This is a genomic window from Pseudomonas sp. CAN1 (assembly GCF_030462585.1).
Lineage (GTDB): Bacteria > Pseudomonadota > Gammaproteobacteria > Pseudomonadales > Pseudomonadaceae > Pseudomonas.
In genome coordinates, this window is sequence record NZ_JASMRU010000014.1 from 1 (window position 1) to 55,618 (window position 55,618).

Annotated in this window: 53 protein-coding genes (1 of these 53 cut by a window edge); 23 read left to right on the forward strand and 30 right to left on the reverse strand. The window is 66.3% G+C overall.

Going from position 1 to position 55,618, the window contains the following annotated elements; all coding sequences use genetic code 11:
* Window positions 1-869, forward strand: an 869-nt coding sequence (locus tag QO207_RS18310) for an efflux transporter outer membrane subunit (RefSeq protein ID WP_301533746.1), incomplete at its 5' end; no start/stop codon positions are given.
* Window positions 870-876: 7 nt separating this feature from the next.
* Here QO207_RS18310 and QO207_RS18315 read toward each other — a convergent pair.
* From QO207_RS18315 to QO207_RS18345, 7 genes are all read right to left on the reverse strand, one after another.
* A complete protein-coding gene (locus QO207_RS18315; RefSeq protein WP_301533747.1) occupies window positions 877-1,170 on the reverse strand; it encodes a hypothetical protein in 294 nt (97 codons plus the stop codon).
* A 23-nt stretch (window positions 1,171-1,193) separates the two neighbouring features.
* A complete protein-coding gene (locus QO207_RS18320; protein WP_301533748.1) occupies window positions 1,194-1,790 on the reverse strand; it encodes a C40 family peptidase in 597 nt (198 codons plus the stop codon).
* A 147-nt stretch (window positions 1,791-1,937) separates the two neighbouring features.
* Window positions 1,938-2,582, reverse strand: coding sequence for a C40 family peptidase (locus QO207_RS18325; protein ID WP_301533749.1), 645 nt, complete (start codon window positions 2,580-2,582; stop codon window positions 1,938-1,940).
* A 145-nt stretch (window positions 2,583-2,727) separates the two neighbouring features.
* Window positions 2,728-3,153 carry a VOC family protein gene (locus QO207_RS18330; RefSeq protein ID WP_301533750.1) on the reverse strand — a complete coding sequence of 142 codons (426 nt, stop codon included), beginning with the start codon at window positions 3,151-3,153 and terminating at the stop codon, window positions 2,728-2,730.
* A gap of 19 nt (window positions 3,154-3,172) precedes the next feature.
* Window positions 3,173-3,634, reverse strand: coding sequence for a hypothetical protein (locus tag QO207_RS18335; RefSeq protein ID WP_301533751.1), 462 nt, complete (start codon window positions 3,632-3,634; stop codon window positions 3,173-3,175).
* 92 nt (window positions 3,635-3,726) lie between these two features.
* Window positions 3,727-4,050, reverse strand: coding sequence for an antibiotic biosynthesis monooxygenase (locus QO207_RS18340; RefSeq protein WP_301533752.1), 324 nt, complete (start codon window positions 4,048-4,050; stop codon window positions 3,727-3,729).
* The gene (locus QO207_RS18345) at window positions 4,047-4,793 is read right to left on the reverse strand and encodes a hypothetical protein (protein WP_301533753.1); all 747 of its coding nucleotides are present in this window, start codon (window positions 4,791-4,793) and stop codon (window positions 4,047-4,049) included. The genes QO207_RS18340 and QO207_RS18345 overlap by 4 nt, the downstream gene beginning before the upstream one ends.
* A gap of 108 nt (window positions 4,794-4,901) precedes the next feature.
* Between QO207_RS18345 and QO207_RS18350 the strand changes: the two genes are divergently transcribed.
* Complete coding sequence (locus QO207_RS18350; protein ID WP_301533754.1) at window positions 4,902-5,774, forward strand: LysR family transcriptional regulator; 873 nt, start codon at window positions 4,902-4,904, stop codon at window positions 5,772-5,774.
* A 54-nt stretch (window positions 5,775-5,828) separates the two neighbouring features.
* Here the strand turns inward: QO207_RS18350 and QO207_RS18355 are convergent, their stop codons facing one another.
* Entirely contained in the window at window positions 5,829-6,200 is a 372-nt protein-coding gene (locus QO207_RS18355; RefSeq protein WP_301533755.1) for a hypothetical protein, read from the reverse strand.
* A gap of 234 nt (window positions 6,201-6,434) precedes the next feature.
* Between QO207_RS18355 and QO207_RS18360 the strand changes: the two genes are divergently transcribed.
* Window positions 6,435-6,773, forward strand: coding sequence for an I78 family peptidase inhibitor (locus QO207_RS18360; RefSeq protein ID WP_301533756.1), 339 nt, complete (start codon window positions 6,435-6,437; stop codon window positions 6,771-6,773).
* A gap of 57 nt (window positions 6,774-6,830) precedes the next feature.
* Here QO207_RS18360 and QO207_RS18365 read toward each other — a convergent pair whose 3' ends face one another.
* From QO207_RS18365 to QO207_RS18375, 3 genes are all read right to left on the reverse strand, one after another.
* Window positions 6,831-7,178, reverse strand: coding sequence for a hypothetical protein (locus QO207_RS18365; RefSeq protein ID WP_301533757.1), 348 nt, complete (start codon window positions 7,176-7,178; stop codon window positions 6,831-6,833).
* Window positions 7,179-7,353: 175 nt separating this feature from the next.
* Window positions 7,354-7,611 (reverse strand): hypothetical protein, encoded by a 258-nt coding sequence (locus QO207_RS18370; protein WP_301533758.1) that lies wholly within the window; start codon window positions 7,609-7,611, stop codon window positions 7,354-7,356.
* Between the two features lie 142 nt (window positions 7,612-7,753).
* Window positions 7,754-8,677, reverse strand: a complete 924-nt coding sequence (locus tag QO207_RS18375; RefSeq protein ID WP_301533759.1) for a LysR family transcriptional regulator — start codon at window positions 8,675-8,677, stop codon at window positions 7,754-7,756.
* Between the two features lie 123 nt (window positions 8,678-8,800).
* On the opposite strand from QO207_RS18375, the gene QO207_RS18380 reads away from it, so the two are divergent.
* A complete protein-coding gene (locus QO207_RS18380; RefSeq protein WP_301533760.1) occupies window positions 8,801-9,550 on the forward strand; it encodes a 3-oxoacyl-ACP reductase family protein in 750 nt (249 codons plus the stop codon).
* Window positions 9,551-9,580: 30 nt separating this feature from the next.
* On the opposite strand, the gene QO207_RS18385 is transcribed toward QO207_RS18380, so the two are convergent.
* Together QO207_RS18385 and QO207_RS18390 are read right to left on the reverse strand one after the other, a co-directional pair.
* Complete coding sequence (locus tag QO207_RS18385; protein WP_301533761.1) at window positions 9,581-10,669, reverse strand: FUSC family protein; 1,089 nt, start codon at window positions 10,667-10,669, stop codon at window positions 9,581-9,583.
* Between the two features lie 74 nt (window positions 10,670-10,743).
* Window positions 10,744-12,192: a glycosyltransferase family 39 protein gene (locus tag QO207_RS18390; RefSeq protein WP_301533762.1), complete on the reverse strand. Its 1,449-nt coding sequence runs from the start codon at window positions 12,190-12,192 to the stop codon at window positions 10,744-10,746.
* 123 nt (window positions 12,193-12,315) lie between these two features.
* On the opposite strand from QO207_RS18390, the gene QO207_RS18395 reads away from it, so the two are divergent.
* Together QO207_RS18395 and QO207_RS18400 are read left to right on the forward strand one after the other, a co-directional pair.
* Entirely contained in the window at window positions 12,316-13,401 is a 1,086-nt protein-coding gene (locus tag QO207_RS18395; protein WP_301533763.1) for a metallophosphoesterase, read from the forward strand.
* Window positions 13,402-13,463: 62 nt separating this feature from the next.
* Window positions 13,464-15,560: a putative bifunctional diguanylate cyclase/phosphodiesterase gene (locus tag QO207_RS18400; protein ID WP_367620477.1), complete on the forward strand. Its 2,097-nt coding sequence runs from the start codon at window positions 13,464-13,466 to the stop codon at window positions 15,558-15,560.
* Between the two features lie 3 nt (window positions 15,561-15,563).
* Here QO207_RS18400 and QO207_RS18405 read toward each other — a convergent pair whose 3' ends face one another.
* Window positions 15,564-16,430 carry a LysR substrate-binding domain-containing protein gene (locus QO207_RS18405; RefSeq protein ID WP_301533765.1) on the reverse strand — a complete coding sequence of 289 codons (867 nt, stop codon included), beginning with the start codon at window positions 16,428-16,430 and terminating at the stop codon, window positions 15,564-15,566.
* A 124-nt stretch (window positions 16,431-16,554) separates the two neighbouring features.
* Between QO207_RS18405 and QO207_RS18410 the strand changes: the two genes are divergently transcribed.
* Genes QO207_RS18410 through QO207_RS18420 form a run of 3 tightly spaced genes read left to right on the forward strand, consistent with a single transcriptional unit; the run spans window position 16,555 to window position 18,891 of the window.
* Window positions 16,555-17,193: an ankyrin repeat domain-containing protein gene (locus QO207_RS18410; RefSeq protein WP_301533869.1), complete on the forward strand. Its 639-nt coding sequence runs from the start codon at window positions 16,555-16,557 to the stop codon at window positions 17,191-17,193.
* Window positions 17,194-17,218: 25 nt separating this feature from the next.
* Complete coding sequence (locus QO207_RS18415; RefSeq protein ID WP_301533766.1) at window positions 17,219-17,674, forward strand: nucleoside deaminase; 456 nt, start codon at window positions 17,219-17,221, stop codon at window positions 17,672-17,674.
* 8 nt (window positions 17,675-17,682) lie between these two features.
* On the forward strand, window positions 17,683-18,891 hold the full coding sequence (locus tag QO207_RS18420; protein ID WP_301533870.1) for a CynX/NimT family MFS transporter: 1,209 nt from the start codon (window positions 17,683-17,685) through the stop codon (window positions 18,889-18,891).
* A 54-nt stretch (window positions 18,892-18,945) separates the two neighbouring features.
* On the opposite strand, the gene QO207_RS18425 is transcribed toward QO207_RS18420, so the two are convergent.
* The 6 genes from QO207_RS18425 to QO207_RS18450 form a co-directional block, all read right to left on the reverse strand.
* On the reverse strand, window positions 18,946-19,146 hold the full coding sequence (locus QO207_RS18425; RefSeq protein ID WP_301533767.1) for a hypothetical protein: 201 nt from the start codon (window positions 19,144-19,146) through the stop codon (window positions 18,946-18,948).
* A gap of 87 nt (window positions 19,147-19,233) precedes the next feature.
* Complete coding sequence (locus tag QO207_RS18430; RefSeq protein WP_301533768.1) at window positions 19,234-19,458, reverse strand: hypothetical protein; 225 nt, start codon at window positions 19,456-19,458, stop codon at window positions 19,234-19,236.
* A 247-nt stretch (window positions 19,459-19,705) separates the two neighbouring features.
* Window positions 19,706-21,142 (reverse strand): efflux transporter outer membrane subunit, encoded by a 1,437-nt coding sequence (locus QO207_RS18435; protein ID WP_301533769.1) that lies wholly within the window; start codon window positions 21,140-21,142, stop codon window positions 19,706-19,708.
* Entirely contained in the window at window positions 21,139-24,351 is a 3,213-nt protein-coding gene (locus QO207_RS18440) for an efflux RND transporter permease subunit (protein ID WP_253453842.1), read from the reverse strand. Before QO207_RS18440 ends, QO207_RS18435 begins: the two co-directional genes overlap by 4 nt.
* Before the next feature lie 109 nt (window positions 24,352-24,460).
* Complete coding sequence (gene mexE / locus QO207_RS18445; RefSeq protein ID WP_301533770.1) at window positions 24,461-25,696, reverse strand: multidrug efflux RND transporter periplasmic adaptor subunit MexE; 1,236 nt, start codon at window positions 25,694-25,696, stop codon at window positions 24,461-24,463.
* Between the two features lie 452 nt (window positions 25,697-26,148).
* Window positions 26,149-27,063, reverse strand: a complete 915-nt coding sequence (locus QO207_RS18450; protein ID WP_017517481.1) for a LysR family transcriptional regulator — start codon at window positions 27,061-27,063, stop codon at window positions 26,149-26,151.
* Between the two features lie 314 nt (window positions 27,064-27,377).
* On the opposite strand from QO207_RS18450, the gene QO207_RS18455 reads away from it, so the two are divergent.
* From QO207_RS18455 to QO207_RS18465, 3 genes are all read left to right on the forward strand, one after another.
* The gene (locus QO207_RS18455; protein ID WP_081516799.1) at window positions 27,378-28,397 is read left to right on the forward strand and encodes a zinc-dependent alcohol dehydrogenase family protein; all 1,020 of its coding nucleotides are present in this window, start codon (window positions 27,378-27,380) and stop codon (window positions 28,395-28,397) included.
* Window positions 28,398-28,841: 444 nt separating this feature from the next.
* On the forward strand, window positions 28,842-29,300 hold the full coding sequence (locus QO207_RS18460) for a (2Fe-2S)-binding protein (protein ID WP_301533771.1): 459 nt from the start codon (window positions 28,842-28,844) through the stop codon (window positions 29,298-29,300).
* Window positions 29,301-29,311: 11 nt separating this feature from the next.
* The gene (locus tag QO207_RS18465) at window positions 29,312-31,555 is read left to right on the forward strand and encodes a xanthine dehydrogenase family protein molybdopterin-binding subunit (protein ID WP_301533772.1); all 2,244 of its coding nucleotides are present in this window, start codon (window positions 29,312-29,314) and stop codon (window positions 31,553-31,555) included.
* A gap of 55 nt (window positions 31,556-31,610) precedes the next feature.
* Here the strand turns inward: QO207_RS18465 and ptrC are convergent, their stop codons facing one another.
* Window positions 31,611-31,814 (reverse strand): type III secretion system co-regulatory protein PtrC, encoded by a 204-nt coding sequence (ptrC, locus tag QO207_RS18470; protein ID WP_301533773.1) that lies wholly within the window; start codon window positions 31,812-31,814, stop codon window positions 31,611-31,613.
* A gap of 206 nt (window positions 31,815-32,020) precedes the next feature.
* Between ptrC and QO207_RS18475 the strand changes: the two genes are divergently transcribed.
* Window positions 32,021-32,356: a ribonuclease E inhibitor RraB gene (locus QO207_RS18475; RefSeq protein ID WP_024762270.1), complete on the forward strand. Its 336-nt coding sequence runs from the start codon at window positions 32,021-32,023 to the stop codon at window positions 32,354-32,356.
* 578 nt (window positions 32,357-32,934) lie between these two features.
* Here the strand turns inward: QO207_RS18475 and QO207_RS18480 are convergent.
* From QO207_RS18480 to QO207_RS18495, 4 genes are all read right to left on the reverse strand, one after another.
* The gene (locus QO207_RS18480; protein ID WP_301533774.1) at window positions 32,935-33,594 is read right to left on the reverse strand and encodes a DsbA family oxidoreductase; all 660 of its coding nucleotides are present in this window, start codon (window positions 33,592-33,594) and stop codon (window positions 32,935-32,937) included.
* 336 nt (window positions 33,595-33,930) lie between these two features.
* The gene (locus QO207_RS18485) at window positions 33,931-36,342 is read right to left on the reverse strand and encodes a TonB-dependent receptor (protein ID WP_301533775.1); all 2,412 of its coding nucleotides are present in this window, start codon (window positions 36,340-36,342) and stop codon (window positions 33,931-33,933) included.
* A gap of 301 nt (window positions 36,343-36,643) precedes the next feature.
* On the reverse strand, window positions 36,644-37,582 hold the full coding sequence (locus QO207_RS18490) for a FecR domain-containing protein (protein ID WP_301533776.1): 939 nt from the start codon (window positions 37,580-37,582) through the stop codon (window positions 36,644-36,646).
* Complete coding sequence (locus QO207_RS18495) at window positions 37,582-38,085, reverse strand: sigma-70 family RNA polymerase sigma factor (RefSeq protein WP_301533777.1); 504 nt, start codon at window positions 38,083-38,085, stop codon at window positions 37,582-37,584. Before QO207_RS18495 ends, QO207_RS18490 begins: the two co-directional genes overlap by 1 nt.
* 258 nt (window positions 38,086-38,343) lie before the next feature.
* Here QO207_RS18495 and fusA point away from each other — a divergent pair, with 258 nt between their 5' ends.
* The gene (gene fusA, locus QO207_RS18500) at window positions 38,344-40,452 is read left to right on the forward strand and encodes an elongation factor G (protein ID WP_301533778.1); all 2,109 of its coding nucleotides are present in this window, start codon (window positions 38,344-38,346) and stop codon (window positions 40,450-40,452) included.
* Window positions 40,453-40,795: 343 nt separating this feature from the next.
* On the opposite strand, the gene QO207_RS18505 is transcribed toward fusA, so the two are convergent.
* Window positions 40,796-41,689, reverse strand: coding sequence for a LysR substrate-binding domain-containing protein (locus tag QO207_RS18505; RefSeq protein WP_301533779.1), 894 nt, complete (start codon window positions 41,687-41,689; stop codon window positions 40,796-40,798).
* Window positions 41,690-41,820: 131 nt separating this feature from the next.
* On the opposite strand from QO207_RS18505, the gene QO207_RS18510 reads away from it, so the two are divergent.
* The 6 genes from QO207_RS18510 to QO207_RS18535 all read left to right on the forward strand — a co-directional run bounded on the left by QO207_RS18510 (window position 41,821) and on the right by QO207_RS18535 (window position 48,203).
* Window positions 41,821-42,900 (forward strand): ABC transporter ATP-binding protein, encoded by a 1,080-nt coding sequence (locus QO207_RS18510; RefSeq protein ID WP_301533780.1) that lies wholly within the window; start codon window positions 41,821-41,823, stop codon window positions 42,898-42,900.
* Window positions 42,901-42,939: 39 nt separating this feature from the next.
* Window positions 42,940-44,073, forward strand: a complete 1,134-nt coding sequence (locus tag QO207_RS18515; RefSeq protein ID WP_301533781.1) for an ABC transporter substrate-binding protein — start codon at window positions 42,940-42,942, stop codon at window positions 44,071-44,073.
* Between the two features lies 1 nt (window position 44,074).
* Window positions 44,075-44,926, forward strand: coding sequence for an ABC transporter permease (locus QO207_RS18520; protein ID WP_301533782.1), 852 nt, complete (start codon window positions 44,075-44,077; stop codon window positions 44,924-44,926).
* On the forward strand, window positions 44,923-45,765 hold the full coding sequence (locus QO207_RS18525; RefSeq protein WP_301533783.1) for an ABC transporter permease: 843 nt from the start codon (window positions 44,923-44,925) through the stop codon (window positions 45,763-45,765). Before QO207_RS18520 ends, QO207_RS18525 begins: the two co-directional genes overlap by 4 nt.
* 86 nt (window positions 45,766-45,851) lie before the next feature.
* Complete coding sequence (locus QO207_RS18530; protein ID WP_301533784.1) at window positions 45,852-47,003, forward strand: Xaa-Pro peptidase family protein; 1,152 nt, start codon at window positions 45,852-45,854, stop codon at window positions 47,001-47,003.
* A gap of 105 nt (window positions 47,004-47,108) precedes the next feature.
* Entirely contained in the window at window positions 47,109-48,203 is a 1,095-nt protein-coding gene (locus tag QO207_RS18535) for a hypothetical protein (RefSeq protein ID WP_301533785.1), read from the forward strand.
* A gap of 156 nt (window positions 48,204-48,359) precedes the next feature.
* On the opposite strand, the gene QO207_RS18540 is transcribed toward QO207_RS18535, so the two are convergent.
* The 3 genes from QO207_RS18540 to QO207_RS18550 form a co-directional block, all read right to left on the reverse strand.
* Window positions 48,360-49,154, reverse strand: a complete 795-nt coding sequence (locus tag QO207_RS18540) for a lytic transglycosylase domain-containing protein (RefSeq protein WP_301533786.1) — start codon at window positions 49,152-49,154, stop codon at window positions 48,360-48,362.
* A 339-nt stretch (window positions 49,155-49,493) separates the two neighbouring features.
* A complete protein-coding gene (locus QO207_RS18545; protein ID WP_192432754.1) occupies window positions 49,494-49,853 on the reverse strand; it encodes a cupin domain-containing protein in 360 nt (119 codons plus the stop codon).
* Window positions 49,854-49,864: 11 nt separating this feature from the next.
* A complete protein-coding gene (locus QO207_RS18550) occupies window positions 49,865-51,250 on the reverse strand; it encodes an FAD-binding oxidoreductase (RefSeq protein WP_301533787.1) in 1,386 nt (461 codons plus the stop codon).
* 154 nt (window positions 51,251-51,404) lie between these two features.
* Between QO207_RS18550 and QO207_RS18555 the strand changes: the two genes are divergently transcribed.
* Window positions 51,405-52,229: a nuclear transport factor 2 family protein gene (locus QO207_RS18555; protein ID WP_301533788.1), complete on the forward strand. Its 825-nt coding sequence runs from the start codon at window positions 51,405-51,407 to the stop codon at window positions 52,227-52,229.
* Between the two features lie 222 nt (window positions 52,230-52,451).
* Complete coding sequence (locus tag QO207_RS18560) at window positions 52,452-53,924, forward strand: aldehyde dehydrogenase family protein (RefSeq protein ID WP_301533789.1); 1,473 nt, start codon at window positions 52,452-52,454, stop codon at window positions 53,922-53,924.
* Window positions 53,925-54,348: 424 nt separating this feature from the next.
* Here the strand turns inward: QO207_RS18560 and QO207_RS18565 are convergent, their stop codons facing one another.
* Window positions 54,349-55,017 carry a TIGR04211 family SH3 domain-containing protein gene (locus tag QO207_RS18565; protein WP_301533790.1) on the reverse strand — a complete coding sequence of 223 codons (669 nt, stop codon included), beginning with the start codon at window positions 55,015-55,017 and terminating at the stop codon, window positions 54,349-54,351.
* 301 nt (window positions 55,018-55,318) lie between these two features.
* On the opposite strand from QO207_RS18565, the gene QO207_RS18570 reads away from it, so the two are divergent.
* Window positions 55,319-55,618 carry the 5' portion of a DUF2790 domain-containing protein gene (locus QO207_RS18570; protein WP_301533791.1) on the forward strand. Its footprint extends 24 nt past the window's final position, so 300 of the gene's 324 nt are visible here — the first part of the coding sequence; the start codon lies at window positions 55,319-55,321; its stop codon lies off the right edge, out of view.

Here is a 55,618-nt window from a genome sequence, read left to right on the forward strand (position 1 = left end):
TCAAGCTGCTCAACGACACGGTCACCGCGTACCAGCGCTCGCTCAAGCTCACCGAGAACCAGTACAACGCCGGCATCGTCACCAAGGCCGACGTTGCCCAGGCGCGCACCCAGCTCAAGAGCACCGAGGCCCAGGCCATCGACCTGAAGTACCAGCGTGCGCAGCTGGAGCACGCCATCGCGGTGCTGGTCGGCGTGCCGCCGGCGCAGTTCTCCCTGGCCGCCGTGGACGGCGTGCCGAACCTGCCGGCGGTGCCGGCACTGTTGCCGTCGGAAATACTCCAGCGCCGCCCGGACGTGGCTTCCGCCGAGCGCCAGGTGATTTCCGCCAACGCCAAGATCGGCGTGGCCAAGGCGGCCTGGTTCCCCGACCTGACCCTCACCGCCGCCGGCGGCTACCGCAGCGGCAGCTTCCAGAACTGGATCGAGACGCCCAACCGCTACTGGTCCATCGGCCCGCAGTTCGCCATGACCCTGTTCGACGGCGGGCTGATCGCCTCCCAGGTCGAGCAGGCCGAGGCGAGCTACGACCAGACCGTGGCCAGCTACCGGCAGACCGTGCTCGACAGCTTCCGCGAGGTCGAGGACTACATGGTCCAGCTCAAGGTGCTGGAAGAGGAAAGCGGCGTGCAGCAGGAAGCGCTGGACTCCGCCCGCGAGGCGCTGCGCCTGACCACCAACCAGTACAAGGCCGGCACCATCGACTACAGCAACGTGGTCACCACCCAGACCAGCGCGCTGTCCAACGAGCGCACGCTGCTGACACTGACCGGCAGTCGATTGACCGCCAGCGTGCAATTGATTGCGGCGTTGGGCGGTGGCTGGGATGCGGCGAAGATCGCCGAGGAAGGGCAGGCGCAGCGGGACTGACGCGGAGTCAGTCCTCGTGCAGGGCGCTCAGGGGGATGCGGAAGCGGTTCTCGCCGTCCAGTGAGCGAATGCCGCGCGGCTGCACGGTGCTGACCAGCACCGTGCCGTCCAGGCGCTCCAGCACTTCGCAGGCAATGCGCCCGCTGGCGGGCAGGCGACCATCGTCCGGGCCGTGGATGACCGCCGAGCGCCTTTTCAGGAAGCGCCAGTCGCGGCCGTCGGCATCGATCAGCCGGCACTCGGCCCAACCGGGGAAGCACTCTTCGGTGTAACGGATGATCTCGACCTGGATGCCGGGCATCACGAGCCTCTTGCGGATGGATGTCAGCCGTTGAAACGGCGTGCGGTGGTGAAGCTGCGTTCCCAGTAGCGATTGTCCAGGGAATCCTGGCGAATGCGACCGCCGCTGCTGGGGGCGTGGATGAACTGGTTGTTGCCGATGTAGAGCCCGACGTGGCTGACGTTGCCGCGGCCGTTGCGGTTGAAGAACACCGCGTCGCCGGGTTTCAGCTGGTCGCGGTGGATGCGCAGGCTGTCGCTGTCGATCATCTCGCCGGTGGTGCGCGGCAGCTTCATGCCGGCCTCGGTGCGGAACAGGTAGACCAGCAGGCCGCTGCAATCGAAACCGCTGGCCACCGTGGTGCCGCCGAAGCGATAGGGCACGCCGATCAACTCCTGGGCGCGAGCGACCACTCGGGTGTTGCTGCCCGACTTGGCCCGGTGCAGAGCGGCGGCCTTGGGCGCTGCCTTGGCGCTCAGGTGCTGGCGCACGTTATTGCGATTGACGACTTTGCCTTGAGAGGCGCGCGCGAGCTTCGCACTGGCTTTAGGGGTGTGGGTGCTCTTCGTCTCGCGGGCTTCGACCGCCGTAACGGAAAGCGTGAGCAGCAGTGCGGTGCTCAGGATGATCAGGGGACGCATTTGGGGTACATCGGGGAAACGGGCTGGTTAATGGGGGCGCTATCTTAGAAACCTCGTTGAAAGAATTGACGTGGGAATGATGCAAATGCCGGTAGGCATTTTCTGATTGGACGGTGAGCGGTGACCCGCCGGCGAAATCGCGTCCGTTCAGCCGCTGAATCGGCGCGCCGTGGTGTAGCTGCGCTGCCAGTAGCTGTTGTCCAGCGAGTCGATGCGAATGGTCTTGCCGGTACTGGGTGCGTGGATGAAGCGGTCGCCGCCGATGTACAGGCCCACGTGGCTGGTGGCGCCTTCGCCGTTGTGGTTGAAGAACACCGCGTCGCCGGGTTGCAGTTCGTCGCGGTCCACCTGGTTGTGGCGCTGGGCGATCATCGAGGCGGTGGTGCGTGGCAGCTTGCGATCGGCGATGCTGCGATAGAGGTAGACCAGCAGGCCGCTGCAGTCGAAACCGTCTTCCTCGGTCTGGCCACCCCAGCGATACGGCGTGCCGATCAGCTCGTGGGCGCGGGCGACGATGCGCGAGGTATCCACCGGGCTGAAGCGTCGCCGGCCTTCGTTGCGCAACTGGGCAATGGTGGTCGAGCGCTCGCGCAGCCGGGAAATCTGCACGGACTCCACCTTGCGTCGGACGCTGGCGGGGCGTGCTGTCGCGCTGGCGGCGGGGAGGAAGGTCCGGTCGATGGCCGAAGCCTCGTAGCGACGCCAGTCCGGGGCATCCAGCTCGTCGGCCAGCGCGAACGGCGCCGCCAGGGTGCAGAGCAGGTAGAAGGGAATCCAGCGGAGAGGGCGCACGTCGAGTCACCTCAGGGTGAACAGGGAAGACGGGCGCCATCCTAGAAATGGCTAGGGAAATGCTATGTAGGAAGATTCCACATGGAATGAAGGACGATTCCACGGTGGATGACTGGTCATCTGGCCACGCACTGAAAGCGATGGCTCAGCGCGCGAACAGCTGGCTGATGTCCTTGAAGGCCTTGAACTCCAGGGCATTGCCGCAGGGGTCGAAGAGAAACAGCGTGGCCTGCTCGCCCACCTGGCCCTGGAAGCGCACATGGGGCTCGATGACGAACTGCGTGTTGCGTTCGCGCAGGCGTTGGGCAAGTCGCTCCCAGTCCTCCCAGGGCAGCACCACGCCGAAATGCGGCACCGGCACATCGTGGCCGTCCACCGCATTGGTGTGTGCCGCCTCCTGGCTGGCAGTGCGCGGGTGTTCGTGGATCACCAACTGGTGACCGAAGAAGTCGAAGTCCACCCATTGCTCGCTGCTGCGGCCTTCGGCGAGGCCGAACACTTCGCCGTAGAAACGTCGCGCAAGGGCCAGGTCGTAGACCGGAATAGCCAGGTGGAAAGGCGATAGTGCCATGGACGGGCTCCCTGTCAGATCAGGCGGGTACGCTCAGTAGCCGGGTGATGGTGGCCTTGGCCGCATTCATCTCGCCCTCGCGCGCCAGGCGGGTGAAGTCCAGCAGAGCGTGTTCATGCTCGGCGAGCTCGTCGAGGATGTCGCGGTCATCGTCGTCGCCCTCGATGGCCAGGCAGTCGTAGCGCTCGACATAGGGCTCCACCAGCACTTCGAGCTTCTCCAGGGTCTGCGGCCAGTCCAGTCCCAGCCAGTCCATCGCGCGCTGGCGGCCCTGCTGGGCTGCGTGCGCGGTGTCGCCCAGCGGCAGGCCATGGCGCTGCAGCAGGCGTGCCATGCGCAGGCCGGTCTGGCGCTCCAGGCGCGCCAGCAGGAGCATGGATGAAGCGCCTTCGGGCAGTTGCTCGGCCAGGCCGAGGAAGAAGTTCTCGCCGCGGACTTCGCCCAGGTAGGCGGCCTGCAGTTCATTGGCTTGTCGGTGCATGCGTCGGTCCCCCTTTGCTGAATGGGACCAGCCTAGACGAAGTGTGCCGGGCATCGAACCCGGCATGTCGTGTCTGGGCCAGAACGGGTCGCTCAGCGTTCGAAGCCGTACTCGCGCTCGACCCGGCTGATGCGCACGCGGAAGGTGCTGTACCAGTCGCTGCGCCCCGCCTGCTGGGCGGCGCGATGCTCGGACTGCTGCTTCCACTGGCGGATGGCGGCTTCATCGCGCCAGTAGGACACGGTGATGCCCAGGCCGTCTGCGCCACGGGCGGACTCGACGCCGAGGAAGCCGTCCTGCTGCGCGGCCAGCTCCAGCATGCGTTCGGCGGTGACGCCGTAGCCTTCGTCCAGCTCCGTGCGCAGGGAGGTAAAGGTCACGGCGTAATAGGGTGGTCGTGGCGTACTGGCAATCATGCGGGGCTCCCGGTGCGGCTGCGCTCTTGACTGGACTGATGGCGGAAGGCGGCGGACAGCAGCGCTTCGGCCAGCGGCACGGCGATGCCGGCCAGGGCCTTGCGCTCCGGCTGGAACAGGGTGGCGAGGAAGAACGGGTGATCGGTGGCTTCCAGGGCGCGGATGCTGCCGTCCTCGCCATGGGCGCAGGCGCGCAGGGAACTGCCGAACAATTCCTCCTGGAAGTCCGGGTTCACCCCATAGCTGCAGCGGTAGCCTTCGCGGATTTCCGGCAGCCCATAGATGGCCGCCAGGTGTGAGCCGGGGGCCAGGCTGATGGTCTCGCTGACTTCCACCAGCGAGCAGGGCAGGGCCTGCACCACCGCTCGCTTCGCCTCCGGGTCCATCTCGGCGTGGGCCGCGTCACTCCAGCCCAGGACATGGCGGGCGCGCTCCAGCAGGGCGTGCTGGAAACCACCACAGGTACCAAGGAAGGGCACCTGGTTCTCGCGGGCGAAGGTGATGGCGCGCAGGGCGCCGTCGGTGTCCAGGTAGGGGCTGCCGGGAATGCCCCAGAAGCCGGAGTACGCCTGCAGGTCCAGGCCCTGGGCCAGGCGCGGGGTGTCCAGCCAGTCGACCCGCAGCGTCCCCGAATGCGGCAGCAGCGATTGCTGCAGCGCCAGGGGAATGGCCCAGTGGGCGGTGACGCGACTGTCGCGGTCGCCGATCAGTCCTATGCGCAGTGCCTTGCGACGTTTTCCCATCCTCTTGTCTCCCCGGCATCAAGGCCCATTGGCGGGCCCATGGGCAGCAATTTATAGTTGCGCGGGCGCAATCGAAAATGGGCGATTGCGCAACCTTGGAGTGCGTCTATGCAATACCGTCTGGAATACGCCGATCTCGCCCTGGTGCTCGCGCTGGTGCGTGGCGGCAGCCTGGCCCGTGCCGCCGAATTGCTCGGTGTAGACGTGTCCACGGTGTTCCGCGCGGTGCGCCGGCTGGAGAAGGCGCTGGGCACCGCGCTGTTCGAGAAGGGCCGCAACGGCTACCTGGCCACCGCCTCGGCGCAACAGCTCGCCACCCAGGCCGAATTGGCCGAGCAGGCGCTGGAAGCGGCGCGGCTGTCGCTGGAGCAGGGGCAGGACGTGCTCAGCGGCACCGTACGCCTGACCTGCTCGGATACCGTGCTGCAGGGCCTGCTGCTGCCGGCGCTGGCGCGTTTCATGAAACGCTATCCGGCGCTGAACCTGGAGCTGACCACCTCCAACGCCTTCGCCAACCTCAGCCGTCGCGATGCCGACATCGCCCTGCGCCTGACCAATGCACCGCCGGAGCATCTTGTCGGACGCAAACTGGGCGAGGTGCATTACGTCCTCTGCGCCCACCGCGACTATCTGGCCGAGCAGGGCGAGCGACCATGGCAGGAGATGAGCTGGATCGCCCCGGACGACTTCCTGCCCGATCACTCCAGCGTCGCCTGGCGCCGCCAGGCCTTCCCGACGGTGCTGCCGGCGTACCGCTGCAACAGCATGCTGTCGGTGCTCGATCTGTGCCGCGCAGGGCTGGGACTGGCTGCACTGCCGGCGTTCCTGCTGCGCCCGGACGACGGGCTGCAGGTGCTGGAACCGGAGCTGCCCGGCTGCAGCATCCATCTCTGGCTGCTGACCCGACCGGACTGCCGCGCGTTGCGGGCAGTGGTGACGCTGTTCGAGGAACTGGCAGGCAGCATCCGCCTGCCTGCCTGAATGCAAAGACCCCGCTCGCGAGCGGGGTCTCTGTCATGGGGCGGCGAGGATTCTCTACCAGTGACGGTAGTGACCGCCGTAGTAGCCCGGGCCGTAGTAGCGCGGCGGCCCATAGTAGCGGGGCGGGCCGTAGTAACGCGGGCCTGGCACCACCACCACCGGACGGTAGACCGGCTGGTAGACGGGTTGATAGACCGGCGCCGGCTGGTAGTAGACCGGTGCGGGCGGCGGGTAATAGGCCACTGGTGGCGGCGGAGCGTAATAAGGGGCCGGAGCGGGTTGGGACCCGGCGACCACGGCACCCCCTACTACAGCGCCTACCACGGCGCCGATGGCGGCGGCGTCAGTGTTGCTGTTGGCCATGGCCTGGCCCGCGAGGGCGAAGCTGGCGCAGAGCAGGGCGATCTGGGGGAGTCGGCGAAGCATGATGCACCTCCTGAGGAACCCGGCGAGGATCCCGGTATCTATGAGACATCTGCCCCGGAAGTTTTGTAACGGCTCCGGTGTAAAGGTTGTGTAAATGGCGCCGCGCGGCTCTGCGACGGGCATCGCGCTGCATCAGCTTGCAATACATCCGCCCGCCGCCGTGGCTTTACGGCTGTTAAGGTGGCGCCTTTCGCGTTTTTTCAGCGCTTTTTCGTAGAAGCAGGGAGACCTTTCATGCCCTTGAAGTCCAAGTCCTTGAACCGCGTGCTGCTGCCGTTCTTCGCCGTCGTCGCACTCGCCGGTTGCAGTTCCAAGGATTCCTCGTCCGATGCCGCACAGCCCGCCGCCGCCGATACGCCGGCCATGACCGGCAGTTGTAACGCCAAGGCCGTGCAGTCCATCGTCGGCAAGGTCGTCACCCCGACCCTCACCGAGGAAGCCCGCCGCGACGCCGGTGCCAGCGTCGCCCGTGTACTCACCCCGCACCAGCCGGTGACCATGGAATACAACTCGCAGCGGCTGAACATCGACGTCGACGACAATCAGGTGGTCAAGCAGGTCTCCTGCGGCTGAACGCGCTGTTCGCCAGCCATGAAAAAGCCCCGCCGCTGCGGGGCTTTTTCATGGGCGTCAGTAATTGCGGTGGTTGTGGTTGTTCTGATTGTTCTGGTGGTTCTGGTTCTGGTTCTGGTTCTGGTTCTGGTTCTGGTTCTGGTTGTTCCAGTAGTAGCTCTGTTGCAGCTGGTTCTGAGCCTCCTGGGTCTGATCCAGGCATTCTCCGTAGTTGCTCTGGTCGTGGGCCTGCTGGGCCCGTTGCAGGTGCTGGAAAACCTGCCCCAGGTTGCCGCTGGCACTATCCTGACTGGCTTCGTTGACCTTCGCGTTCAGGCTTTTCAGGTTGCTTTCGCACAGTTGCTGGTTATCGGCGCAGGCCGGCAGGACGACCGCGCAGGCCAGCAGCAGGGCATATCTCTTCATTGACGAAGCTCCATCGTGAGAAAGAGCCGGAAAGTAGTGGGGGGCGCAGCCTGCGGCAACGCTGTGAGCCGATGCCGGGCCGATGGGTGAAGGGTCTGTGACAGTGGTCCCGTGCGGGGTGACGATGGGCAGAAAAAAGCCCCGCCTGGGCGGGGCTTTTCGTGTCCAGCGTCTATCAGCGGTTGGCAGGCTTCTTGATCACGCGCAGGGCCTGGCTGGACTGGTTGACGCACTCCTGATAGTCGCCGGTCTTTTTCGCTGCCTCGGCCTTGGCGATGTACTCATGCACCACATTGACCTTCACGCCGCTCGCGTTGGTGCTGGCGGTCTTGAGGAAGTCGTTGAGCTGCTGCAGGTTGCCGTCGCACAGCGCGCTGTCAGCGAAGGCCGGTACGGAAAACACCATGGCCAGGAGCAGAGCGTACTTTTTCATGCAGGTTCTCCTTGCATTTCGAATGCCGAATCGAAGAAATTCGAAATTACGTTAGCTTGCTAACTATCGACAAGCGTTTACCCCGCGAATTCATTTCATTTCTGACGCTAGTCAGGAAAAGCCCGATCTGCCGTGTCGCTGGTCAGATCGCCGTGAACTTGCGCTCCAGACCCTGACTGCGGAAGTGTTCGATCACGCACTCGACGAACACCCGTGTCTTGGCCGGTAGCAGCTTCTGTGCGGCGTAATAGATCGAGGTGTTTCCCGCATCCACGTACCACTCCGGCAGCACCCGCAACAGGCGGCCGTCGGCGAGGTAGGGAAGGGCGTGCTGCATGCTCACCAGGGTGACGCCCAGCCCCATCAATGCAGCGACGCAGGCAGCTTCCGGGTCGCTGAAGGTCATGCGCTCCTTCAGTGCAATGGGCGCCTGGGCCTGCTGGCGGTTGGTCAGTGGCCAGGGGCGCACGCGGCCGGTCTGCGGCGAGCGGATGCGGATGCCGTCGTGGCTGGGCAGGTCGGACGGGTAGCGGATTGCCGGGCGGCCGTCGAGGTAGGCCGGCGAGGCGAGCAGTACCAGGTGTGCCGGGCTCAGCTTGCGCGCGACGACGCCGGGCGGCAGCTCGAAGCCGCCGCCGATGGCGGCGTCGAAGCCTTCGGCGATGAGGTCGACCTGGCGGTTGTCGAAATGCCAGTCGGGGCGGATCGCCGGATAGCGCGTCAGGAAGTCGCCAAGCAGCGGCAGGATGTAGTCGCGGCCGAACACCAGCCCCATGCTCACCTTCAGCGCGCCGCTGGGCTGGCCGTCGGCGCTGGACAGATTGGCGATGGCGCCCTGCAGGCTGGCCAGGCCGCCGCTGGCCTCGTCGAGAAATCGTTCGCCGGCCTCCGTCAGGGTCAGGCTGCGGGTACTACGCTGGAACAGCCGCACGCCCAGGTTGTTCTCCAGCCGCGCCACGTTCTTGCTCACCGCCGCCGGGGTCAGCCCCAGGCGGCGCGCGGCGGCGGCGAAGCTGCCGGCTTCGGCGCTGCGGACGAAGCATTCGATACTGATCAGGCTTTCCATGGGTGGTATTCCGGACGTTTGGTATCGACTGAATATAGCGATTACTGGCTACCGAGTAATGAGTCTGCGAGGGAAACTGGCCCCGTCGAACTTACTCCCCCACTCAATTCCTGGAGACACGCAATGACCACCACTCAATCCCTCGCCGGCAAAGTCGCTTTCGTACAGGGCGGTTCCCGCGGCATTGGCGCCGCCATCGTGCAACGCCTGGCCCGTGAAGGCGCCGCCGTGGCCTTCACCTACGTCAGCTCGGCGCAGAAGGCCGAAGACCTCGCCGCCAGCATCGAAGCCGCCGGCGGCCGTGCCCTGGCGCTGAAAGCCGATAGCGGTGACGCCACTTCGGTACAACAGGCCATCGACACCGCGGCCCAGCGCCTGGGCGGCATCGACATCCTGGTGAACAACGCCGGCGTGCTGGCCATCGCCCCGGTGGAAGAGTTCAGCCTGGAAGACTTCGACCGCACCCTGGCGGTGAACGTACGCAGCGTCTTCGTCGCCACCCAGGCCGCCGCGCGGCACATGGGGCAGGGCGGGCGCATCATCACCATCGGCAGCACCAACGCCGACCGCATGCCCTTCGGTGGCGGCGCGGTGTACGCCATGAGCAAGTCGGCCATCGTCGGCCTGACCAAGGGCCTGGCCCGTGACCTCGGCCCGCGCGGCATCACCGTCAACAACGTGCAGCCCGGCCCGGTGGATACCGACATGAACCCCGCCGACAGCGATTTTGCGGCGTCCCTGATGGACCTGATGGCGGTCGGCCGTTACGGCCGCGCGGAAGAAATCGCCGCCTTCGTCGCCTATCTGGCCGGCCCGGAAGCGGGCTACATCACCGGGGCGAGCCTGACCATCGACGGCGGCTTCGGCGCCTGATCGACTCTTGATAAAGCAGCGCGGCCGGGCTCAGGCCCGGTCGCGGCTCTGGATGTTCCAGTGTCCGGCAGTGCCGGCGAGTTTTTCCGAAAGCATCTCCACCTGTTCGTAGAGACGCAGGGTGAGCCAGTAGAAACCCTGCTTCTCGAAGGAGTCGGTGAGGTTGTGCGGCCGCGCTGGCAGGCTGTCCAGGCCCTGGCAGGCCTGCACCAGCTTGCTGGTGCGACTGAACTTCAAGGCATGGGCCGATTGCAGCAGCAGGCGGCCGATGATCTGCCGGTGGGCGTCGAGGCTGGCCGGCACCGGTTCTATCTCCCCGGCCTCGGCGGTGAACTGCCGCGAGGCGATCAGCGATTCCAGGGTGCCCATGATCGCGCGGTGGATGCGCTGCAGCAGCTCTAGCTCGCGCAGCGGCATGCCGGTCTCCCGCGACACCGGCCCCAGGTGCGCACGCGAAGCCACCAGACGATGGTCCAGCTCCTCCAGTTGGCGAGCGAAGTGCTCGGCGGTGAAGTCCTGGTTGGACGACAGCTGCCCGTACATCCGCGCGCAGGCCCGCAGGTTGTCCGAGAGCAGGTAGCGCCAGACGTAGACCGCGCGCAACGGGTAGATCTGCGAGAACAGCAGCGCCACCGCGACGCCGATCAGCACATTGGCCGAACGCCACAGGCCTTCGGTGAAACCGGTCTCGCCGGGGCCGGCGACGATGCACATGGTGATCCCCGCCAGCAGCGCCACGTAGCCGGGCCGGCGGATCGCATAGAAGGCCGAAGCAGCGCCCAGCACCGACATGGCCAGGTAGGTGAGAGTCAGCGAGCGGGTCTGGTCGTAGATCGCGATGACGCAAAGCCCGAGCCCGGCGCCCGCCAAAGTTCCGAGTACCCGCTCGTAGGACTTGCCGCGAATCGTCCCCTGGTGCACCAGCCCGCCCATCACCACCAGCACCGTCACCGAGGCCCACAGGCCGTGGGGTAGCTGCAGCGCGCTGGTCAGTAGCATCGAGGCGAGCAGCGCCAGGCCCACGCGCACGCAGTGGATCCAGGCGGCGTAGCGGTAACGGGTGTAAGGGTTGGCCAGGCGGCGGAAGGGCAGGCTGAGGATTGACGGATGCTTCGCCAAGGGAAGCGGCTCCTGTGCGGGCGGTGGCGATGCAGCAAGACTAGCCCCTCCCGGCCGGGAGGGGCGGCTTTGGGTCAACCTTGCGGCGATTGATGGGCGACGAAGTAGTAGTCGCGCGAACCGACCCGGAAGCGCTGCAGGACCAGCAGCGGAGGCTGCGGCGCCGATGCGCTTTCCAGCAGGGCAACGTGCTGTTGCGACTGCAGCAGGTAGGCCAGCAGCTCTTCGTTGCTCTGCAGCTCGGGCAGCACGCTGCGGGTATAGAACACGCTGGCTCCGGCCAGGCGCTCGCTGGGCTGGAACAGGGTGACCTGGCGTCCCTGGCTCTGATACTGGCGAATCTGCTCGCTCATGGGCAGGAAGGATCCACGTTGGTCGGCACGTGGTACGCCCCACTGGGCATAAGCCAGGTAGCTGGCCGGCACCAGCAGGGCCAGGCCCAGCCCCAGGCGGCGCGCCCAGAGGCGCGGGTTGCCGTGCCGCTCGCGCCAGCGTTGCCGAAGATCCAGGGCACATGCCGCGGCGATTACTGCGGCTGCCGGCGCCAGTGAGGTGAGATAGACCATGCGCTTGCTGGAGGCGAGGGTCAGCAGGGCGAACTGCGCGGCCAGCCAGAGGTAGAAGAACAGCAGGTAACGGTCGCTGGCCACACGTTTGCGCAGGCGCCACAGCCCCAGGTAGAGCAGCAGGTTCCAGGGCAGGAAGGCCTCGGGCAGGCGCGCCAGGTAGTAGTAGAAGGGTTCGTAGTGTCCGGCCTCGGTGAACGAGCCGTCGAAACGCCCGACGCTGTTGGTCAGGAGGATTTCCCTGAGGGCCGCGCTGCCGCCATCGCGGTAGAGGAACAGCAGCCAGATCAGCAATGGCACCAGGCCCAGCAGCGTCCACAGCAGCGGACGGAGCCAACTGGCGATAGCGAGGCGTCGTTGCGCGATGCTGTCCCAGCACAGGCAGGCGAAAATCACCACGCCGGGCAGCGCCAGGCCCAGCACGCCCTTGGTCAGCGTGGCGATGCCGATGCCGACGGCAAACCCCAACCAGTGCCGAAGGCGACCCGGTGGTTCGAGCCACGCCTGCAGATACGACAGCAGCGCCAGTGCCACGCCAAGGGCAAGCAGGGCGTCCTCGCCCACCTGGCGGACGTTGCCCCAGAAGCTCGCGAGCGTCATCAGCAGCAGTGCCGCCAGCAGCGCCAGTCCGGGAGAGAGGCTGACGCGGCGCAGTACGCCATAGAGCAACAGGACGCAGAACAGGCCGGAGAAGGCCGAAGTCAAACGCGCGGCCAGTGGCGTGGGGCCGAACAGATGGAGGGCGGTGACGTCCAGCCACAGGCTCAGCGGCGGTTTTTCCAGGAACGGCATGCCGTTCAGGCGCGGCGTCACCCAGTCGCCCTCCAGGTACATCTGCATGGCGATGCCTGCCACTCGTGGCTCGGTGGATTCCTGCAGTTGGTGGTTGCCTAGTCCGAAGAAGAACAGGAGGCCGCCGAGTAGGAGCAGTACTAGGAAGTGGCGGGAAAGAGACATGGAAATTTCCGTCGGATATCAGAAAAAGCCTGCTGATTCAGGCGACATTTGAGTCATGCGGAATGAATGTCCGCGGTGCTTCACTGCGGCGAAATTTCAACCGCTGTTCCCTGTGAGGCTGCCATGTCCGTCAATTCGTCCCGTTCAACAATCCGGGCGCCGCGCCGAAGAAGCCTGCGCATCCTGCTGCTGATCGGTGTTGTGGGGTTGGCGGTGCTGGCCAGCCTGCTCGGCTTCGTTGCCCTCGTTCCGCCGCCACCCTATACGCCGCTGGTGGGACAGAACGCGTCCCAGGTCAGCCTGTTCGCGCTGGGCGACCAGGGCACCGGGGGCCTGCAGCAATGGCGCGTGGCCAAGGGCATGGAGCGCATCGCCGAGCGCGAGGGCGGCGTGAACATGGCCGTCCTGCTGGGTGACAACTTTTACGGCAAGGACCTCTCGGGGATCGACGATTTTGCCTGGCAGCTGAAATTCGAGCGCGTTTATCACGGTCGTTGGCTCAGCCAAGTGCCGTTCTATGCGGTGCTTGGCAATCATGACTACCCAGGATCCGCCAGCGTTGAACTCGAGTATGGTCGTCGCGGGGTAGGATCGGGCCGCTGGAAGATGCCCGATCCGTACTACACGCAGGATTTTGCTGAAGCCGACGGACGCCCGTTGCTGCGCGTGGTCTTCCTCGATACCTCCCAGGATGTCGCCGGCCTGCAGCGCCAGGCGCAATTCCTCGAGGAGTCCTTCGCCAAGCCAGGGCCGGCGCCGATCTGGAAGATGGTGGTGGCGCACCATGCGATACGCGCCGGCGGTGATCGCGGCGACAACCAGGTGCTGATGGACCTGCTGCTGCCGGCCCTGCAGAAAAGCGCTGTGGATGTCTACCTCTCCGCCCATGAGCACAACCAGCAGCTGATCCTCCACCCAGGCGAGCCGGCCTGGCTGATCTCCGGTGGTGGCGGCAACGACCTCGATGCGACCGGGAGCATCGCGTCCCCGGCGAAATCAACCGATTCCCGAGTGCTGCTGGCCGAACGCCGCCACGGATTTGCCCGACTGGCTTTCACCCCGGAACAGTTGCGCGTGGCCTATTACGATGCCGATGGTGGCCAGGAACATCCTTTCACCTGGGCCCGCTCGTGCCCGTGGACGGCCGAAGGTTGCCTGCAGCCCGGTGAAATGGCGCAGATAGCGACGAACAGGGCAACTGGCCAGTAGTAGCCGCCCCTGAGATTTCGCTAAAATCGGGGACTTTTGCGCGCAGTCTTGCAGCCCGCGCCTTGCTTAGCCCGCGCCTTGCTCAGAGAGTCCCCATGCTTACCGGTAGTTACGATCCCTCCCTGGTCCTGATTTCCCTGTGCGTCGCCATGCTGGCGTCCTACACCGCACTGGACCTGGCCGGGCGCATCGCAACCACCCGCGGCTGGCCGGTGCTGCTGTGGATCGGCGGCGGCGGGGTGGCCATGGGCATCGGCGTGTGGTCGATGCACTTCATCGGCATGCTCGCCTTCAGCCTGCCCATCMCGCTGGGCTACGACCTCACCCTGACCCTGCTGTCGCTGGCCATCGCCGTGCTCAGCTCGGGCTTCGCCCTGGCGCTGGTCAGCCAGGATCGCCTGCCGCTCTGGCAATTGCTCTGCGGCGCACTGGCCATGGGCGCCGGGATCAGCTGCATGCACTACCTGGGCATGTACGCGATGCTGATGCAGCCGGGCATCGACTACGACCCGGCGCTGTTCGGCCTGTCCTTGTTGATTGCCGTGGCGGCTTCGGGCGCCGCGTTGTGGATCGCCTTCAAGCTGCGGCAGAACACGCCCTACGTGCGCCTGGCTCGTGGTGGCGCGGCGCTGGTGATGGGCGTGGCCATCGTCGGCATGCACTACACCGGCATGGCCGCCGCGCGCTTCCCCGAAGGCAGCTTCTGTGGCGCCTCTCCCAGCGGGCTGAACAGCGACTGGCTGGCGCTGCTGATCATCATTGTCACCTTGGCGGTGATCGGCATCGCGCTGCTCACCTCGGTGCTGGATGCGCGCCTGGAGTCGCGCACCGCGCAGCTCACCTCGTCGCTGGCGCAGGCCAACCAGGAGCTGACCCAGCTGGCCCTGCACGACAACCTCACGCGCCTGCCCAACCGCATCCTGCTGGAAGACCGCATCGAACAGATGATCGGCAAGGTGCAGCGCAACGGCGGGCATTTCGCGCTGATGTTTCTCGACCTCGACGGCTTCAAGCCGGTCAACGATGCCTTCGGCCACCACGTCGGCGACCTGCTGCTCAAGTCGGTGGCCCTGCGCCTGCGCGACAGCCTGCGCAGCGAAGACACCGTGGCGCGCATCGGCGGCGACGAGTTCGTGGTGCTCGCCGAGCTGGCCGAAGCCGAGGACGCGGTGACCGTCGCCGGCCAGCAGATCAGCCTGCTGGCCCAGCCGTTCCAGGTGGCCGGGCAGGAGCTGCGCATTGCCGCCAGCATCGGCATCGTGGTCTACCCCGGCGACGGTGCCAGCCAGCACGAACTGCTGCGCAATGCCGACGCGGCGATGTACCACGCCAAGGGCAACGGCAAGAACGGCTATAGCTTCTTCGAGCAATCGATGAACACCAACGCGCGCAATCACCTGCAGCTGCTGCACGACCTGCGCGCCGCGCTGGATCGCCGCGAGTTCGTCCTGCACTACCAGCCCAAGTTTTCCGCCAGCGGCGAGCCCATCGGCGCCGAGGCGCTGCTGCGCTGGCAGCATCCGCAGCGCGGTCTGCTGATGCCCGACACCTTCATCGCCCTGGCCGAGCGCACCGGGCTGATCATCCCCATCGGTGACTGGGTGCTGGACGAGGCCTGCCGGCAGATGCGCCTGTGGTACCTGCAGGGCCGCGAAAGCTGGCGGGTGGCGGTGAACCTGTCGGCGCTGCAGTTCTGCCATGCCGCGCTGGTGGATTCGGTGGCCGACGCACTGGAACGCCACCAGTTGCCGGCGCGCTGCCTGACCCTGGAAATCACCGAGACCACCGCCATGCGCGACGCCGACTCCAGCCTGGAAATCCTCGGCAGGCTGTCGGACATGGGCGTTGACCTGTCCATCGACGATTTCGGCACTGGCTACTCCAGCCTGCTTTATCTGAAGCGCCTGCCGGCCAATGAGCTGAAGATCGACCGCGGCTTCGTCCGCGACCTGGAGCAGGACAGCGACGACGCCGCCATCGTCTCGGCCATCGTTGCCCTCGGCCAGGCGCTGGATTTGCGCATCGTCGCCGAAGGCGTGGAAACCTCCGGCCAGCAGAGCTTCCTCACCCGCCTGGGCTGCGATTCGCTGCAGGGTTTCCTGCTCGGCAAGCCGGTGCCGGCCGAGCAGTTCCTCGATAGCCTGACTGCCCCGGCCTGATCCTCAGGCCTCTGCGGGTAGCGCGGCCAGCTGCGTGCACAGGTCGCGCAGCTGCTCGCACAGGCTGCGCCCGGCGCTGCCCAGTTCCGGGCGCGCGTAGAGCGCCAGCTCCAGCCCCTCGATCGGCGCGAAGCCGTCCTCGGCGCTCAGCACGCGGTGGCCTTCGTGGCGCCCACGCAGGGGCAGCAGGCTGACGCCCATGCCGGCCGCCACCGCCGCTGAAAGACTTGCCAGGCTGGCGCTGCTGTAGCTGATGCGCCAGCGCCGACCGCTGGCTTCCAGGGCGTGGATCATCTCCTGGCGGTACAGCGCGCCCAGCGGGAACACCACCAGCGGCAGCGGGTCACGCGCGGCGGCGGGGGTGGCGGCGCTGTCCTGCCAGGCCAGCGGTTCTGGCCAGTGGGCGAGGCAGTCGCTGTCAGCACCCCATTGCTTGACCAGCGCCAGGTCTAGCTCGCCGCTGCGGTACTGGCGCAGCAGTTCCTGGCTGAGGCCGCTGGAGACTTCCAGGCGCAGCCGTGGACGCTCGGCGCTGAAAGCGGCCAGCAGCGGCATCATCCGTTCGCCGGCGAAGTCCTCCGGCATGCCCAGGCGCAGCACGCCCTCGCTGTGCTCGCTGCTCAGCGCCTCGCGCGCCTCCGAGCCCAGTTCGAGGATGCGCCGCGCGTAGCCCAGCAGCTGCTCGCCCTGTTCGGTGGGCAGCACCTGGCGCTGGCTGCGGTCCAGCAGGCGGCAGTCCAGGCTCTGCTCCAGGCGCAGGATCTGCTGGCTGACGGTGGACTGGGTGAGATGCAGCAGTTCGGCCGCGCGGGTGAAGTTGCCGGCGTCCACCACCATCACGAAGCTGCGCAGCAGGTTGGGGTCGAGCATTGTGTTTCCCACTGAAAGTCATGTTTCTATTTAATTTCAGCATAGAACATCCCTTCGTCATACTGGCGGCGTTGATTCGAGGCACGACAGCCATCACGGGGGAGCGCCCATGGACATGCCGACTATGCAGACGGAGCCGACCATCCAGACCGAGGACGTGCACAGCCGTGCTGCCGCAGACGCGCTGCTGAACGCCGCCAGCGACGGCCGCGAAACCGAGGTTTCGGCCCTGCTCAAGCGCGGCGTGCCGGTGGACGTGACCGACGGGCAGGGCAATACGCCGCTGCTGCTGGCCACCGCGCAGAACCGTGTGGAAGTCGCGCGACGGCTGATGGCCGCCGGAGCCGACGTCAACCGACAGAACCGCATCCACGACAGCGCCTACCTGCTGGCCGGTGCGGCGGGGCGCCTGGACATCCTCCAACTGACCCTGGCCCACGGCGCCGACCTGCGCAGCACCAACCGCTATGGCGGCACGGCGCTGATCCCGGCTTGCGAGCGCGGCCATGTGGAAGTGGTGGCGACGCTGCTCAAGGCCGGCGTCGATCCGGATCACATCAACAAGCTGGGCTGGACCGGGCTGCTCGAAGCCATCCTGCTCAGCGACGGCGGCCCGCGTCACCAGGCCATCGTCAAGCAACTCATAGAAGCCGGGGCAAACCTGAACCTGGCCGACAACGACGGCGTCACGCCGCTGCAACACGCCCGCCAGCGCAACCAGACCACCATCGCCAGGATGCTGGAAGTGGCCGGCGCGCATTGATCGAACCGATTCGCTGGAAACTGCCATGTCACACGAAGTCTTCATGCGCGAGGCCCTGCAACTGGCCCGCGGCAACATCGAGGCCGGCGGCCGCCCGTTCGGCGCCGTGCTGGTCAAGGACGGCCGGGTGATCGCCCGCGCCGCCAATTCCATCCACCTGGATTTCGACCCCACCGCCCACGCCGAGCTGCTGGCGATCCGCCGCGCCTCGGCGGTGCTGGGCCTGTCGCGGCTGGACGGCTGCGTGATCTACGCCAGCGGCCATCCGTGCCCGATGTGCCTGGCGGCCATGCACCTGTGCGGCGTGGAGGGCGCGTACTTCGCCTACTCCAATGACGATGGCGAGCCTTTCGGCTTGTCGACCGCCGCCGTCTACCAGCAGATGACCCAGCCGCCGCAATGGCAGGCGGTGCCGCTGCGGCCGTTGCGCCCGAGCGGTGAAGAAGGGCTCTACAACCATTGGCAGGAGCACCGCTCGTGAGTCGCGGCATGGCCATGCCGGCGCAGGGCGAAGCGGCGGGGCAGAGCAGCCACGCCGGCTGGATCGGTCTGCTGGTGATAGTCGCGCTGGGCATCAACCTGCGGCCGATCCTCACCTCCATCGGCCCACTGCTGGCCGATATCCACGACGCCACCGGCCTCGGCTTCCAGGGCCTGTCGATGCTGACGGTGCTGCCGGTGCTGTGCATGGGGCTGTTCGCCCTGGGCCTGCCCTGGGTTGGCCCGCGCCTGGGCGAGAGCCGCGGCATGGTGCTCGGCCTGCTGGCCATCGGCGCGGCGTGCTTCTGGCGACTGCTGCTGGACAGTGGCTTCGCCCTGATCGCCAGCGCGGTGCTGGCCGGCTGCGGCGTGGCGGTGATCCAGGCATTCGTGCCCGGCGTGATCAAGCGCTGGTTCCCGCACAAGGTGCCGTCTGCCATGGGCCTCTACTCGGCCTCGCTGATGGCTGGCGGCGGCAGCGCGGCAGTGCTGGCGCCGGTGGTATCCGAACACTTCCACCGCTGGCAGGACGGCCTCGGCGCCTGGCTGCTGCTGGCCGTCGTCGGCCTGCTGCTGTGGTCCGTGGCGCGCCCGCGGGAGACGCCGGTTGCAGCGCCGCCCAGGCAGAAGGTGCAGCACTATTTCGGCAGCCGCCGCGCCTGGCTGCTGGCCCTGTACTTCGGCCTGATCAACGGCGGCTACACCAGCATGGTGGCCTGGCTGCCGGTGTACTACCGCCAGCTCGGCTGGACGGCCCAGGCCAGCGGCCAGCTGATCGGCCTGATGACCATTTTCCAGGTGATCGCCGCGCTGACCATCCCGCTGCTGATCCGTCGCTCGCTGGACCGTCGCGGCTGGCTGTGCGTCTGCCTGCTGATCCAGCTCGCCGGCTTTATCGGATTGATCTCGGCACCACTGCACCTGTCGGGCATCTGGGTGGCGCTGATCGGCTACGGCCTGGGCGCCTGCTTCGCCCTGAGCCTGACCCTGACCCTCGACCACCTCGCCGACGCCGGCGCGGCCGGACGCCTGGCGGCCTTCGTGCAGGGCATCGGCTTCATCGTCACCGGCATCGTGCCCTACGTCACCGGCTGGCTGCGTGACAGCACCGGCAGCTTCCAGGCGTCCTGGGTCCTGCTGGCGGTGTCGGTGGTGCTGATGCTGGGCGTGACACTGCGCTTCTCGCCCAGAGGTTATGCGCGGGCCATGCAGCGCTGAGACTGCCTGAAACGAAAATGGCGCCTCGCAGGCGCCATTTTTTTACCTGCATTGCTACACGGAAGTGGCGATGTAGATCCGGTAGGTAATGATCGACAGCATGCTCAGCGTGCCGACCCACATCAGGAATACCCCCAGGCCTCGTTGCCGCAGGGTGAAGCCGATACCCAGCATGAACATCCCGAAGACGATGATGGCGAGGGTGATGAAGAGGGACGTAGGGTCCAGGGGGATGAAGTGGGCGGTGGCGTCCATGGCGAATCCTTGTCTGAAGTATCCGATAGCGAAATTCTAGGCCAGGGGCGGGCAGAACTCCTTTGATCCCTGGCAAGCCGCTGCGGATCATAGCGGCACCAGCAGCCCGACCCAAGGCTCGGTCTCCACCAGGTGGCGGCCCTTGGCCGTCAGGGCTAGATGCAGGTTTCTGAATTCGGCGAAGCCGAGATGAACCAGGAGCAGCTTCAGTTGCGGATGGAGAACGTCGCCGCGCTGCACGCCGTGAAGCAACGCGCAGAGTTCGGCATCGTTGGCGGGAGGTGGAATGCTTTCGACCTTGGAGCTGGGCACTGAACTGACTTCCCTGGATTTTGGCGTCAGTGGATTCTGAATTCGAACAGGGTTCAGCTTATTTTCTATTGCTATCGGAAAATACTGATCAAGATCTAAGTATCTGACAGATTTAAGAGAATCCCAGTATGTGGGAGGCGCTAGGGCGCCTGGCATCGGCACTTGTCGGGCATAAAAAAGCCCCGCGGTCCGGAGCGTCAGACCGCAGGGCCAGAAGGTCGGGAGCTTCCCGACCGGGGAGGACCGATCAGGCCGCCGGCGTCGGCTGCCAGCCGCCGCCAAGGGCCTTGTAGATCGCTACGATGCCGCGATACACGTCGACTTCCGCCAGGGCCTGGGCATCCTCGGCGGCCAGCTGTTCGCGCTCGGCGTCCAGCAGGTTGAGGAAGTCCACGGTGCCTTCGCGGTATTGCAGGCCGGCCTGTTGCGCGGCGTTGCGGCTGGCTTCGGACTGGCGCACCAGCGACACCAGGCGCTGCTGACGTTTGCCGTAGTCGCTGAAGGCGTTCGATGACTCTTCCAGGGCCAGCAGGACCTGCTGCTCATAGGTCGCCAGGGCGCCGTCGGCATCGGCCTTGGAGGCGCGCAGGCGAGCCCGCACGCTGCCCAGGTCGAAGGCCGCCCAGGTGATGCTCGGGGCCACGCCCCAGGCACTGGCGGCGGACGAGCCGATCTGCGAGCCACGGCCAGCGGTGTAGCCGAGGAAGCCGCCAAGGCTGACTTTCGGGAACAGGTCGGCAGTGGCCACGCCTACGTCGGCTGTCGCAGCAGCCAGGCGGCGTTCGGCGGAAGCGACGTCCGGCCGGCGGCGCAGCAACTCGCCCGGATCGCCAATCGGCAGGGCCTTGGCGATGGCCGGCAGCTTCTTCGGCGACAGGTCCACGCTCAGCGCGTCCGGGCGCTGGCCGAGGAGGGTGGCGATGCGGTTGCGCTGGCGCACTTCCTCGGCCTGCAGTTGCGGCACGCTGGCTTCGGTGGCGGCCAGGCGCGCTTCGGCACGCTGCACGTCCAGCTCGCTGCCGACCCCAGCGTCGCGCAGCTGGATGGTCAGGTCGCGGGACTCGCGCTGGTTGTCCAGGTTGCTCTTGGCGATGCTCTCGCGCAGTTGCGCACCACGCAGTTGCCCGTAGGCATCGGCCAGCTCGGCGATCAGGCTGACCTGCAGCTGTTGCAGGTCGGCGACTATGGCTTCGCTCTGCGCGTCGCTGGATTCCAGCTGGCGCCGCACGCGGCCGAACAGGTCGACTTCCCAGATCATGTCCAGGCCCAGGTCGTAGCGTTCCTGGTTGACCCGGTCCTCGGTCTGGCCGGGCACCTGGCCCTTGCCGACCTGGCCTTCGGCGCGGCTGGTGACCGTGGGGAAGCGGTCATTGGCAACGTCATCGCGGATCGCCCGCGAAGCCAGCACGCGGGCATAAGCCACGCGCAGCTCGCGGTTTTCCTTGAGGGACTGCTCGACCAGCTGGGTCAGCACCGGGTCGTCGAACTGCTTCCACCAGGCATCTTCGAAGCGATTGCGGTCGTAGTTCTGCGCCTGGGCGTTGCTGTCCAGCTGGGCCGGCGCGGTGTCCGGCTTGTGGTAGTCGGGGCCGACCATGCACGCGCTGAGGGTCAGCGCGAGCAGGGAAGGGACGAACAGTTTCACGGCACTCTTGCTTACCGCACGGATGGTCATGACGCTCATGCCTGGTGGGCCTCGCTGTTGTTAGGTTGGCTCTGGGCGATGCGCGCTTGCTGCTCTTGTTTCTTCGCTTCACGGGCTTCCATGAAGCGGCGGATCAGCACATAGAAGACCGGAGTCAGCAGCAGGCCGAAGAAGGTCACGCCGAGCATCCCGGAGAACACCGCGACACCCATGGCATGGCGCATTTCGGCGCCGGCGCCGGACGACAGCACCAGGGGCACCACGCCCATGATGAAGGCGATGGAGGTCATCAGGATCGGCCGCAGACGCAGGCGGCAGGCTTCCAGTACCGCGCTCAGGCGGTCCATGCCTTCGTCCTGTTTGTCCTTGGCGAACTCGACGATCAGGATCGCGTTCTTGCACGCCAGGCCCACCAGTACGATCAGGCCGATCTGGGTGAAGATGTTGTTGTCGCCACCGGACAGGATCACGCCCGCAATGGCCGACAGCAGGGTCATCGGCACGATCAGGATCACCGCCAGCGGCAGGCCCCAGCTTTCGTACAGCGCGGCCAGCACCAGGAAGGCGAGCAGCACGCAGAGCGGGAACACATAGATCGCGGAGTTGCCGGCGAGGATCTGCTGGTAGGTCAGCTCGGTCCATTCGTAGGTCATGCCATTGGGCAGTTCCTGCTTGAGCAGGCGCTCGATGGCGGCCTCGGCCTGGCCGGAGCTGTAGCCCGGTGCGGCGGCACCGTTGATCTCGGCGGTGATGAAGCCGTTGTAGTGCATCACGCGGTCGGGGCCGGAGGTGTCGCTGATCTTGATGAAGGTCGCCAGCGGGACCATCTCACCCAGGTTGTTGCGCACCTTCAGCTGGCCGATCTGCTCGGGTTCGAGACGGAACTGCTGCTCGCCCTGGACGTTCACCTGGTAGGTGCGGCCGAAGCGGTTGAAGTCGTTCGCGTACAGCGAGCCGAGGTAGACCTGCAGGGTGTCGAAGATGTCGCTGATCGCCACGCCGTGGGTCTTGGCCTTCTCGCGGTCGATGGCGGCATCCACCTGCGGGACGTTCACCTGGTAGCTGGTGAACACCGACATCGGGTTCAGCTCCGGCAGCGCGCGGGCCTTGTTGAGGATGTTCTGGGTCTGTGCGTAGAGCTCCTCGTAACCGGCGTTGCCACGGTCCTCGATCTGCAGGCGGAAGCCGCCGATGGTTCCCAGCCCCTGTACCGGAGGCGGCGGGAAGATCGCGATGTAGGCGTCCTGGATATCCGCGAACTGCTTGTTCAGCTCGGCGGCGATTTCGTTGGCCGACATGCCCGGGCCTTTACGCTCGCTGAAGTCCTTGAGCGGGGTGAAGACGATGCCGCTGTTGGGGCTGTTGGTGAAACCGTTGATCGACAGGCCGGGGAAGGACACGGTGTGTTCGATGCCCGGGTGCTTGCCGGCGATTTCCGACATGCGCTTGATCACCGCTTCGGTGCGGTCCAGCGTGGCGGCGTCGGGCAGTTGCGCGAAGGCCACCAGGTACTGCTTGTCCTGTTGCGGCACGAAGCCGGTGGGGGTGCTGGAGAAGCCCAGGTAGGTCAGGCCGATCAGCCCCGCATAGAGCAGCAACGCGATGGAGCTGCCACGCAGCACGCGGGTGACGGTGCCGACATAGCCATGGCTGGCACGGTCGAAGAAGCGGTTGAACGGACGGAACAGCCAGCCGCCCAGCAGCTTGTCCAGCAGTACCGAGAAGCGGTCCTTCGGCTCGTGGTGCCCCTTGAGCAGCACGGCGGACAGCGCCGGCGACAGGGTCAGCGAGTTGAACGCGGAGATCACCGTGGAGATCGCGATGGTCAAGGCGAACTGCCGGTAGAACTGCCCGGTGAGGCCGGAGATGAACGCGGTGGGGATGAACACGGCGCACAGCACCAGCGCGGTGGCGATGATCGGCCCGGTCACTTCCTTCATGGCGCGCTTGGTCGCCTCGATGGGGGTGAGCCCCAGCCCGATGTTCCGCTCGACGTTTTCCACCACCACGATGGCGTCGTCCACCACGATGCCGATGGCCAGTACCAGGCCGAACAGCGACAGCGCGTTGAGCGAGAAGCCGAAGGCGTGCATCACCGCAAAGGTGCCGATCAGCGATACCGGCACGGCGGCCAGCGGGATGATCGAGGCGCGCCAGGTCTGCAGGAACAGCACGACCACCAGCACCACCAGGATCAGGGCTTCGAACAGGGTGTGCACCACGGCCTCGATGGAGCCGCGCACGAAGATGGTCGGGTCATAGACGATGGAGTAGTCCACGCCTTGCGGGAAGTCCTTCTTCAGCTCGGCCATCTTCTCGCGCACCAGGTTGGAGATGGCGATGGCGTTGGAGCCCGGACGCTGGAAGATCGGGATGGCGACCGCCGGCTGGTTGTCCAGCAGCGAGCGCAGGGCGTACTGGCTGGAGCCGAGCTCGACGCGGGCGATGTCCTTCAGGCGGGTGATCTCGCCGTCGGGGCCGCTGCGGATGATGATGTTCTCGAACTCTTCCTCGGTGACCAGGCGACCCTGGGTGTTGATCGACAGCTGGAAGCTGGTGTCGCTCGGCGAGGGCGGAGCGCCCAGGGAGCCGGCGGCGACCTGGCGGTTCTGCTCGCGGATCGCGGCGACCACGTCGGTGGCGGTCAGGTTGCGCGAGGCGACCTTGTTCGGGTCCAGCCAGACGCGCAGGGAGTAGTCGCCCATGCCGAACAGCTGCACGTCGCCCACGCCGTCCAGGCGTGCCAGCTCATCCTTGATGTTGAGGATGGCGTAGTTGGACAGGTAGAGCATGTCGTAGCGGTTATCCGGCGAGGTCAGGTGCACGACCATGGTCAGGTCGGGCGAGGCCTTGTCGACGGTGATGCCGATCCGCGTGACTTCCTCGGGCAGCTTGGGCTGCGTACGGGTCACACGGTTCTGCACCTGCACCTGAGCGTTGTCCAGGTCGGTGCCCAGGGCGAAGGTGATGGTCAGGGTCATCTTGCCGTCGGCGGTGGACTGCGAGGACATGTAGAGCATGTTCTCGACGCCGGTGATGGCCTGTTCCAGCGGCGCGGCGACGGTCTCGCCGATCACCTTGGGGTTGGCGCCGGGGAAGTTGGCGCGCACCACCACGGTGGGCGGCACGACTTCGGGGTATTCGCTGATCGGTAGCTGGAACAGCGAGATGGCCCCGCCGATCAGGATGATCAGCGAGAGCACGGCGGCGAAGATCGGCCGCTGGATGAAGAATTGCGAAAAGTTCATGGCTGGTTCCTGTCGCGAACGCTGCGGTTCGCCAAACCCGGGACAAAGGTCACCCAAGGCCCTGGTGGGACAGGGCCTGGTACATCAGTTCATGGATTACGGGTTGGGATCAGCCGCGTGGCGCACCCGGCTTGGAGGATTTCTCGGCGACCTTCGGCGCCTCGAAGCTCTCCAGCGCACGGCGCTGGCTTTCGAGGTTGGCGAGGGTTTCCTTGCTGGCCATCTCGACACCCTGGGCATCGACCTGGGCGCCCGGGCGAACCCGTTGCAGGCCGTTGACCACGATGCGGTCACCCTTCACCAGGCCGCTGCGGACGATGCGCAGGCCTTCGAGTTTCGGGCCCAACTCGATGCCGCGGTATTGCACCTTGCTGTCCTTGTCGAGCACCAGCACGAACTTCTTGCCCAGGTCGGTGCCGACCGCTTCGTCCTTGATCAGCGCGGCGGGGTAGGTGCCGCTGCCGACCAGCTTGATGCGGGCGTACAGGCCGGGGGTGAACTGGTTGGCGTCGTTGTCGAACACGGCGCGGCCACGGATGGTGCCGGTCTTCGGGTTGACCTGGTTGTCGAGGAAGTCCAGGCGGCCCTGGTGGGGGAAGCCGTCCTCACCGGTCAGGCCCAGGTACACCGGGCTGGTGCCGCGGGCGTCCGGGCCACCCTTGCGGGCCAGGTCGACGTACTTCAGGTAGACGCGCTCGTCGGCGTCGAAGTAGGCGTAGACCTTGTCGGTGGAGACCAGGGTGGTTAGTACGCTTTCGCCGCTGTTCACCAGGTTGCCGGCGGTGACTTCGGCGCGCGAGACGCGGCCGTCGATGGGCGCGGTGACCTGGGTGAACGACAGGTTCAGGCGGGCGTTGTCCAGTTCCGCCTGGGTCGCGGCGACCACCGCTTTCGCCTCGGTGGCGGCGGCGGTGCGGGCGTCGGCGAGTTCCGCGGAAATGGCGTTGGTGGCGCGCAGGCGATCACCGCGGGAAGCTTCGTTGACGGTACGGGTCTGGTTGGCGCGAGCCTGTTGCAGCTGGGCTTCCAGGCGATGCACCTCGGCCTGGAACGGCCGCGGGTCGATCTGGAACAGCAGGTCGCCTTTCTTCACCAGCGCGCCTTCACGGAAGGCAACGCGGTCGATGTAGCCGGAGACGCGCGGACGCAGCTCGACGGACTCCGGAGCCTCCAGGCGGCCGGTGAACTCGTCCCATTCGTTGATCGGTTGCTCGATGACATCCGCCACGCTGACCTTGGGGGTGGCCATGTTCTGCGCCGCCTCCTGGCCCTTGCCGCAGGCGCTGAGAACCAGCACGGCGGCCAACGCCAACGGAATACGCAAGGTGTTCAGATTTCGCTCCATGGAAAGACTCCGGCGTTCTAATTGGTTTTAGGATTTTTCTGATGTTGCGGAGTCTGCGGGGGGGAGCTGGCAGGATCGAATCGAACGAGCAGATTTTGATTATCACGCACAGTGATAAATGCTTTTGCACTATGCGCAGGAATAGATAGAAGGAGTGGGCACGGGGATTGCCGCTTTTAGCTCCCTCTCCCTTTGGGAGAGGGCTGGGGTGAGGGGGATCGCTCCACGCCGACGTTTGGCCGAAAGGGCTCTTTGTAGGAGCGAGCTTGCTCGCGAAGCTTTTTCACCCAACGCGCCGTGCCATGCGGGTTCGCGAGCAAGCTCGCTCCTACAGGTTGGCGCCGCTTCGGGCGTTGTAGGGCGCATAACGCCCCAGGCGTTATCCGCCGCTGGGTTGCCGGCGGATAACCTGTTCCAGGTTATCCGCCCTACAGTTGAGCGTGCTGCGGGCGTCAGAGGCTATCCGGATCACCCACGAACATGGTGATCCGCGAACGCAGCCAGCGCTCGGCCGGGTCCTGGTCCTGGGCGCCGCGCCAGACCATGGAGAGTTCGGCCAGGCGCGTGGGGAAGGGCGGCTCCTCGGCGCGCAAGCCGCCCGCGGCGGTCAGCGCCAGGGCCACGTATTCGGGCACGGTGGCGATGATGTCGGTGCCGGCCAGCAGCTGGGCGAGGCCGACGAACTGCGGCACGGCCAGGACTACCTGGCGCTTGCGGTCCATCTCGGCGAGGGTCTGGTCGACGAAACCGTCCAGGTCGCCGGCATAGGACACCAGTGCGTGCGGGCGCGCGCAGTAGTCATCGAGGGTCAGCGCGCCGGGAATCGAGTCGGCACGCAGGATCTTCCAGGTGCTACGGCGCAGGGTCTTGCGCTTGGCGTTGGCCGGCAGCTCGTCGGTGTAACTGACGCCTACGGAGATTTCCCCGGACGACAGCAACTGCGGCATCAGCAGGTAGTTGGCGCGGCGCACCACCAGGGTGATACCCGGCGCTTCGGAGCGCAGGCGGCGAAGCAGCGGTGGCAGCAGGCCGAACTCCACGTCATCGGACAGGCCGATGCGGAACACCGCCTTGCTGGTGGCCGGGTCGAAGTCGGCGGCGCGGCTTAGCGCGGTGGAGATGGAGTCCAGTGCCGGCGAGAGGTGGCCGAAGATTTCCTGCGCCCGCGCGGTGGGTTCCATGCTGCGCCCGGTGCGCACGAACAGCGGATCGTCGAACAGACCGCGTAGGCGCGCCAGGGCCGCACTGATCGCCGGCTGGCCGAGGAACAGCTTCTCGGCGGCGCGGGTCACGCTGCGTTCATGCATCAGCGTCTCGAAAACGATCAACAGGTTGAGGTCAACCTTGCGTAGGTCGTTGCGGTTCATAGGGACTCCCTGGCGATGGGGGAAAAGTGGGGCCGAGCGTGTCCTGAGTCAAGTCCGTCAGATAAGTCCTTGATCAATTTCCACTTTTTTAATGAGAATCATGCCCTGGGTGTGTGGTCCGATTCTTTAAGAGGGCGCCCCCCGCACCGCCCGGCACAGCCCCGGCGCAGAGCCTTGCAGCCGCGTCTGGCAAGGCTTGGAAGGCGGGCGGAATCATCGGCGTTTATGTCAATTATCAATGGTGAACGGTGGCGTCACCCCCAAAGCCCGGATAGAGTCCGTGGCTATGAAGCACTACAAAGGCGAGGTATGTGATGTCCCGCATGATCCGTTTCCACCAGTTCGGTGACGCCTCGGTCCTGAAGATCGAGGAAATGCCGACCCCGCAGCCGGGGCCGGGTGAAGTGCTGGTCCGTACCCAGGCATTGGGCGTCAGTTGGCGCGACGTGCTCTGGCGGCAGAACCTCGCCCCGGATCAGGCCAAGCTGCCGGCGGGCATCGGCTATGAACTCTCCGGCATCGTCGAAGCCGTGGGCGAGGGCGTGGAAGACCTCGAGCCCGGCGTGGCGGTGGCCAGTTTCCCGGCAAACTCGCCGAACCTGTACCCGGCCTGGGGCGACCACGTCATCGTGCCGCGCACCTCGCTGACCCGTTATCCCGAGGTGCTGACCCCGGTCGAAGCTGCCGTGCACTATACCGGCCTGCTGTATTCCTACTTCGCCCTGGTGGAGTTGGCGCAGATCAAGCCCGGCCAGCGCGTGCTGATCACCGAGGCCGGTCATTGCCTCGCCCCGCAGGCGGTGCAACTGGCCAAGGCGCTCGGCGCCCAGGTGATCGCCACCACCAGCCACGAGGAAACCCGCGAGTTTCTGAAGGGCCTGGGTGCGGACAAGATCATCTACACCGAGGAGCAGGACCTGGTGCTGGAGGTCGAGCGCTTCACCAAGGGTGAAGGCGTGGAGATTGTCCTCGACCAGTGCGCCGGCCCGCAGATGAAGCTGCTGGGTGACGTGGCTGCCCCGCGCGGCAAGCTGATCCTCTACGGCATCAATGGCGGCAACGACGCAGCCTTCCCGGCCTGTGCGGCGTTCAAGAAGCACCTGCAGTTCTACCGTCACTGCGTGCTGGACTTCACCGGGCAACCGGAGATCGGCCTGACCCGCAACGACGAAGCCGTGCAACGGGCGCTGACCGCGATCAACCAGATGACCGCCGACCAGCTGCTCAAGCCGAGCATCGATCGGGTGTTCGACTTCGCCCAGTACCGCGATGCCAACTACTACATGGAAACCTGCCCGGGCGGCGGCCGTGTGGTGATGAAGATGCCGGAGTGATCCGTCATCGGTAGCTGAGAAAGCCACTCTTCGGAGTGGCTTTTTTGTTGCCTGCGAAGCAGTGGTTGCGCTGCGGAGCGGCCTGGGAACGATCGCGGACGGAGTCCGCTCCTACGCTCCTGATAAGTACGGTGTAGGACTGCTCCGGTATCACCAACCCATGTAGGAGCGGACTCCGTCCGCGATTGCTCACCGCCGGCACTGCAGCCATGCTGGGTGTTCGCAAAACACCGGAATAGAGCCTTCTATACGACGCTGCAACCCCCGCAGTATCAGGCAAGCCTGGGGAGAACCAGGCAAACCGCTCGGCACTTCCCTCGCGTATCTTCCCGCCACCTGCCTGCGCCCGAGCCTAGGCTGAATCCATTGCGTGCGGAGCGGCTGCGCTTCGTCCCGATGCAACAACCCGCTTTCCATCACCCAGCCCAAGAGGTGAGTTTCCAGATGATTACCGTGAACCTGAACGGCAAGGACCACGAGCTCGACGCCCCCGGCGAGATGCCGCTGCTCTGGGCCATCCGCGACATCGCCGGGCTGACCGGCACCAAGTACGGCTGCGGCATGGCGCTGTGCGGCGCCTGCACCGTGCACATCGACGGACAGCCGACGCGCTCCTGCGTGACCCCGCTGGCGGCGGTGGCCGGCAAGAAGATCACCACCATCGAGGCGGTGGCCGAGCAGGCCGCCGGCAAGGCCGTGCAGGAGGCGTGGCGCAAGCTCGACGTGGTGCAATGCGGCTATTGCCAGTCCGGGCAGATCATGTCGGCCACCGCGCTGCTGGCTTCGAACAAGCAGCCCAGCGACGCCGACATCGACGCCGCCATGAGCGGCAACATCTGCCGCTGCGCCACCTATGCGCGGATCCGCGCGGCCATCCACGACGCCGCCCAGACCCTGGCCTGAGGAACGAAGTCATGCTCGAACCCCGACTCGACGAACAACCGGCCCAGGCCGGCAGCATCCTCAATGTCAGCCGCCGCAGCTTCCTGCGTGGGGCCGGCGGCCTGGCCCTGGGCATCTACTTCGCTCCGTTGCTGGGCAAGCTGGGTGATGCCCAGGCGGCCAGCGACTTCGAGGCCAACGCCTTCGTGCGCATCGCTCCGGATGGCACCGTTACCGTGATCGCCAAGCACGTGGAAATGGGCCAGGGCAGCTACACCGGCCTGGCCACCCTGGTGGCCGAGGAGCTGGACGCCGACTGGAGCCACGTGCAGGTCGAAGGCGCCCCGGCTGACGCCAAGCGCTACGCCAACCTGGCCTTCGGCAACCTGCAGGGCACCGGCGGCAGCAACGCCATGGCCAACTCCTTCGAACAGATGCGCAAGGCCGGCGCCAGCGCCCGCGCCATGCTGGTCGGCGCGGCGGCGGAGCAGTGGAAGGTGCCGGCGGCGCAGATCGAAGTGCACGACGGCGTCGTCAGCCATCCGGCTTCCGGGCGCAAGGCTGGCTTCGGTGAGCTGGCCGAGGCGGCGGCGAAGCAGCCGGTGCCAGCAGAGGTGAAGCTGAAGGAGCCGAAGGACTTCAAGCTGATTGGCCAGGTCAAGCTGCCGCGCAAGGACAGCCCGTCGAAGACCGATGGCACCGCGCAGTTCACCCAGGACGTGCACCTGCCCGACATGCTGGTGGCCGTGGTCGCCCACCCGCCGCGCTTCGGCGGTGTGCCGGGCAAGGTCGATGCGAGCAAGGCCAAGGCCGTGCCCGGTGTGGTCGACGTGGTGCAGTTCCCCGGCAGCGAGCGACGTTTCGCCGGCGTCGCGGTGCTGGCGAAGAACACCTGGGCCGCGCGCCAGGGTCGTGACGCGCTGCAGGTCGAGTGGGACGAGAGCAAGGCCTTCAAGATGGGCAGCAAGGAAATCTTCGCCCAGTACCGCGACATGGCCAGCAAGCCGGGCCTGGTAGCGCGCAACGAAGGGGACATCGGCAAGGCGCTGGAGAAGCCGGCGCACCTGATCGAAGCGGAATACCAGTTCCCCTATCTCGCCCATGCCGCCATGGAGCCTTTGAACTGCGTGGTCTTCTTAAAGGAAGACAGCTGCCAGATCTGGAACGGCGAGCAGTGGCAGACCGGCGACCAGATGTCCGTGGCGCAACTGCTGGGCATGCCGCCCGAGCAGGTGAGCATCACCCAGCTTTACGCCGGCGGCAGCTTCGGCCGCCGTGCCAACCCGCATTCGGACTACGTGCTGGAGGCGGTGGCCATCGCCAAGGCGGCCCGCGAGCAGGGTGTGAAGGTGCCGATCAAGATGGTCTGGACCCGCGAGGACGACACCCGCGCCGGCTACTACCGCCCGGCCTTCCTGCACCGCGCTCGGCTGGCGGTGGATGCCCAGGGCAACCTGGTGGGCTGGGAGCAGCGGCTGGTGGGGCAGTCCTTCATCGTCGGCACGCCGTTCGAGAAGTTCATGGTCAAGGACGGTGTCGACAAGATCGCCGTCGAGGGCGCCGCCGACCTGCCGTACGCCGTGCCCAACCTGCGCGTCGAGCAGGCGCTGGCGGAAAACGTCACGGTGCCGACCCAGTGGTGGCGTTCGGTGGGCCACACCCACACGGCGTTCTCCACCGAGACGCTGGTGGACGAAGCGGCCATCGCCGCCAGGCAGGACCCCTACGAGTTCCGCCGCAAGCTGCTGGAGAAGCACTCGCGGCATCGCGGCGCGCTGGAGCTGGTGGCGCAGCGGGCAAACTGGCTGGCGCCGCTGGAAAAGGGCAAGGATGGCGAGCAGCGCGGCCGTGGTATCGCCGTGCATGAGTCGTTCGGCAGCTTCGTTGCCCAGGTGGTGGAGGTGACCTACAAGGCGGACAAGAGCTTCAAGGTGGACCGCGTGGTCTGCGCGGTGGATTGCGGCCTGGCGATCAACCCGGATGTGATCAGGGCGCAGATGGAAGGCGGCATCGGCTTCGCCCTGTCGGCGGCGCTGCACAGCGCCATCACGCTCACCGACGGCAAGGTCGACCAGTCCAACTTCCACGACTTCCAGGTGTTGCGCATCAACGAGATGCCGGTGGTTGAGGTGCACATCGTGCCGTCGGCCGAGCCGCCGACCGGTGTCGGTGAGCCCGGCGTGCCGCCCCTGGCGCCGGCGCTGGCCAACGCGCTGTTCGCGGCGACCGGCAAACGCATCCGCACGCTGCCCATCGGCAATCAGTTGCAGGCGTGAGCCAGCCAGCATGACGCAATTGCCCCGCACACGCGGGGCAATTGCTTTTCAGGGTCTAAGCTACAAGGGCCTGGCGCTCGTGTTCCTGGCAGATCAGCTCGCGCAGCGCCCGGCGTTCGCTCGGCGATGTGGCCGCCTGGACCAGGGCCAGACCGCCGTCTTCATCGGCAACGGCGATCTCGGTTTCGAAGTGCAGCTGCACTTCGTCCAGGGTGATGTAGGTGATGCGGTAGTCGGCGTCGGGGCTGTGCAGGGACATGGTCGCAGGCTCGATGTGGGAGGGCGCAGGGCCGATGGATGCATCCTCGCGCTGCGCTGGCCAGCACGGAAGTGAAAGGCCGTGATGGTGAACATCACTAACGGCGATGGTGCCGACGAGATTTTCCGGCATCTGTCATGCAGGACGGGTATCCTGCGCGGGCGTGCCCACACCGGGCACTTTGTAAATCGAATTGGAGCAGTGACATGAGCCGCGACAAGCAGCTTTTCCCGGAAGACGAAATCGGCGATGCCCTGTGGGCCCTGCAGGAAGACGGCGAAGACCTCTCCCTCGAGCATGAGGTGGAGTTCGCGGTGATCTTCCCGGACGAGCAGTCCGCCCTGGACTTCGCCATCATGCTGCTGCAGAACGGGCAGAAGGTGGCGTACTCCGAGTACGACGGCAACGACAAGCTGCCCTGGCAGGTCCTGGCCTACCCGGTGATGGAGCTCAGCCACGAGCACATCAGCGGCTACGCCGCGCTGCTGTCCGAGCACTCCGCCGACCTGGGCGGCCAGATGGACGGCTGGTCGGCGCTCTGATCGGCTGACGCTCCACGAGAAACGGCGCCTTCGGGCGCCGTTTTTTATTGCCGCAAGTGCACGGGGACGGACAGGGAGAACCCCGTAGGGCGCATAACGCGCCAGCGTTATCCGCCATATGGGTACCGGCGGATAACCTGTTCCAGGTTATCCGCCCTACGGCCCCTCGCGGCAGGCGCACGGCGGCGGGAATGACCTGTAGGAGCGAGGGGGGCGCCTAGCCATTGCTCGCGAACCCGCTTGACGCTGATGCGGCCTGGAAACCCTGTTCGCGAGCAAGCTCGCTCCTACCAAAAGCAAAAATCCCGCGCGAGATAGTTCATTTCCTTCTTGCGTAGGGCGGATAACGAGCCAGCGTTATCCGCCGTGTGGGTACCGGCGGATAACCTGTGCCAGGTTATGCGCCCTACGGCCCCTCGCGGCAGGCGCACGGCGGCGGGAATGACCTGTAGGAGCGAGCTTGCTCGCGAACCCGCTTGACGCTGGTGCGGCCTGGAAACCCTGTTCGCGAGCAAGCTCGCTCCTACCAAAAGCACAAAGCCCGCGAGGGGCGGGCTTTGTGCGAGTGGGCGGAAAGCTCACTGCGGCAAAGGCGCCTGCCGCGCCACCTGGCGCAGCGCCTGCTCGTAGTAGTCGGTGCTCTGTGCGCCGGAGATCAGCTGGCGGCCGTTGAGGATCACCGAGGGCACGGCGCGGATGCCGTGGCTGGTGTAGAAGTCCTCCTCGGCCACCACCTCGTCGGCATAGGCATCGCTGTCGAGGATTTCCCGTGCGCGTACGGCGTCCAGCCCGACGCTGACGGCCACTTCCAGCAGCACTTCCGGGTCGCTCGGGTCGCGCCCTTCGCCGAAGTAGGCATGCAGCAGCGCCTGCTTGAGGGCGATGTCGCGGCGCGATTCCGCGGCCCAGTGCAACAGGCGGTGGGCGTCGAAGGTGTTGTAGATGCGGCCGCGTTTCTTCAGGTCGAAGTGCACGCCGACTTCCTCGCCCATGGCGCGCAGGTTTTCCTGGTTGCGGGCGATTTCCTCGGCGGTGCTGCCGTACTTGCGCTGCAGGTGCTCGACCAGGTCCTCGCCCTCGGCGGGCATGTCGGCATTGAGTTCGAAGGGCTTGATGCGCAGTTCCACGGTCAGCTCGCCATCCACCCGGCGGATGGCTTCGAGCAGGCCGTTGAGGCCGATGGCGCACCAGGGGCAGACCACGTCGGAGACGAAATCAATGGTGATGGCATCGCTCATGGGGGCGATCTCCGGCAAATGGGCGAGCCTCAAGCATGGACCCGGAAGCGGGGTTCGTTCCAGTGGCGGGGCGGCCGAGCCGCTCGGTTTCTTAAGTTGTTGTATAGAAAGTATTCGTAACTACATGATTTATATTGATTATGTATTTTTTAACGATTCACTTCAGGAACGTGCGCAGCGAACGGCCCGTGAGTATTGCTACAGGCCCCGTCGTTCGGGACTTGCAGCGGATCGGGCAGGGCGGAAATGGCGAATCGTGTGTAAAGTTGTTTATCAATAAATCTACGTAAGCTATTGATAAATAATAGATTGCGACTTCCCTGTCGCATGGGGAAATCAGAAGTCCACGGTCATCGACAGCTTCAGGGTCCGCGGGTCGCCCTGGGTCAGGTAGCCGCCGATGGTCGAGGCCCAGTAGGACTTGTTGGCGACGTTCTCCAGGTTGGCGCGCAGGGTCACGTCGCGCTCGTCCACCTTGAAGGCGTAGCGGGCGCCGAGGTCGAAGCGGGTCCAGGCCGGAATGCTCAGGTCGTTGGCCGCATCCAGGTACTGGCCGCCGGTGCGCAGCATGCGGCCATTGATGGCGGCGCCCTGGATGCCGGGTACGTCCCAGTCGGCGCCCAGATTGTACTGGAAGGTCGGCACGCCCACGGCGCGGTTGCCGTCGGTCTTGCCGCCCGCGGTCTTCTTCAGTTCGGTGTCGATCCAGGTGCCGCCGGCCAGCAGGCGCAGGCCGTCGACCGGTTCGCCGAAGACGTTCAGTTCGATACCGCGGTTTTCCTGCTCGCCGTCGACGCTGAAGATCTTCGAGTCCGGGTCGGTGGTGCTGAAGGGCTGCTCGATGCGGTAGAAGGCCAGGTTGCCGCCGTAGCTGCCGAAGTCCAGCTTGGCGCCGACTTCCACCTGCTTGGAGCGGTTCGGTGCGAAGACTTCGCCGAAGTTCGCTGCGCTGCTGGGGGCGGTCGGGCCGGCGGCCAGGCCTTCGATGCGGTTGGCATAGAGCGACAGGTACTCGGTGGGCTTCACCACCAGGCCGTAGACCGGCGTGGTGATGGCTTCGTCGTAGTTGGCGGTACGCGCGCCGACGTAGCTCCAGCCGTCGGTGCCGATGCTCTGGCGGCGCACGCCCAGGGTCAGCAGCACGCGGTCGTCGAGGAAGCCCAGGGTATCGGCGGCGGCGACGCTCTTGTTCAGGGTCTTGCCGACGATGCCGGGGTCGCTGTAGTCGCCGCCGGCCAGGGTCGGCGCGGGCTTGGGCGTCTGCACCGGGTTGTAGAGGTCGGTCGGGTAGCGCTTGGTGGCCATGGTGTAGGCGCTACGCTGTTCGGCCCAGATGCCGGCGATGCTGAGGTTCATCTGGTGGGTGACGGGGCCGGTGGCGAAGTGGCCGTTGAGGCCGGCCATGGCGCTCTTGTTGTCCTCGTCGTGGGTGGCGTCCATGGTGCCGCCGCCAGCATTGCCGGTGTTGTCGTTGAGGGTCAGGGCCGAGTAGGCGCCGTTCTCGCGGGTGTGCTTGGCGCCGCCGGAGAGGTAGGCCGTCCAGCTGTCGTTGAGGTCGTATTCGGCGCGGAACATGCCGAAGGTGTCTTCGAGCTGCGAGTAGCTCCAGGACTGGCCGTAGTTGTGGTCGGCGTCCGGGGCGTGGGGGATGCTGGTGACGCCGCTGCCGACGTAGACCACCGGACGGCCCTGGTTGATGCGCTGCTTCTGGTAGCCGAAATCGGTCATCACCCGCAGGCGTTCGCCACGGTAGTCGAGGCCGACGGTGGCCAGCTTGTAGCGCTGGTTCTCGTCATCGACGCCGGTTTCGCCTTCGCGCTGGGCCAGGTTGACCCGCGCACCGAAGCGGTTGTCCTCGCCGAAGCGCTGGCCGAGGTCGAGGTGTTCGCCGATCTGGTTGTCGCTGCCGTAACCCAGGGTCACGCTGCGGGTGGGAGTGTCTTCGGCGCGCTTGGTCTGCAGGTTGACCGCGCCGCCGATGCCGCTGCCGCTGGGGGTGACGCCGTTGATGAAGGCGTTGGGGCCCTTGAACAGCTCGACGCGCTCCAGCGACTCGGTGCCGATGATCTGCCGCGGGGTGACGCCGTACAGGCCGTTGAGCGAGACGTCGTCGGTGCTCAGCGGCAGGCCGCGGATGACGAATATCTGCGAGAAATTGCCGTAGCCGTTGCCCTGGCGCACCGAGGCATCGTTGAGCAGCACGTCGCCGACAGTCTGCGCCTGCTGGTCCTGGATGGTCTTGGCGGTGTAGCTGGCGAAGCTGAAGGGCACGTCCTGGATGTCCTGGTTGCCCAGCATGCCCAGCTGCGCGCCACGGGCGACCTGGCCGCCAGCATAGGCGGGCGGCAGATCGCCAGGACGCTGCGCGGCGCCGCTGACGGTGGTGGCGTCCATCTCCAGCGCGCCGCTGTCATCGGGAGCGGCCTCCACACCGTAGCCGCTGCTCTTGCGCACCAGGCGGTAGCCGCTGCCTTCAAGCAGGTGCTCCAGGCCCTGCTCGGGGGCGAAGCTGCCTTTGAGGCCATTGCTCTGCTGGCTGTTCAGCGCTTGCGCCTCGAACGCCAGCGGCACGCCGGCCTGGGCGGCGAAGCGCGCCAGCACCTCGCCCAGCGGGCCGGGGGCGATGTCGTACTGGCGCTGCTGGCTGGCAGCCTCGGCGGCCAGGGTAGGCAGCACGACGCCACCGGTCAGGGCCAGGCCGACGGCCAGGGCGAGGGAGTGCGGGCGGAGGCGGGAGCGGAGGAGCATGGAGTGTTCCTGTCGGCAAATAGAGGTTGTCTTCCTCTTCACCGGGCGAGATTGGAAAAGGTGTCAGGGGTGGGCGAAAAAATTTCAGAGGGGCCATTTGTAGGATGGCGTGGAGCGCAGCGATAGCCATCGGCCCGAGCGTAAACAGCATGGGTATCGCCTAGGCTCCACCCATCCTACAAAGGTGCTCATGGCAACTACGGTCGGCAGTTCGTAGGGCGCATAACGCGCCAGCGTTCTCCGCCATGGGGGTGCCGGCGGATAACCTGTTCCAGGTTATGCGCCCTACGGGGGTGGCCTTTCACGCCGGTTCCACGGTGACCCAATAACGCGTCATCCGCCGCAGCTTCACCGGCAGCATGTCCGCCAGCAGAGCGAGGCCGGCGTCGCTGTCGCCCAGCGGGATCGCGCCAGTCACGCGCAGGTTCGCCAGGCGCGGGTCACAGCGCAGGAAGCCGCTGCGGTAGCGGCCCAGCTCACTCAGCAAGGTGTCCAGGCGCATGCCCTGGGCCAGCAGCATGCCGTTCTCCCAGGCGCTGGCGTTGGCGTCCGCCGTCTGCAGCGATTGGAAGCCCTGTGCGCCGAACACCAGTTGCTGGCCGGCGCCGACCACCTGGCTCGCATAGCCCGGCAGTTCGACGCTGACCTCCTGGTCGAGTACCGCGACCCTGCACGCATCGCCCAGGTCGCGCAGGCTGAAGCGCGCAGCCGGGGTACGCAGCAGGCCGTGGCGGCTGTCGACGAGGAAGGGGCGCGGGTCGGGCAGGGCGTCGACGAGGATTTCCCCTTCGAGCAGATTCAAGCGTCGCTCGCCGGCGTTGAAGGCGACGTTCACCGCGCTGTCGGTATTCAGCGTGAGCTGGCTGCCATCGGGCAGGCGCAGGTGCTTGCGTTCGCCCACGGCGGTGCGCAGGTCAGCGTTCCATTCCGCCCAGGGCAACTGTCGCGCGGCCAGCCAGGCGGCCGGCGCCACGGCTATCAGCACGCCCAGGCGGTTGAGCATCTGCCGGCGGCTCAGGCCGCTGCGCTGCAGGCTCTGCCGGCCGAGGCCCGGCGGCAGCTGGCGCAGGCCGCCGAACAGGGCTTCGGCGCGGCGCCAGGCTTCGGCGTGCTGGGCGCTGCGTGCGCGCCATTGTTCGATGGCCTGCAGGTCGGCGCTGCTGGCCGGGTGTTCGTTGAGGCGCACCAGCCAGTCGGCGGCTTCGCCGAGGATGCCGGGGTCGAGCGGCTGCTCGCGCATCAGGTGGCGCTCAGGCAGGCGACGAAGCCGGCACGCATGTAGCGCTTCACGCTGGCCAGGGAAATACCCAGGCGCTCGGCGATGAGCGGGTAGGTGAGGCCGTCCAGCTGCGACAGCAGGAAGGCCTCGCGGGTCAGCGACGGTAGCTCGCTGAGGGCAGCGTCGATGCGTTCCAGCGCTTCGAGGATCAGCTCGCGCGCCTCGGGGCCAGGCACCAGCTCCTCGGGCAACGCGGCGACGCTTTCCAGGTACGCACGCTCGATCTCCTGACGCCGCCAGCGGTCCACCAGCAGGCCTTTGGCGATATGCGTGAGGAGCGCACGCGGGCGCTCGCCAAGATCTTCCAGCGGCCGTCGCAGCAGGCGCAGGAAGGTGTCATGGGCGAGGTCGGCGGCATCCCAGGCGTTGCCCAGCCGGCCGCGCAGCCACTGCTGGAGCCAGCTGTTGTGCTCGTTGTAGAGGGTGTGCAGATGCTGCGGGGACGGGGTTTCGACGAGGGCCACAGTGCGTGCGTCAGATTTTCATTTGAGAATGCCTATCATTTTATGGTTTTCCCCCTGCCGAGCGCAATGCCGCCGCCGCGCAGCCGGTCGGACGGCGACAGCGGCGAGGGGCCGTCACTGGAATTGCCACGAAGACGCGCTACCTTGAGCCTGTTGTGCGCAGAAATTTCATACGCCGCACTTCCTCCCGCCGTCCCGCGCAGGCAACGGACCCGCAGCAGCAGGCCCGGCAGTCACCCAGCAGATACGGAGCACACCATGGCTCGCACCACGCCCATCGAGCTTTACCGCAACATCGGCATCGTCGCCCACGTCGACGCCGGCAAGACCACGACGACCGAGCGCATCCTTTTCTACACCGGTGTGAACCACAAGATGGGCGAGGTGCACGACGGCGCGGCGACCATGGACTGGATGGTGCAGGAACAGGAGCGCGGCATCACCATCACCTCGGCGGCGACCACGGCTTTCTGGCAGGGCTCGTCCAAGCAGTACGAACACAAGCACCGCTTCAACATCATCGACACCCCCGGTCACGTGGACTTCACCATCGAGGTGGAGCGCTCCCTGCGCGTGCTCGACGGCGCGGTGGTGGTGTTCAGCGGCGCCGATGGCGTCGAGCCGCAGTCCGAGACGGTCTGGCGCCAGGCCAACAAGTACCACGTGCCGCGCCTGGCCTACGTCAACAAGATGGACCGCCAGGGCGCCGACTTCCTTCGCGTGGTGGCGCAGATCAAGCAGCGCCTGGGGCATACCCCGGTGCCGATCCAGTTGGCCATCGGCTCGGAGGAAACCTTTGCCGGGCAGATCGACCTGGTGAAGATGAAGGCCATCGTCTGGAACGACGCCGACCAGGGCACCAGCTACACGGAGGAACCGATTCCGGCGGAGCTGCAGGCGCTGGCGGACGAGTGGCGCGCGCACATGATCGAGGCCGCCGCCGAAGCCAACGACGAGCTGATGAACAAGTACCTCGAAGGCCAGGAACTGACCGTCGAGGAAATCAAGGCCGGCCTGCGCCAGCGCACCCTGGCCAACGAGATCGTCCCGGCGGTGCTGGGCTCCTCGTTCAAGAACAAGGGCGTGCCGCTGGTGCTCGACGCGGTGATCGACTACCTGCCGGCGCCGACGGAAATCCCCGCAATCAACGGCACCGACCCGGACGACGAAGAGAAGCACCTGGAGCGCCACGCCGACGACAGCGAGCCGTTCTCCGCGCTGGCGTTCAAGATCGCCACCGACCCCTTCGTCGGCACCCTGACCTTCGCCCGCGTCTATTCCGGCGTGCTGAGCAGCGGCGACGCCGTGCTCAACTCGGTGAAGATCAAGAAGGAACGCGTCGGTCGGATGGTGCAGATGCACGCCAACCAGCGCGAGGAGATCAAGGAAGTGCGCGCCGGCGACATCGCTGCGCTGATCGGCATGAAGGACGTCACCACCGGCGACACCCTGTGTTCCATCGATAAGCCGATCATCCTCGAACGCATGGACTTCCCCGATCCGGTGATCTCCGTGGCGGTGGAACCCAAGACCAAGGCCGACCAGGAAAAGATGGGCATCGCCCTGTCCAAGCTGGCCCAGGAAGACCCCTCGTTCCGCGTGAAAACCGACGAGGAAACCGGGCAGACCATCATCTCCGGCATGGGCGAGCTGCACCTGGACATCATCGTCGACCGCATGCGTCGCGAGTTCAACGTCGAGGCCAACATCGGCAAGCCGCAGGTGGCTTACCGCGAGGCGATCCGCAAGAAGTGCGAGATCGAGGGCAAGTTCGTCCGCCAGTCCGGCGGCCGCGGCCAGTTCGGCCACTGCTGGATCCGCTTCGAGCCGGGCGACGAGGGCAAGGATGGGCTGGAGTTCGTCAACGAGGTGGTCGGCGGGGTGATCCCGCGCGAGTTCATCCCGGCGATCCAGAAGGGCATCGAGGAGCAGATGCAGAACGGCGTGCTCGCCGGCTACCCGCTGATCGGCCTGAAGGCCTCGGTGTTCGACGGCTCCTACCACGATGTCGATTCCAGCGAGATGGCGTTCAAGATCGCAGCTTCCATGGCCACCAAGCAGCTCTCGCAGAAAGGCGGCGCGGTACTGCTGGAGCCGGTGATGAAGGTCGAGGTGGTGACGCCGGAGGACTACATGGGCGACGTGATGGGCGACCTGAATCGCCGGCGCGGGCTGATCCAGGGCATGGAAGACACGCCGGCGGGCAAGGTCATCCGCGCCGAGGTGCCGCTGGGCGAGATGTTCGGCTATGCCACGGACGTACGCTCGATGTCCCAGGGGCGGGCGAGCTACTCGATGGAGTTCACCAAGTACGCCGAGGCCCCGGCGAATATCGCCGAGGCGATCATCAAGAAGTCCCACGGTTGAGGTTTGGCTGAGCTTACAACGGCGCCTTCGGGCGCCGTTTTCTTTTGCTCCTCGTAGGAGCGAGCTTGCTCGCGAACGGCACGGCACAGGTCAAACTCTGGCAACGCCGATCCGTAGGGCGCATAACGCGCCAGCGTTATCCGCCGCCGTGGTATCGGCGAATCACCCGTTCCGGGTTATGCGCCCTACGAGCTGCATCGATATCACGATGGAGCTTGAACGTAGGATGGGTGGAGCTTGCGATACCCATGCTGTCGGTGCGCCGCAATCGATGGGTATCGCTTCGCTCCACGCCATCCTACGGCGTGTTTCTCCTGACGTTCCTGTGAACGGAACAACCATCTCAATCAAACGCCGGAATCGCCTCCAGCTCATGCAGCAACCAGTCGGCGAACTCCCGCGCCAGGGCCTGGTTGCCGTGGGGCGGGATGATCAGGAAGTAGGGATGGGGCGCCGGGAAGTCGATGTCGAACAGGCGCACCAGGCGCCCCTGATGCAGCTCCTCGCCGGCGAGGATGTGGTCGCTGATGGTCACGCCGCCGCCGGCCACGGCGGCGCGGATGGTCAGGTAGGCGTCGGGCAGGAAGACGTTCTGCCGCGCCTGCAGGCCGGGCACCCCGGCGGCCAGGAAGTAGCGGCTCCAGTCGAAGCCGTCGTCCTCGTGCAGCAGCACCTGGCGCGCCAGGTCTCGGGGTTTGCGCAGGTGTTCCTGGGTGTTGAGCAGGCGCGGGCTGCACACCGGGAAGTAGCGGATGTCGCCCAGCGCGGCGAAGCGCTGGCCTTCGATGTGGGTCTCGCCGAAGGAAATCACCATGTCCACCTCGCCCAGGTCGCTGCTCATCGGCAGCAGATGCAGGGCGACCTCCTGGTAGTTGCGCAGGAACTTCTCCAGCAGCGATGACACCCGCGCCAGCAGCGCCGGGGCGCAGGCGATGCGCAGCTCGCCGGCCGGTTCCTCGGTGGGCAGCGCACGGCGAATGTCGCGCAACTGGTCGAAGGCGCTGCTGATCTGCTGGCTCAGCTGGCGCCCGGCCGGGGTCAGCTTGACACCCTTGCCCTGGCGCTCCACCAGTGCCACGCCCAACTCCTCTTCGAGCTTCTTCACCTGGTGGCTGACCGCCCCGTGGGTAACGTGCAGCTCCAGCGCCGCGCGGCTGATGCTGCCCTGGCGGACCAGCGCCTCGAAAGCGCGCAGGGCGATCAGGGATGGCAAGCGAAACGCACTGTTCTGACGCATGAAAAGGCCCTTTCCGTGAATTTGACTAACGATTCAGGTGGAAAACTATTGAATTGTCGTTAGTTAAATTTGCACAGAAGATGACCCGAAGCCAACACCCCAACACAAGAACAAACGGCTGGAGATCCGCCATGCAGCATTTCGTCGACTTGCTCGGCCTGGGCAAGCGCTACGGCAACCTGCAGGTCCTGAGCGACCTCAGCCTGAGCATCCGCCAGGGCGAATTCCTCACGCTGCTGGGGCCTTCCGGCTCGGGCAAGAGCACCACGCTGATGATGCTCGCCGGCTTCGTCGAGCCCAGCGCAGGGCGCATCGAGCAGGACGGTCGCGACATCACCCACCTGTCGCCGGACCAGCGCGAATTCGGAGTGGTGTTCCAGGGCTACGCGCTGTTCCCGCACATGAGCGTGGCGCAGAACGTTGCCTACCCGCTGCGCATCCGCAAGGTGCCGGGCGCCGAGATCGAGCGCCGCGTCGCCGAGGTGCTGGAGCGCGTCGGCCTGGCCGGCATGGGCGAGCGTGGTATCAGCCAGCTTTCCGGTGGGCAGCAACAGCGTGTGGCGCTGGCCCGCGCGCTGGTGTTCAAACCGAAATTGCTGCTCCTCGACGAACCGCTGTCCGCCCTCGATCGTCGCCTGCGCCAGGAGATGCAGGGCGAGCTGGCGCGCATGCACAAGGACTTCGGCACCACCTTCGTCTTCGTTACCCACGACCAGGAAGAAGCCCTGGCGCTGTCCGACCGCATCGCCGTGTTCAACAAGGGCCGCCTGGAGCAGGTCGGCACCCCGCGCGAGGTCTACGAGCGCCCGGCCAGCCGCTTCGTCGCCAACTTCCTCGGCGATACCAACCTGCTGGAGGTTGGCGTGGTCGGTCGCGAAGCCGAAGCCACGCTCTGCGATTTCCGTGGCCAGCACCTGCGCGTGGCCAATACGGCCAATGCCGGCCAGGGCGGCAAGAGTTGGCTGGCAGTGCGCCCGGAACACATCGACCTGCGCCCGCTGCAGGACGCCGGCCGCGACAACGGCCTCTGCGCCACCGCGGGCCCTGCGACCTACCAGGGTGCCCACGTCAACCTCGAACTGACCCTGGAGCAGGGCGATCGCCTCGACCTGCGCCTGCCGGTATCGCACCCGCTGCTAAGCAGTCTGCGCAGCGGCCAGCGCTACTGGTGCAGTTGGTCGCCGCAGCACTGCCACCTGTTGTCCGCCTGACAAACCCATAACGAAAACAAACGATCGGGGAGCAATCACATGAGCGACTCTATAAAAGCAGGCCAAGGCTTCATCGAAGACGCCATCGAGATCGCCGCCCAGAAGGGCGAGCGCGCCGGCATCAGCCGCCGCGATTTCAACCGCAGCCTGCTGCTGCTCGCCGCCGCCAGCGCACTGCCGTTCGGCGCCGGTGGCCGGGCTTTCGCCGCCGGCGGCAGCCTCGTGTTGGCCAACTGGGGCGGTGATGCGGTGCCGGCCTTCGAGAAGAGCTTCGGCGGCTTCGACCAGGCCTCCGGGCTGGCCCTGAAAGTGGACGGCAGCGGCCCCACCGAGGGCGCGCTGAAGACTCAGGTGAGCAGCGGCGCGGTGCGCTGGGACGTGTGCGACGGCGAGATGTACTCGTCCTACCGGCTGGGCAAGGACAAGTTCCTCACGCCCATCGACTACGGCATCGTCGACAAGTCGCTGATCGGCTACGGCGACGTGCATGACTTCGGCCTCGCCAACTACACCTACAGCTACGTGATCGGCTACGACCACGAGCAGTTCGGCAAGAACCCGCCCAAGTCCTGGGCGGACTTCTGGGACGTGAAGAAGTACCCGGGCAAGCGCACCCTCTACAAGTGGATGAGCGCCAACCTCGAATGCGCGCTGCTGGCCGACGGCGTGCCGCCGGAGCAGCTCTACCCGCTGGATGTCGACCGTGCCCTGCGCAAGATCGAGGAGCTGCTGCCGCACATCGCCACCCACTGGTCCACCGGCGCCGAATCGCAGCAGCTGATCCGTGACGGCGAGGTGAGCATGGCGCAGATGTGGCACACCCGCGCCGAACTGGTGAAGAACGACACCGCCGGCAAGATCGACTGGAGCTTCGACGGCGGCATCGTCTCGCCCTCGGTGTGGATGGTGCCCAAGAACAACCCGGCCGGCGCCAAGGCGGCCATGGACTTCATCGCCTATGCCCTTCGTCCTGAAGTCCAGGCCAAGCTCATGGAGGTCTACAACATGGGCCCGGTGAACCTCAAGGCCAACGACCTGCTCAGCGCCCAGCTGCAGGCAATCAACCCCACCGCGCCGGATAACCTGAAGAAGCAGGTGTCGCTGAACAACAAGTGGCACGCCGAACACTACGGCGAAACCCTGGAGCGCTACCTCGCGCTGATCGGTGGCTGAGATGCGACGTTTCGCACCGGGCGTGCTGCCGGTCTACGGCCTGCTGATCCTGCCCCTGCCTGTGCTCGTCGTGGTCGGCTACCTGCTGCCGACCCTCGGCGYGCTGGGCTGGAGCTTCAGCCTGCCGGAATGGGGCACGCAGAATTACGCGGCGATCGCCGACAACGCCAACCTGCAGGCGGTGATCTGGCGCACCCTGCGCATCTGCCTGCTGACCACCGCGATCAGCGTCGCCATCGCCTACCTGATCGCCTACCGCTGGCGTTTCGCGACGCCGCGCGGCCGGCAGTTGATCGAGTTGTTCGTGCTGCTGCCGTTCTGGCTGTCGATGCTGATCCGCGCCTTCGCCTGGCTGGTTCTACTGCGTAATGGAGGACTGGTGAGCCAGGGGCTGATGGCCACCGGCTGGTTCGACGCGCCGCCGCCGCTGGTGCGTAACGAGCTGGGCGCGCTGATCGGCATGGTGCACTTCATGGTGCCGTATGCGGTGCTGCCGCTGCTGTCCTCGCTGAAGCAGGTGGACGACAGCCTGCTGCGCGCTTCCAGCAGCCTGGGCGCCAGCCACTGGCAGACGCTCAAGGACATCTTCATCCCGCTGACCCTGCCGGGCGTGGTTGCCGCGTCCGCCATCGTCTTCGTGTTCAGCCTCGGCTGCTTCGTCACCCCGGCGCTGCTGGGCGGCGGCAAGGCCGCGATGCTCGCCGAGTACATCTACGTGCAGATGTTCCAGCTCTCCAACTGGGGCCTGGGCGCCGCGCTGAGCATCGTGCTGATGCTGCTGGTGGTGGGCTGCGCGCTGCTGTTCGGACAACTCATCGGCTTCCGCCGCCTGCTCGGGAGGACTGAGCTGTGACTCCGCAGGGAACCTATCTCTCCGCCATGCCCAAGGGCGTGAAAAAGCCGCAACTGCCGCGCCCGCCGCTGGGGCGCTGGCTGTCCTGGACCGCGCTGGCGCTGTCCGCGCTGTTCCTGCTGCTGCCGATCCTGGTGATCGTGCCGCTGTCGTTCGGCAACCAGCGCTACCTGGCCTTCCCGGATGGCGGCTGGTCGCTGCGCCACTACGCGACGCTGTTCGACGGCGCCTGGCTGGTGTCGATCCTGCAGAGCCTCGGCCTGGCACTGGTGGTCGGTGCGCTGTCCACCGCGCTGGCCTTCCTGTTCGCCACCGGCATCTGGCTGCAGCGGCGCTTTCGCACCGTGCTGACGCTGATCGTGCTGCTGCCGATGATCGTCCCGCAGGTGGTCTCGGCCATGTCGATCTACTACCTCGACGCGCGCCTGGGCATTCTCGACAACCTGCTGGGCGTCGGCTTCGGCCATCTGCTGATGGCGCTGCCGTACTCGGTGATCGCCATGCTGGTGGCCTACGCGCGGCTCGACCAGAGCCTGTACAAGGCCTCGCGCTCGCTCGGCGCCGGGCTCTGGCCGACGCTCTGGCACGTGCTGCTGCCCAACGTCCGTGGCGGCATCCTCGGCGGCTTCTTCATGGGCTTCGTGATGAGCTGGGAAGAAGTGGTGGTGACCCTGTTCACCAGCGGCCTGAACGTGGTGACGCTGCCCAAGCGCATCTGGGACGGCCTGCGCTACAACCTCGATCCGGCGATCGCCGCCGTGTCCACCCTGATGATCGTCCTCACCCTGGCGGTGATGCTGCTGCGCATGTACCTGGAGCGCCGACAGCCGCCTTCCTGACTCACCCCGATTTACATCCGGTCGCCACGTTGGCGACCAGTCGAACTGCCTGTCGCTTGCACCTTGTCCCTGAGGAGGGAATCCCCATGCTTACCGCTTTCCCCGCGCGCACCTACCGTCAACGCGTCGAAGCCGTCAAACACCGCATGGCCGATCGTGGCCTGGATGCCCTGGTGGTCAACTACCCGGACAACATCAACTACCTCACCGGCTTCGACAGCCTGGGCTTCCTCTGGTACCAGGCGCTGATCATCTCGCCGAAGCTGGCGGAGCCGGTGTTCCTCACCCGCACCAGCGAGGAGCCCTGCACCTGGGAGCTGTCGTGCATCAACGAGGCGATCTTCTATGACATCGCCAAGCAGGACCCGCTGAAGATCGTCGCCGACGTGCTCGCCCAGGCCGGCCTGTCCCAGGCGCGCATCGGCCTGGAAATGACCGCTTCGACCTTCTCCCCGGCACAGTACAACGCGCTGCTGGGCTACATGCCCGAAGCGCGCTTCGAGGACGCCGGCCCCCTGGTCGCCGAGAACCGCCTGATCAAGACCGCCGAGGAAATCGAGTACCAGCGCAGCGCCGCGCGCATGGCCGACCAGGGCATGCTGGCGGCCTTCGAGGCGCTGCGTCCGGGCGTTTCCGAGGTGGAAGTGGCGGGCATCGTCGCCAACGCCCTGGGCCGCGCCGGCAGCGAGTACTCGGCGATCAGCCCGATGTGCGCCACCGGCCGCCGCAGCACCATGACCCACGCCATGCCGCACCGCCAGACCATCAGCCATGGCGACGTGGTGATCCTCGAACACGCCGGGGTGTGCAACCGCTACCACGCCATCCTCATGCGTACCGCGGTGATCGGCAAACCCAGTCCGCGGGTGAAGGAAGTCGCGACCCTGCTCACCGAGGCGTTCAACGCCGCCATCGACATCGCCAAGCCGGGCACCCCGGTGGGCGAGGCCAACCGCGTGTGCAACCAGATCCTCGACCGCATCGACCTGTCGCGCACCCGCGTCCACCGCATCGGCTACAGCCTCGGCCTGGCCTACCCGCCGACCTGGCTGGAAGCGATGATGGTGGACGAGGCCGACGACCACGTGTTCCAGCCGAACATGTCGTTCTCCATCGAGCCCAACCTGTCCTTGTACAACGAAGGCTTCGGCATCAAGCTCGGCGATACCGTGCTGTGCGGCGAGAAGGGCTCGGCGAGCCTGTCGGAACTGCCGCCTGAGCTGACCATTATCGACTGATGGAGGTTCGCCCCCGGTCCGCGTAATGCCGGGGGCGAATTCGTGTTGCGTGTCTGCGTCTGCGGGCGCAGTGATGAAGTCCGAGGGTTTCCGATGAGTCACACGATGGATATTTTCTGGCACGACGACGTGCTGCGCCACGACACCGCCGCCGGCGTGTTCGAGGCGCCGCCCAGCGATCTGCTGGCCGAGCAACTGCTGCACCCGGAGAGCAATCCCCGGCTGCTCAACATGCGCGCCATCCTCCAGCGCGGGCCGGTCGCGGATTCGCTGCGCTGGCACGAAGGTCGCCACGCCAGCGAAGAAGAGCTGCTGCGCTTCCACGATGCCGACTACCTGCGCGGCATCTTCGAGGCGGACGCCCAGGGCAAGCGCTTCAGCAGCACCACGCTGATGTCCGCCGGCAGCCTCGCCGGCCTGCTGGCCGCCGCCGGCACCAGCCTGCTGGCGCTGGAAAGCGTGCTGGCCACCGGCAACCCGGCCATGGCCCTGGTGCGCCCGCCGGGCCACCACGCCGCGCCGGCGATGGCCGACGGCTACTGCTTCTTCAACAACGTCGGGGTTGCCGCGCGCGCCGCCCAGGCGGCGGGACTTGAACGGGTCGCCATCGTCGACTGGGACGTGCACCACGGCAACGGTACCCAGGAAGGCTTCTACGACGATCCTTCGGTATTCACCGTGTCCCTGCACATGGACCACGGCGCCTGGGGCCCGAGCCACCCGCAGAGCGGCGCGGCGGATGAGCGTGGCTACGGCGCCGGGCTGGGCAGCAACCTCAACCTGCCGCTGCCCGTGGGCTCGGGCGACCAGCTCTACGAGATGGTCTTCAGCCGCTTCGTCGAGCCGGCGCTGCGCGCCTTCAAGCCGGACCTGCTGATCATCGCCAACGGCCTCGACGCCTCGCAGTTCGACCCCAACGGCCGCCAGTTGGTGACCATGCAGGGCTTCAACCGACTGGCCCGCCGCGCCCGCGCGCTGGCCGACGAGCTCTGCCAGGGACGCCTGCTGGTGGTACAGGAGGGCGGCTACAACCCGGCCTACAGCGCCTACTGCCTGCATGCCGCGACCGAAGGCTTCCTCGGCCAGGCGTCCACGCTGCCCGACCCGCTGGCCTACATGCCGGAGCCTCCGGCGCGGGTGGAGGCCGATCTCGCCGCGCTGGATACGCGGCTGGCGACGGCGGGGTGGAAGTTCTCCTGAGTCCTGGGGTGGCCCGTTAGCACAGGGGGCAGGGCTAGCGTAGGAGCGGACTCCGTCCGCGATCGATTCGCCGCCGCTCCGGCCGGCCACGGAGCACGGCCAGCCCATCGCGGACGAAGTCCGCTCCTACGCGCGCTGAGATGTCGGCAGCCCGCCTCAGCGATGATTGCGATAACGCTCGGTCAGGGACTGTACGCGGGCGACATAGGTTTGCGTCTCGCTGTAGGGCGGTATCCCGTTGTACTTGTCGACGGTCATTTCACCGGCGTTGTAGCTGGCCAGTGCCAGCCGCTGATTACCGTTGAAACGCTTGAGCAGCCAGGCCAGGTAGCGCACGCCGCCGCGGATGTTCTGCCGTGCATCGAACGGATCGCTGACGTTGAAACGCACGGCGGTATCGGGCATCAGCTGCATCAGCCCCTGGGCGCCGGCGATGGAAATGGCGTTGGGCTGGAACGCCGATTCGGCATGGATCACCGCACGCACCAGCGCCTGGTCGACACCGTAGCGGGTCGAAGCCGACTCGATCTCCCGCCGGTAGGAGCGGGTATCCAGGCGCAGGCGGGCGACGTTGAAATCCTTCGGCGCCATGCACAGGTAACAGCCCTTGATGTAATACACCTCCAGCACATCGACCCGCGCCGAGATACCCACGGGGCGCCGGCTCACATACTGGCGCACGCCGTTGTGGACGAAGGTGTAGACGCGAATCCGCTCGGCGCCCGGCTCGACCCTGGCTGCGGGCTTCGCCTTGGCGCCGGCAGCGGCACCTGACTTGCCATGCTGAAGGGTGCAATGGGCGCCGGCGATGGCACGGCTGCTGTGGCTGATGGTCCCGTCCGCCCCTTGGCACCGGTACAGCGCGCTGGCGTATAGCGGAGCGACCAGCAACGCCAGCCCGATGCAGCCAGGAAGGCTCCAGCGAGCCCATCGCCATGCTCTGGAATCCATCGAACCGCTCCGCGCCACCGGCGTCGATCAGGCTCCGGGGCGCCTGATCCGGGCAAATGAGAAAGCCAATCGGGGCGGTCGTGACCGGACTTCCTGGACGACCTGCCGTTTCGGTTCGCTAGTTATAGCCCTTTCAATTGGCGCTGGAGCCTGGGGAGACGTACGGCTAACTGGAGTTTCGGAACGCAGCGCAGGTCAATGCAGCTCGCAGAGGAACCGGACGTTGCGTAGGAGCGGACTCTGTCCGCGATCGATTCACCGCCACTCCGGTTCGTCCGGGCGTTGGACGAAGCCAATCGCGGACGGAGTCCGCTCCTACGCAGCCTGCGAGCCCGTCGCTCAACCGAGAATGAAATACACCTTGCGCACCGGCGTGAGGTTTTCCCAGGTGCCCTTGAAGCCCGCCGCCACCACGAACGAGTCCCCTGGCCCGAAGGTCTTCGCCACGCCGTCGGCGTCGGTCAGGCGCACCGTGCCTTCGAGGATGTGGCACAGCTCGTCGTAGTCGCACTCGCAGCGCTCCAGGTGCACGCCGGCTTCCCAGATGCCGGCGATGGCGTTCTTTTCCGGAGCACTGAAGTGCCGCCAGCTGCGGCTCTGGTACGGCGCATCGACGATGGCCGGATCGTTGATCTCGCGCTCCTGCGGGGCGAGTTCGGGATTGGCGAAGTCGATGACGTGGCGGGGCAGGGTGGACATGAGGTTCTCCATCAGGAATCGAAACCGACGCCGAAGGCATCGCAGGTCTTGAGCAAAAGGTCGCGGCGGCCGGTGCGGTCTTCCTTGGCCAGCGAACGCTGGGCCAGGCGCACGCCGAGGTAGCGCAGCGGCTCGGGCGGGAAGGGGAAGGGCTTCTGCGAGGTCATGCGCAGCTGGGTGCGTTCGGTGCGCTCGCCGCCCAGCTGGTCGAGCATGTTCAGCGCGGCGAAGCGGCTGGCCGCCACGCCCTGGCCGGTGAAGCCCAGCGCATAGGCGACACGGTTGCCGAGCACGCAGCCGGTGAACAGTGTGGTACGCGCCGAGGTGTCGATGATGCCGCCCCAGGCATGGCTGAACTGCACCGGGCCGAGCTGCGGGAAGGCCTCGCGGAACTGCTCGGCCAGGCGCTGGAAGCTTTCCGGGCGCTGGGTCAGGGCTTCGTCGCGGCGGCTGCCGAAGTGGTAGATGGCGTCGAAGCCGGCCCAGAGGATGCGGTTGTCGGCGGTCTTGCGCAGGTAGTGGAACTGGTTGCCGGCATCGGCTATGCCGTAGCGGTCGACCCAGCCGATTGCGCGCAGCTGGTCGTCGGTGAGCGGCTGGGTGACCAGCGAGTAGTCGTACACCGGGATCACGCTGGAATTCAGGTGGCCGAGCAGCGGCGGCGCGATGTTGGTGGCCAGGGCGATCTGCCCGGCCTGCAGTTCGCCACGGTCGCAGCGCAGCAGCAACTGGTCGCCACGCTGGTGCAACTCATGCACCGGGGTGTTCTCGAACAGCTCGACGCCCTGTTCGATGCACACCCGGCGCAGCTCGGCGGCCATCTTCGCCGGGTTGAGCAGCGCATAGTTGGGTTCGTACACGCCAGCCTTGTACATCGGCGAATCCAGGCGCTGCGCCAGGTCCGCGCCTTCCAGCCACTCGCAGTCGATGCCGAAGCGCTGGTAGTTGCGCTGCATGCCGCGCAGGCCCTCGACCTGCCAGGGCTGCATGGCGACGCTGAGCTTGCCGCTGCGCTCGAACTCCACGTTCATGCCGAAGCGCTGCAGGTCCGCCTCGAACTCTTCCAGATTCTGTCGGCCCAGGCGTACCAGGGTTTCAGCTTCTTCCGGCCAGCGGCGCAGGGCATTGCCTACGCCGTGGGAAATGCTCGGTGCGCAGAAACCACCGTTGCGCCCGCTGGCCTCGCCACCGCAGCGACGCGCCTCGACCACCGCGATGCTCGCGCCGGGCCAGCGCAGGCGGGCGTGCAGGGCGGTCCAGAGACCGGTGAAACCGCCCCCGACGACCACCAGGTCGAAGCTGCGATCACCCTCCAGCGCCGGAGTGGCGGGAGCGGGGTCGAGGGTGTCTAGCCAGAAAGGTCTTGGAGTGGCGTGCGCAAGTGGGGCGGATGTCATCGGAAAACTCCGGCAGAATGTCGGAAGAAAAAGCGGTCTTCGGGCCGCGTCCGAGTTTTGTAATCGCTCCGGGGGGCTCAGGCATACGCTCCCCAGCTCTTTGCGGGCACGCCCGGAGCAGGACATGCCGGCTTGAGACCGGCAGGGGAATTCAATGAGTGAAGAACTGGGCTGGAGCGCGACGCTCGAAGGCACCACCCACCAGCCCGACCCGGCGAGCGCCGCTACCCATGCCGTGGTGCTGCGTTATCACCAGGCCTGGCGCCGGCATGACATCGAGGCGCTGATGGCGCTGTTCGACCCGCAGGTGGAGTACAACGATTTCTTCCAGGGCCGTCGGATCGCGCCGCACGAACTGCGCGAATACCTGCAGACCAGCATGCCGGCGGCTGGCGACGAATCTCAGGTGTATACCGACCGCCTGCGGGTGGACGGCGACACCGCCTTCCTGCAGTACCAGGTGACCCTGCGCGGTACCCAGGGGCTGGTGTCCTTCCGCACCACCGAGGCCTACACCGTGCGCGCCGGGCTGATCATCCGCGTCAACGAACACGCAGCGCTGGTCGGCCAGCCGCAGAAAACCGCCAGCGAGCCGCAACCGCGCATGGCCGACAGCCGCCTGGGATTGTCCGCGCGGCAGCTGAGCCTGCTCGGCGGCGATATCCAGCAGTACTTCCAGCAGACCCGGCCGTTCCTCAACCCCGACCTGGACATGCCCCAGGTGGCGGCGGCCACCGGCTACACGCGCAACCAGATTTCCTACTTCCTCAACCAGGTGCTCGGCCTGAGCTTCTACCAGTACCTGAACCAGCTGCGCCTGCGCCACCTGCTCGGCCAGCTCGACGGCGCCACCAGCGTCACGCGTATCGACGAACTGGCGCGGGCGGCGGGGTTCCGCTCGCTGTCGACCTTCTACCGCTGCTTCCGCGAGGAGACGGGGTTGTCGCCCAAGGCTTACCTGGAACAGCAGCGGGCCTGACCTTTGCGTAGGAGCGGACTCCGTCCGCGATGCTTCGGAGCGGCTTCAAGTCATCGCGGATGAATCCGCTCCTACGGGAGTGGTCCTGATGCCGCAACGCTGTCGATGACCTTGCGTGCCGCTCCGCGCGTGCCCGCATGCACGGCGCCCGCGTTATCAATCTCGCGCCCATTTCCCTATGCTCGGCGGACAAGTATTCCAACCCGCTCAGGAGACCTTCCCATGCGCGACCAGCTCTATATCGATGGCCAGTGGCAGGCGCCCGCGAAAGGCGGCCGCTTCGAGGTGTACGAACCCTCCAGCGAAGCCGTGCTGACCGAAGTCGCTGCCGCCACCGGCGAGGACGTGGACCGCGCCGTGCAGTCCGCTCGCCGGGCCTTCGATGAGGGCGAGTGGGGCCGCAGCAGCGGCAAGGAGCGCGCCGCTTACCTGCGCGCCATCGCCGAAAACCTGCGTGGCCGCCGCGAGGACCTGGCCCGCCTGGAAGTGCAGGACAATGGCAAGCCGCTGCCCGAGGCGCAGTGGGATATCGATGACGCCATCGGCTGCTTCGACTACTACGCCGAGCTGGCCGAAGGGCTGAATGATGAGGGTGAAGTGGTCGCGCTGCCCGACGAGCGTTTCGCCTGCCGCGTGCTGCGCGAGCCGGTCGGCGTGGCCGGGCAGATCATTCCGTGGAACTACCCGTTGCTGATGGCTTCGTGGAAGGTTGCGCCGGCGCTGGCCGCAGGTTGCACCGCCGTGCTCAAGCCTTCGGAACTGACGCCGCTGACTTCCCTGGAACTGGCCGCTGCCGCCGATGCCGTGGGCCTGCCTAAGGGCGTGCTCAACGTGGTCACCGGACTGGGGCGTGACGCTGGCTCGCCGCTCTCGGCGCATCCGGGCGTGGACAAGCTGGCCTTCACCGGCAGCGTGCCGACCGGGCGCGCGATCATGCAGGCGGCGGCCCAGGACATCAAGAACGTCAGCCTGGAGCTGGGCGGCAAGTCGGCATTCATCGTCTTCGATGACGCGGATGTCGAGGCAGCCGTGGAGTGGATCCTGTTCGGCATCTTCTGGAACCAGGGCCAGGTGTGCAGTGCGACCTCGCGGCTGCTGGTGCAGGACGGCTTGCATGACCGGCTGATCGAACGCCTGGTGGAAGAAACCCGCCGCATCACCATTGGCAATGGCCTGGAGCCGGGCGTGCTGCTCGGCCCGCTGGTCAGCGCCGGGCAACACGCCAAGGTGCTGCAGGCCATCGAGGCCGGCGTGCGCGACGGCGCGAAGCTGGCCACCGGCGGCAAACGTCCGGCCCATCGCGACAAGGGCTGGTTCGTCGAGCCGACGGTGTTCATCGACGCGCCGCTGGAGAGCGCCGTGTGGCGCGAGGAAATTTTCGGCCCGGTGCTCGCCGTGCGCCGCTTCAAGGACGAAGCCGAGGCGCTGCGCCTGGCCAATGACAGCCAGTTCGGCCTGGCGGCGGCGGTGATGTCGGCTGACCCCGCGCGTTGCGAGCGAGTCAGTCGCGGCCTGCGCGCCGGCATCGTCTGGGTCAACTGCTCGCAGCCGACCTTCACCCAGGCGCCCTGGGGTGGCTACAAGCAGAGCGGCATCGGCCGTGAGCTGGGGGTGTGGGGGTTGGATAATTACCTGGAGACCAAGCAGGTTACCGAGTACCTCAGTGACCAGCCGTGGGGGTGGTACATCAAGTAAGGCCAGCCAGACGTGCTGAGTAGGCGCGCGTAACCTGTTCCGGGTTATGTGCCCTACGGGCTGACGACGCCTTCGGGCGCTGTTGTCTTTTGCTTCTGTAGCAGCGAGCTTGCTCGCGAACCGCGCTCTGCAGTGGCTACAGGCGTTCCGCGTCGTAGGATGGGTGGAGCTTGCGATACCCATGCTGTTGGTGCGCTGGAATTGAWGGGTATCGCTGCGCTCCACGCCATCCTACGCAAGCGATTTCGGGACGGGCGGCAGGAGGCTGTTCGCGAGCAAGGACCAGTCGTCCCCCTCGATCCTACGAAAGCACATCCGGCTACATGTAGGAGCGAGCTTGCTCGCGAACCGCACGGCACAGACCGTAAGGCGGATAACGCGCCAGCGTTATCCGCCCGACGGACCTGGGTTCAAGCGGGCTGGGTCAGACCCACTCGGTCGTGCGCTTGCGCCGCACGCGCAGCATGGTCGGCAGGATCAGGCCGGCGAGCAGGCCGGCGCCGGCGATGCTGCCGCCGTAGGCCATGTAGCGCATCAGCACCTGTTTGTTCTCGTCGCCCAGTTGCGCCTGGGCGTCGCGCAGTTGCGAGCGGGCCTGGTTCAGTTCGGCGTCCAGGGAGCTGCGGGCGGCCTGCAGTTCGTCGATCAGTTTCTTGCGCGCATCCAGGGTTTCCTGCATGCCCTGCACGCGGTTCTTCCAGGAGTCGTCGATGGTCTGCAGCTGGGTGGTCAGCTCGGTGACCTTCTGCTCCAGCGCCGGCAGGCGTTCGGCCTGGCCGGGCTTTTCCTGCAGGTCCTTGCTGGCGATCCACACGCTGCTGCCGCTGTCGCCGCGCACCTGGCTGTAGTCGCCGGAGGTGCTGATCAGCTGGACCTTCTGCCCGGAGGTGAGGGTGCCGACGATGCGGTAGCCATCGGTGGGGCCGCTGCGCACGTAGGTGCTCAGGCTGTCGTTCACCCAGCGCGAGTTGCTGGCGGGCTCCTCGGCCTGGGCCGGGGCGCCGGCTGCCAGCAGGCCGGCGAACAGGCAGGCACCGAGGGCGCGGGTCTGGAGGGGGGAAACTCGTGCGGGGGAGCGACGCGATAGGGACATGGGCAATCTTCACATGACTTGGAACGAAACCCGCCTTGCGGGAGTGAAAACGCCGGCTCGGTGACTTGTTGAAAACTAGCCGGGTGGCCAATGGCCAGAAATCCCACCCGGAGGGCCGACAGCACACAGACAGTCGTCAGACGCCGAGAGTTCACCACTGGGAAATTGCACGGATGAGTGGTGGGAAATTGCCTGGATGGTTTCCCGCCGGATAACCGAATCGTCATCCGCGTCTCAGCTTCCCGTTAGCGGCAGTCGCATAAGGTGGAGTCATTCCCCACACACCCACGAGGTGACTGCCATGAAACTCCCCCGCATCTTCCTGCTCGCCGCACTGCTCGGCACGTCTTCCCTGGCGCTGGCCGACGGTGGTGGCGACATCACCTTTGCGCGCATGGAACAGGCTCGCCTGCAGACCATGCAGGCATGGAAGGCGACCCAGGTCGCCGACGCCAGGCAGTACCAGTACGGCATGAAACTGGATATCGCCGAGGTGGTGGCGGTCACGCCGCTGAGCACAGCCTGCGGGGTCGTGCCGATGCAGATGCGCTACCTGGATTCCCGAGGTGACCTGCAGGCCATCGAGTACCGTAGCGAGCGC

Excerpts from the sequence above, each read along its gene's own strand:
- QO207_RS18315 (WP_301533747.1), bottom strand. The coding sequence starts at position 1,170 with ATGCCCGGCATCCAGGTCGAGATCATCCGTTACACCGAAGAGTGCTTC.
- QO207_RS18320 (WP_301533748.1), bottom strand. The coding sequence starts at position 1,790 with ATGCGTCCCCTGATCATCCTGAGCACCGCACTGCTGCTCACGCTTTCC.
- QO207_RS18330 (WP_301533750.1), bottom strand. The coding sequence starts at position 3,153 with ATGGCACTATCGCCTTTCCACCTGGCTATTCCGGTCTACGACCTGGCC.
- QO207_RS18335 (WP_301533751.1), bottom strand. The coding sequence starts at position 3,634 with ATGCACCGACAAGCCAATGAACTGCAGGCCGCCTACCTGGGCGAAGTC.
- QO207_RS18340 (WP_301533752.1), bottom strand. The coding sequence starts at position 4,050 with ATGATTGCCAGTACGCCACGACCACCCTATTACGCCGTGACCTTTACC.
- QO207_RS18345 (WP_301533753.1), bottom strand. The coding sequence starts at position 4,793 with ATGGGAAAACGTCGCAAGGCACTGCGCATAGGACTGATCGGCGACCGC.
- QO207_RS18350 (WP_301533754.1), top strand. The coding sequence starts at position 4,902 with ATGCAATACCGTCTGGAATACGCCGATCTCGCCCTGGTGCTCGCGCTG.
- QO207_RS18355 (WP_301533755.1), bottom strand. The coding sequence starts at position 6,200 with ATGCTTCGCCGACTCCCCCAGATCGCCCTGCTCTGCGCCAGCTTCGCC.
- QO207_RS18360 (WP_301533756.1), top strand. The coding sequence starts at position 6,435 with ATGCCCTTGAAGTCCAAGTCCTTGAACCGCGTGCTGCTGCCGTTCTTC.
- QO207_RS18365 (WP_301533757.1), bottom strand. The coding sequence starts at position 7,178 with ATGAAGAGATATGCCCTGCTGCTGGCCTGCGCGGTCGTCCTGCCGGCC.
- QO207_RS18370 (WP_301533758.1), bottom strand. The coding sequence starts at position 7,611 with ATGAAAAAGTACGCTCTGCTCCTGGCCATGGTGTTTTCCGTACCGGCC.
- QO207_RS18375 (WP_301533759.1), bottom strand. The coding sequence starts at position 8,677 with ATGGAAAGCCTGATCAGTATCGAATGCTTCGTCCGCAGCGCCGAAGCC.
- QO207_RS18380 (WP_301533760.1), top strand. The coding sequence starts at position 8,801 with ATGACCACCACTCAATCCCTCGCCGGCAAAGTCGCTTTCGTACAGGGC.
- QO207_RS18390 (WP_301533762.1), bottom strand. The coding sequence starts at position 12,192 with ATGTCTCTTTCCCGCCACTTCCTAGTACTGCTCCTACTCGGCGGCCTC.
- QO207_RS18395 (WP_301533763.1), top strand. The coding sequence starts at position 12,316 with ATGTCCGTCAATTCGTCCCGTTCAACAATCCGGGCGCCGCGCCGAAGA.
- QO207_RS18405 (WP_301533765.1), bottom strand. The coding sequence starts at position 16,430 with ATGCTCGACCCCAACCTGCTGCGCAGCTTCGTGATGGTGGTGGACGCC.
- QO207_RS18410 (WP_301533869.1), top strand. The coding sequence starts at position 16,555 with ATGCAGACGGAGCCGACCATCCAGACCGAGGACGTGCACAGCCGTGCT.
- QO207_RS18415 (WP_301533766.1), top strand. The coding sequence starts at position 17,219 with ATGTCACACGAAGTCTTCATGCGCGAGGCCCTGCAACTGGCCCGCGGC.
- QO207_RS18420 (WP_301533870.1), top strand. The coding sequence starts at position 17,683 with ATGGCCATGCCGGCGCAGGGCGAAGCGGCGGGGCAGAGCAGCCACGCC.
- QO207_RS18425 (WP_301533767.1), bottom strand. The coding sequence starts at position 19,146 with ATGGACGCCACCGCCCACTTCATCCCCCTGGACCCTACGTCCCTCTTC.
- QO207_RS18435 (WP_301533769.1), bottom strand. The coding sequence starts at position 21,142 with ATGAGCGTCATGACCATCCGTGCGGTAAGCAAGAGTGCCGTGAAACTG.
- QO207_RS18440 (WP_253453842.1), bottom strand. The coding sequence starts at position 24,351 with ATGAACTTTTCGCAATTCTTCATCCAGCGGCCGATCTTCGCCGCCGTG.
- mexE (WP_301533770.1), bottom strand. The coding sequence starts at position 25,696 with ATGGAGCGAAATCTGAACACCTTGCGTATTCCGTTGGCGTTGGCCGCC.
- QO207_RS18450 (WP_017517481.1), bottom strand. The coding sequence starts at position 27,063 with ATGAACCGCAACGACCTACGCAAGGTTGACCTCAACCTGTTGATCGTT.
- QO207_RS18455 (WP_081516799.1), top strand. The coding sequence starts at position 27,378 with ATGTCCCGCATGATCCGTTTCCACCAGTTCGGTGACGCCTCGGTCCTG.
- QO207_RS18460 (WP_301533771.1), top strand. The coding sequence starts at position 28,842 with ATGATTACCGTGAACCTGAACGGCAAGGACCACGAGCTCGACGCCCCC.
- QO207_RS18465 (WP_301533772.1), top strand. The coding sequence starts at position 29,312 with ATGCTCGAACCCCGACTCGACGAACAACCGGCCCAGGCCGGCAGCATC.
- ptrC (WP_301533773.1), bottom strand. The coding sequence starts at position 31,814 with ATGTCCCTGCACAGCCCCGACGCCGACTACCGCATCACCTACATCACC.
- QO207_RS18475 (WP_024762270.1), top strand. The coding sequence starts at position 32,021 with ATGAGCCGCGACAAGCAGCTTTTCCCGGAAGACGAAATCGGCGATGCC.
- QO207_RS18480 (WP_301533774.1), bottom strand. The coding sequence starts at position 33,594 with ATGAGCGATGCCATCACCATTGATTTCGTCTCCGACGTGGTCTGCCCC.
- QO207_RS18485 (WP_301533775.1), bottom strand. The coding sequence starts at position 36,342 with ATGCTCCTCCGCTCCCGCCTCCGCCCGCACTCCCTCGCCCTGGCCGTC.
- QO207_RS18490 (WP_301533776.1), bottom strand. The coding sequence starts at position 37,582 with ATGCGCGAGCAGCCGCTCGACCCCGGCATCCTCGGCGAAGCCGCCGAC.
- fusA (WP_301533778.1), top strand. The coding sequence starts at position 38,344 with ATGGCTCGCACCACGCCCATCGAGCTTTACCGCAACATCGGCATCGTC.
- QO207_RS18505 (WP_301533779.1), bottom strand. The coding sequence starts at position 41,689 with ATGCGTCAGAACAGTGCGTTTCGCTTGCCATCCCTGATCGCCCTGCGC.
- QO207_RS18510 (WP_301533780.1), top strand. The coding sequence starts at position 41,821 with ATGCAGCATTTCGTCGACTTGCTCGGCCTGGGCAAGCGCTACGGCAAC.
- QO207_RS18515 (WP_301533781.1), top strand. The coding sequence starts at position 42,940 with ATGAGCGACTCTATAAAAGCAGGCCAAGGCTTCATCGAAGACGCCATC.
- QO207_RS18530 (WP_301533784.1), top strand. The coding sequence starts at position 45,852 with ATGCTTACCGCTTTCCCCGCGCGCACCTACCGTCAACGCGTCGAAGCC.
- QO207_RS18535 (WP_301533785.1), top strand. The coding sequence starts at position 47,109 with ATGGATATTTTCTGGCACGACGACGTGCTGCGCCACGACACCGCCGCC.
- QO207_RS18540 (WP_301533786.1), bottom strand. The coding sequence starts at position 49,154 with ATGGATTCCAGAGCATGGCGATGGGCTCGCTGGAGCCTTCCTGGCTGC.
- QO207_RS18545 (WP_192432754.1), bottom strand. The coding sequence starts at position 49,853 with ATGTCCACCCTGCCCCGCCACGTCATCGACTTCGCCAATCCCGAACTC.
- QO207_RS18550 (WP_301533787.1), bottom strand. The coding sequence starts at position 51,250 with ATGACATCCGCCCCACTTGCGCACGCCACTCCAAGACCTTTCTGGCTA.
- QO207_RS18555 (WP_301533788.1), top strand. The coding sequence starts at position 51,405 with ATGAGTGAAGAACTGGGCTGGAGCGCGACGCTCGAAGGCACCACCCAC.
- QO207_RS18560 (WP_301533789.1), top strand. The coding sequence starts at position 52,452 with ATGCGCGACCAGCTCTATATCGATGGCCAGTGGCAGGCGCCCGCGAAA.
- QO207_RS18565 (WP_301533790.1), bottom strand. The coding sequence starts at position 55,017 with ATGTCCCTATCGCGTCGCTCCCCCGCACGAGTTTCCCCCCTCCAGACC.